At 69.5% G+C, this 42211-nt stretch carries 40 protein-coding genes; 25 read left to right on the forward strand and 15 right to left on the reverse strand.

Features of this window, described 5'->3' with window-relative positions:
• Positions 1-93: 93 nt before the first annotated feature.
• On the reverse strand, positions 94-627 hold the full coding sequence (locus ACZ5ZX_RS06305) for a DinB family protein (RefSeq protein ID WP_465500891.1): 534 nt from the start codon (positions 625-627) through the stop codon (positions 94-96).
• Between the two features lie 126 nt (positions 628-753).
• Between ACZ5ZX_RS06305 and guaA the strand changes: the two genes are divergently transcribed.
• On the forward strand, positions 754-2310 hold the full coding sequence (guaA, locus tag ACZ5ZX_RS06310) for a glutamine-hydrolyzing GMP synthase (protein WP_465500892.1): 1557 nt from the start codon (positions 754-756) through the stop codon (positions 2308-2310).
• Between the two features lie 155 nt (positions 2311-2465).
• Here guaA and ACZ5ZX_RS06315 read toward each other — a convergent pair whose 3' ends face one another.
• Both ACZ5ZX_RS06315 and ACZ5ZX_RS06320 read right to left on the reverse strand, forming a co-directional pair.
• Entirely contained in the window at positions 2466-2699 is a 234-nt protein-coding gene (locus ACZ5ZX_RS06315) for a hypothetical protein (protein ID WP_465500893.1), read from the reverse strand.
• Positions 2692-3969, reverse strand: a complete 1278-nt coding sequence (locus ACZ5ZX_RS06320; RefSeq protein WP_465500894.1) for a PspC domain-containing protein — start codon at positions 3967-3969, stop codon at positions 2692-2694. Before ACZ5ZX_RS06320 ends, ACZ5ZX_RS06315 begins: the two co-directional genes overlap by 8 nt.
• A 111-nt stretch (positions 3970-4080) precedes the next feature.
• On the opposite strand from ACZ5ZX_RS06320, the gene ACZ5ZX_RS06325 reads away from it, so the two are divergent.
• The 3 genes from ACZ5ZX_RS06325 to ACZ5ZX_RS06335 are packed head-to-tail and all read left to right on the forward strand — an operon-like array spanning position 4081 to position 6526.
• Entirely contained in the window at positions 4081-5442 is a 1362-nt protein-coding gene (locus ACZ5ZX_RS06325) for a PspC domain-containing protein (RefSeq protein WP_465500895.1), read from the forward strand.
• A 7-nt stretch (positions 5443-5449) separates the two neighbouring features.
• A complete protein-coding gene (locus ACZ5ZX_RS06330; protein WP_465500896.1) occupies positions 5450-6157 on the forward strand; it encodes a response regulator in 708 nt (235 codons plus the stop codon).
• The gene (locus tag ACZ5ZX_RS06335) at positions 6158-6526 is read left to right on the forward strand and encodes a DUF4345 domain-containing protein (RefSeq protein ID WP_465500897.1); all 369 of its coding nucleotides are present in this window, start codon (positions 6158-6160) and stop codon (positions 6524-6526) included.
• A 77-nt stretch (positions 6527-6603) separates the two neighbouring features.
• On the opposite strand, the gene ACZ5ZX_RS06340 is transcribed toward ACZ5ZX_RS06335, so the two are convergent.
• Both ACZ5ZX_RS06340 and ACZ5ZX_RS06345 read right to left on the reverse strand, forming a co-directional pair.
• Positions 6604-6966: a hypothetical protein gene (locus ACZ5ZX_RS06340; RefSeq protein WP_465500898.1), complete on the reverse strand. Its 363-nt coding sequence runs from the start codon at positions 6964-6966 to the stop codon at positions 6604-6606.
• Positions 6963-7904, reverse strand: a complete 942-nt coding sequence (locus ACZ5ZX_RS06345; RefSeq protein WP_465500899.1) for a DMT family transporter — start codon at positions 7902-7904, stop codon at positions 6963-6965. Before ACZ5ZX_RS06345 ends, ACZ5ZX_RS06340 begins: the two co-directional genes overlap by 4 nt.
• Positions 7905-8005: 101 nt before the next feature.
• Between ACZ5ZX_RS06345 and ACZ5ZX_RS06350 the strand changes: the two genes are divergently transcribed.
• Both ACZ5ZX_RS06350 and ACZ5ZX_RS06355 read left to right on the forward strand, forming a co-directional pair.
• A complete protein-coding gene (locus ACZ5ZX_RS06350; protein WP_465500900.1) occupies positions 8006-8944 on the forward strand; it encodes a LysR family transcriptional regulator in 939 nt (312 codons plus the stop codon).
• Between the two features lie 70 nt (positions 8945-9014).
• Positions 9015-9683: an alpha/beta fold hydrolase gene (locus ACZ5ZX_RS06355; RefSeq protein ID WP_465500901.1), complete on the forward strand. Its 669-nt coding sequence runs from the start codon at positions 9015-9017 to the stop codon at positions 9681-9683.
• Here the strand turns inward: ACZ5ZX_RS06355 and ACZ5ZX_RS06360 are convergent, their stop codons facing one another.
• The 7 genes from ACZ5ZX_RS06360 to ACZ5ZX_RS06390 all read right to left on the reverse strand — a co-directional run bounded on the left by ACZ5ZX_RS06360 (position 9684) and on the right by ACZ5ZX_RS06390 (position 16538).
• On the reverse strand, positions 9684-10724 hold the full coding sequence (locus ACZ5ZX_RS06360; RefSeq protein ID WP_465500902.1) for a serine/threonine-protein kinase: 1041 nt from the start codon (positions 10722-10724) through the stop codon (positions 9684-9686).
• Between the two features lie 18 nt (positions 10725-10742).
• Positions 10743-12359: a serine/threonine-protein kinase gene (locus ACZ5ZX_RS06365; RefSeq protein ID WP_465500903.1), complete on the reverse strand. Its 1617-nt coding sequence runs from the start codon at positions 12357-12359 to the stop codon at positions 10743-10745.
• A gap of 219 nt (positions 12360-12578) precedes the next feature.
• A complete protein-coding gene (locus tag ACZ5ZX_RS06370) occupies positions 12579-13421 on the reverse strand; it encodes a hypothetical protein (RefSeq protein ID WP_465500904.1) in 843 nt (280 codons plus the stop codon).
• Positions 13422-13676: 255 nt separating this feature from the next.
• Positions 13677-14915 carry a hypothetical protein gene (locus ACZ5ZX_RS06375; RefSeq protein WP_465500905.1) on the reverse strand — a complete coding sequence of 413 codons (1239 nt, stop codon included), beginning with the start codon at positions 14913-14915 and terminating at the stop codon, positions 13677-13679.
• Between the two features lie 338 nt (positions 14916-15253).
• Entirely contained in the window at positions 15254-15559 is a 306-nt protein-coding gene (locus tag ACZ5ZX_RS06380) for a hypothetical protein (RefSeq protein ID WP_465500906.1), read from the reverse strand.
• A 102-nt stretch (positions 15560-15661) separates the two neighbouring features.
• Positions 15662-15949 (reverse strand): chorismate mutase, encoded by a 288-nt coding sequence (locus tag ACZ5ZX_RS06385; RefSeq protein WP_037314906.1) that lies wholly within the window; start codon positions 15947-15949, stop codon positions 15662-15664.
• Positions 15950-16118: 169 nt separating this feature from the next.
• Positions 16119-16538 (reverse strand): DUF1707 SHOCT-like domain-containing protein, encoded by a 420-nt coding sequence (locus ACZ5ZX_RS06390; protein WP_465500907.1) that lies wholly within the window; start codon positions 16536-16538, stop codon positions 16119-16121.
• Between the two features lie 90 nt (positions 16539-16628).
• Here ACZ5ZX_RS06390 and pcrA point away from each other — a divergent pair, with 90 nt between their 5' ends.
• The gene (gene pcrA / locus ACZ5ZX_RS06395; protein ID WP_465500908.1) at positions 16629-19037 is read left to right on the forward strand and encodes a DNA helicase PcrA; all 2409 of its coding nucleotides are present in this window, start codon (positions 16629-16631) and stop codon (positions 19035-19037) included.
• A gap of 692 nt (positions 19038-19729) precedes the next feature.
• Here the strand turns inward: pcrA and ACZ5ZX_RS06400 are convergent.
• On the reverse strand, positions 19730-20416 hold the full coding sequence (locus ACZ5ZX_RS06400) for a M23 family metallopeptidase (protein ID WP_465501059.1): 687 nt from the start codon (positions 20414-20416) through the stop codon (positions 19730-19732).
• A 586-nt stretch (positions 20417-21002) separates the two neighbouring features.
• Between ACZ5ZX_RS06400 and ACZ5ZX_RS06405 the strand changes: the two genes are divergently transcribed.
• The 10 genes from ACZ5ZX_RS06405 (at position 21003) to ACZ5ZX_RS06450 (ending at position 32032) form a co-directional block, all read left to right on the forward strand.
• Positions 21003-22856, forward strand: a complete 1854-nt coding sequence (locus ACZ5ZX_RS06405) for a hypothetical protein (RefSeq protein ID WP_465500909.1) — start codon at positions 21003-21005, stop codon at positions 22854-22856.
• Positions 22853-23212: a hypothetical protein gene (locus ACZ5ZX_RS06410; protein ID WP_465500910.1), complete on the forward strand. Its 360-nt coding sequence runs from the start codon at positions 22853-22855 to the stop codon at positions 23210-23212. The genes ACZ5ZX_RS06405 and ACZ5ZX_RS06410 overlap by 4 nt, the downstream gene beginning before the upstream one ends.
• Positions 23213-23329: 117 nt before the next feature.
• Complete coding sequence (gene sucC / locus ACZ5ZX_RS06415; protein ID WP_061983415.1) at positions 23330-24499, forward strand: ADP-forming succinate--CoA ligase subunit beta; 1170 nt, start codon at positions 23330-23332, stop codon at positions 24497-24499.
• 1 nt (position 24500) lies between these two features.
• Positions 24501-25388, forward strand: coding sequence for a succinate--CoA ligase subunit alpha (gene sucD, locus ACZ5ZX_RS06420; protein WP_016331198.1), 888 nt, complete (start codon positions 24501-24503; stop codon positions 25386-25388).
• Between the two features lie 261 nt (positions 25389-25649).
• Entirely contained in the window at positions 25650-26462 is an 813-nt protein-coding gene (locus ACZ5ZX_RS06425; protein WP_465500911.1) for a DUF5336 domain-containing protein, read from the forward strand.
• A gap of 155 nt (positions 26463-26617) precedes the next feature.
• On the forward strand, positions 26618-28129 hold the full coding sequence (locus tag ACZ5ZX_RS06430) for a cell division protein PerM (protein WP_465500912.1): 1512 nt from the start codon (positions 26618-26620) through the stop codon (positions 28127-28129).
• A 76-nt stretch (positions 28130-28205) separates the two neighbouring features.
• Complete coding sequence (purN, locus tag ACZ5ZX_RS06435) at positions 28206-28823, forward strand: phosphoribosylglycinamide formyltransferase (protein ID WP_465500913.1); 618 nt, start codon at positions 28206-28208, stop codon at positions 28821-28823.
• The gene (gene purH / locus ACZ5ZX_RS06440; protein WP_465500914.1) at positions 28820-30382 is read left to right on the forward strand and encodes a bifunctional phosphoribosylaminoimidazolecarboxamide formyltransferase/IMP cyclohydrolase; all 1563 of its coding nucleotides are present in this window, start codon (positions 28820-28822) and stop codon (positions 30380-30382) included. Before purN ends, purH begins: the two co-directional genes overlap by 4 nt.
• Positions 30383-30455: 73 nt before the next feature.
• A complete protein-coding gene (locus tag ACZ5ZX_RS06445; RefSeq protein WP_465500915.1) occupies positions 30456-31136 on the forward strand; it encodes a hypothetical protein in 681 nt (226 codons plus the stop codon).
• A 104-nt stretch (positions 31137-31240) separates the two neighbouring features.
• Entirely contained in the window at positions 31241-32032 is a 792-nt protein-coding gene (locus ACZ5ZX_RS06450; RefSeq protein WP_465500916.1) for a hypothetical protein, read from the forward strand.
• Between the two features lie 3 nt (positions 32033-32035).
• Here the strand turns inward: ACZ5ZX_RS06450 and ACZ5ZX_RS06455 are convergent, their stop codons facing one another.
• The gene (locus tag ACZ5ZX_RS06455) at positions 32036-32749 is read right to left on the reverse strand and encodes an SRPBCC family protein (protein ID WP_465500917.1); all 714 of its coding nucleotides are present in this window, start codon (positions 32747-32749) and stop codon (positions 32036-32038) included.
• 179 nt (positions 32750-32928) lie between these two features.
• Here ACZ5ZX_RS06455 and ACZ5ZX_RS06460 point away from each other — a divergent pair, with 179 nt between their 5' ends.
• A complete protein-coding gene (locus tag ACZ5ZX_RS06460) occupies positions 32929-33426 on the forward strand; it encodes a pyridoxamine 5'-phosphate oxidase family protein (protein ID WP_465500918.1) in 498 nt (165 codons plus the stop codon).
• An 8-nt stretch (positions 33427-33434) separates the two neighbouring features.
• Here ACZ5ZX_RS06460 and ACZ5ZX_RS06465 read toward each other — a convergent pair whose 3' ends face one another.
• Positions 33435-34046: an HD domain-containing protein gene (locus ACZ5ZX_RS06465; RefSeq protein WP_465500919.1), complete on the reverse strand. Its 612-nt coding sequence runs from the start codon at positions 34044-34046 to the stop codon at positions 33435-33437.
• A gap of 306 nt (positions 34047-34352) precedes the next feature.
• Here ACZ5ZX_RS06465 and ACZ5ZX_RS06470 point away from each other — a divergent pair, with 306 nt between their 5' ends.
• From ACZ5ZX_RS06470 to ACZ5ZX_RS06500, 7 genes are all read left to right on the forward strand, one after another.
• Positions 34353-35027 (forward strand): hypothetical protein, encoded by a 675-nt coding sequence (locus ACZ5ZX_RS06470; RefSeq protein ID WP_465501060.1) that lies wholly within the window; start codon positions 34353-34355, stop codon positions 35025-35027.
• A 14-nt stretch (positions 35028-35041) separates the two neighbouring features.
• A complete protein-coding gene (locus ACZ5ZX_RS06475) occupies positions 35042-36634 on the forward strand; it encodes a DNA polymerase Y family protein (RefSeq protein WP_465501061.1) in 1593 nt (530 codons plus the stop codon).
• Positions 36635-36636: 2 nt separating this feature from the next.
• On the forward strand, positions 36637-36789 hold the full coding sequence (locus ACZ5ZX_RS06480) for a hypothetical protein (protein ID WP_465500920.1): 153 nt from the start codon (positions 36637-36639) through the stop codon (positions 36787-36789).
• Positions 36790-36792: 3 nt separating this feature from the next.
• Positions 36793-40146: an error-prone DNA polymerase gene (locus tag ACZ5ZX_RS06485; protein ID WP_465500921.1), complete on the forward strand. Its 3354-nt coding sequence runs from the start codon at positions 36793-36795 to the stop codon at positions 40144-40146.
• Positions 40147-40251: 105 nt separating this feature from the next.
• The gene (locus ACZ5ZX_RS06490) at positions 40252-40761 is read left to right on the forward strand and encodes a hemerythrin domain-containing protein (RefSeq protein ID WP_465500922.1); all 510 of its coding nucleotides are present in this window, start codon (positions 40252-40254) and stop codon (positions 40759-40761) included.
• Between the two features lie 68 nt (positions 40762-40829).
• Positions 40830-41348, forward strand: a complete 519-nt coding sequence (locus ACZ5ZX_RS06495; protein WP_465500923.1) for a VOC family protein — start codon at positions 40830-40832, stop codon at positions 41346-41348.
• Positions 41345-41932 (forward strand): pentapeptide repeat-containing protein, encoded by a 588-nt coding sequence (locus ACZ5ZX_RS06500; protein ID WP_465500924.1) that lies wholly within the window; start codon positions 41345-41347, stop codon positions 41930-41932. Before ACZ5ZX_RS06495 ends, ACZ5ZX_RS06500 begins: the two co-directional genes overlap by 4 nt.
• Positions 41933-42211 lie beyond the last annotated feature (279 nt).

Consider the following 42211-nt stretch of genomic DNA (forward strand, 5'->3'; position numbering starts at 1 on the left):
CGACCGCGGTGCCGTTCCGGGGCGGGGCCGTTTTGGGGGGGCGGCGGTTATCCCCCAAAACCCCCCCCGCGGCCGGGGAGCGCCTTTAGCGGGCTAAACGCGACGCCGCCGGTAGAGGTCGCGCAGGAGGAGGACCTCGGCGCCGTGGTGGATGGCCTCCCGGTTGATGTGCAGGACGAGGGTCGCGAGCGGGTATTCGGAGTACGGGCCCTCGGCCGGGCCGCACGGCTTCGCGAGGTCTTCGGGGGAGAGGCGGCGGACACCGTCGCGCCAGTGCGCGTAGGCGTCGTCGAGCTGCTTCAGCGCTTCTTGGGCGGAAGCCGCGTACGGGAAGGTCTGGTAGTCGACGGACGGGCCGCCGAAGTGCGACGCGTTCCGCATCGCGAAGACGCCGACGATGATGTGGGCGAGCCGCCAGGCGATCGTCGTCACCGGCGGCGGTGACGGTTCCGGAGACGCCCAGTCGATCTGGATCTCGCCGGTCTTGCTCGCGCGGATCGTCCAGCAACCCTCGACGGGTTCCCAGAGATATTCGTCGTCGGTGAGGGTGTTCAGCCGGGGCCGCAGGTGCCGCGTCCAGTGCCAGTCGAGCTGTTCGGAGAGTTCCTTGCTCCAGTCGATGCCCATGTCTCCGACGGTAGGCCCCCTAGCGGTCAGCGACTGTCCTGAATCGTCTGGGGGTTGGCGGCGGGGTGACCGGGCCCACCTGGGACGATGGTGGGGAAGCGTGCTGCTCTGATCAGGAGGTCTCAGGTGCCCAGTCCCACCGGTCCGGTACTCGTCGTGGACTTCGGGGCGCAGTACGCGCAGCTGATCGCGCGCCGCGTACGTGAGGCCCAGGTCTACTCCGAAGTCGTCCCGCACACCGCCACCGCCGAGGACATCCTCGCGAAGAATCCGGCCGCCATCATCCTTTCCGGTGGTCCTTCCAGCGTGTACGCGGAGAACGCCCCCGCGCTCGCCCCCGGGCTGGTCGACGCGGGCGTGCCGATCCTCGGGATCTGCTACGGCCACCAGGTGCTCGCGCAGGCCCTCGGCGGCACGGTCGAACCGACCGGGATCCGCGAGTTCGGCCGCACCGAGGTCCGCGTCGCCGGTGAGGGCGGCGTCCTGCACGCCGGCCTGCCGAACACCCAGCCCGCCTGGATGAGCCACAACGACAGCGTCACCAAGGCCCCTGAGGGCGCCACCGTGACCGCGTCGAGCGATGGCGCCGCGGTCGCCGGGTTCGAAGACGTCGAGCGCCGCTTCGCCGGCGTTCAGTACCACCCCGAGGTCCACCACTCGCCGCACGGCCAGGAGGTGCTTCGCCGCTTCCTGCACGACATCGCGGGCATCCGGCCGCAGTGGACGACCTCGTCCATCGTCGACGAGCAGGTCACCCGCATCGCCGAACAGGTCGGCGACGGCCGCGCGATCTGCGGGCTCTCCGGCGGTGTCGACTCCGCGGTGGCCGCCGCGCTGGTGCAGCGCGCCATCGGTGACCGGCTGACCTGCGTGTTCGTCGACCACGGTCTGCTGCGCTCCGGCGAGCGGACACAGGTCGAGCGCGATTTCGTCGCAGCCACCGGGGTCAACCTGGTCACCGTCGACGCGCGCGAGCGGTTCCTCGACGCGCTCGCCGGGGTCACCGACCCCGAGGAGAAGCGCAAGATCATCGGGCGCGAGTTCATCCGCGTGTTCGAGCAGGCCGAGCGCGACCTCAAGGCCGAGGGCGACTACAAGTTCCTGGTGCAGGGGACGCTGTACCCGGACGTCGTCGAATCCGGCGGCGGCGAGGGTGCGGCGAACATCAAGAGCCACCACAACGTCGGCGGACTGCCCGACGACCTGCAGTTCGAACTCGTCGAGCCGCTGCGCCTGCTGTTCAAGGACGAGGTGCGCCGCGTCGGGCTGGAGCTCGGGCTGCCGGAGACGATCGTGCGGCGGCAGCCGTTCCCCGGGCCGGGGCTCGGCATCCGGATCGTCGGCGCCGTCGACGCCGAGCGGCTCGAGACGCTGCGCGCGGCGGACGCCATCGCGCGTGAGGAACTCACCGCGGCCGGGCTGGACGACGAGATCTGGCAGTGCCCGGTGGTGCTGCTGGCCGACGTCCGCAGTGTCGGCGTGCAGGGCGACGGGCGGACCTACGGGCACCCGATCGTGCTGCGGCCGGTGTCGTCCGAGGACGCGATGACCGCGGACTGGACGCGGCTGCCCTACGAGGTTCTGGAGCGGATCTCGACCCGCATCACCAACGAGGTCGCCGAGGTGAACCGGGTGGTCCTGGACGTCACGTCCAAGCCGCCGGGCACCATCGAGTGGGAGTGACCCGCACCCCTCCGACTCGCGTTTAGCGGGCTAAACGCGATCCGCGTCGCCTGGGCACTTGGGCGGGGCGGAGCGTCCTCCCGCAGGTGGGCGCAAGGTGAAGGCCCCGGCGAGGGGCCGGGGCCTTCTGAGGGAGTGGTTCGTGAGCGTGGCCGCTAGCGGCGGCTCTTGCGCAGCGAAGCGGCGAGAAGCAGGACGCCGACGAAGATCGCCCCGCCCGCCATGACCCACCGGAAGTCGAACTGCGGGAGCCATGTGGAGCCGTCCGAGAGGACGTAACCCGACACCAGCAGCGTCGCGATCCCGACGATCAGGGTGAAGACGTCCACTCCGCGCTTCGCCGGTTGGGCCTGCGCGCTGTCGTACTTGTCGTAGTCGTACTCAGCCACGACGCACCTCCACGTTTCCGACACCGTTCTTGACCTGCAGGACGATCCTCTGGCCACTGTCGCCTGGCGCGGTAAAGTCGATCGCGTCCTCACCGACCCCCGAGCGCGTCTGACCGAGGCAGTCGACGTCCCCCGCCCCCGTCTCGCAGGTGACCTTCACCTCGGCACTCCTCGGCACGAGCACCGTCGAGGTTCCCGCCCCACTGGTGACCTTCGTGGTCACCGATGTCCCCGCGGGCAGTTTGGTCAGGTCGAGGTCGATGTCCCCGGCCGAACGGTGGTACTCGGGCAGCACCTCGGACACCTGACTCGGCGTCACGCTCAGGTCGCCCACACCGCCCTTCACGGAGAAGTTCTCGAACGGCACCGTGGTCAGCGCCATCCCGACGATCGCCAGCGGCACCGCCAGCCCGATCAACCCGCGACCGCCCCGGACGAACGAGCCTGCCACCAGTCCGATGCCGACCACGCCGAGGGTGAGCCCGACGACGTGCTGCATGGTGAACCACGCCTCGCCGTCCAGAGCGAGGACGGTGCCGACCCCGGCGACCAGTACGGCGACCCCGAACGTCGCGGCGCCGATCTTCGACTTCCGGCCGCGAGGCGCCGGCGGTGGGGGAGGCGGCGGAGGGGTCTGCGGCGGCAGGCCACCGCCACCGAACGGCGACGACGCGTTCGGCAGGTCCCAGCCGGACGGGTCGGCCGCGAGCGGGTCCCAGCCGCCCTCGGTCGCCGTCGAAGCGGAGGCCGACGCCGACGCCATCGAGAACGCCGCGGTCGGATACGCCGGAGCGGGCATCACCGGCCGGTTGAACTGCCCGCGATTGCGATGCAGCAGGTACAGCGCGACGGCGACCAGCGCGAAGCCGATCAGCCCCGTGCCATCGGTCATCCAGCCGCCGCTCAGGGTCCAGGTGAGACCAGGGAACAGCAGGATCAGCAGCAACACCGCGAACGCCGGCGAACTCGACGCGCGGCCCCGGCCGATCAGGCCCTCGAACGCGGAAACGCGATCACCCTCCTGCGGCAGGAACAGCCAGCCCAGCAGATAGACGAAGACGCCGAAGCCGCCGAACACGGTCGCGGCGACCAGCGCGACGCGGACCACGGTCGGGTCGATGCCGTACCGGTAGCCGATCCCGGCCGCGACGCCGGCGAATTTACGGCCGTGCACCGGGCGGACCGGCCTGCTCCGCCAGAAATCCTTGACGGTCTCCTCGAAGCCGGCCGCGGGGCCGCGCTTCGGCGTTTGTGTCTCACTCCCACTCATGCCACAAAGAATGCGCCCCGGTGGACACCCGACACATCCGGGAACGTCCCTGAGGTTTCCCCCAGCGGGAAGAGTCAGGGGTTTCCCCGATGGATCAGTACCTCCTGGCGTGTGACCATGGAGAACGTGCAGGAACCCGCCCCCACCGACCTCGCCGGGCAGGCGAAACCGACGATCATCGAGCGCCCTCCGGTGCCGGTGCCCGTCGTCCCGCCCTTGACGCAGTTCGAACCGCCCAAGATGTACCGCCGCCGGTCCGGCCGGGCCATCGCGGGTGTGGCTGGCGGGCTCGCCGATCACCTCGGCGTCAAGGTGCTCTGGGTCCGGACGGCGTTCGCGTTGCTGTCCGCGATGAACGGCGTCGGCCTGCTCGCATACGGCCTGCTCTGGGTCTTCGTCCAGCAGCAGTCCGGTGAGATCGCGCGGGAGCAGGAGAAATCCGCCCCGAAGGAGAAGCAGCAGGCTTTCGGCCTGATGGCGCTCGGGGTCGGCCTCGCCGTCGCCAGCGGCACGTTGACCGGCCTGATCAGCGGCTGGCTCGCGATCCCGCTCGCGCTGGCCATGATCGGTGCGGCGGTCGTCTGGCGTGAGGCCGACGAGTCGCAGCGACGCCGCTGGCGTCTCGGGGCGAAGGACAGTGTCGCCGGAGCGTTCCTCGGCGGCGGGGGCTGGTCGGCCGCGATCCGCGTCGTCGCCGGTGTCGCGCTGGTGATGACCGGGATCGGCGTCGTCGTCCTGCAGAGCGGCAGTATCGACCAGGTCAAGTTCGCGCTGGTCGCGGTGATCGCGACGCTGTTCGGGGTCGCCGTGCTCACCGTCCCGTTCTGGTTGCGCCTGGTCCGCGACCTGTCCGACGAGCGCACCGCCCGCGTCCGCACCGACGAACGCGCCGAGATCGCCGCGCATCTGCACGACTCGGTCCTGCAGACCCTCGCGCTGATCCAGAAGCAGGCGGAATCGCCGCGCGAGGTCGCCAGGCTCGCGCGCGGTCAGGAACGCGAGCTGCGCGCCTGGCTGTACGGGCCGACGGGGTACGGCAAGAGCCAGAAGACCGACGAGGAAACGATCAGCGGGCAGCTGTCCGAGGTGCTCGCGGCCGCGTGCGGCGAGGTCGAGGACGCCTTCGCGATTTCGGTTCAGCAGGTCGTGGTGGGGGAAGCCACGCTGAACGAACCGCTGACCGCGCTGGTTCAGGCGGCGCGCGAAGCGATCGTCAACGCCGCCAAACACGCGGGTGTCGACGAGGTCAGCGTGTACGCCGAGGTCGAGCCGACAGCGGTGACGGTCTTCGTGCGCGACCGGGGCAAGGGATTCGATCCCGACGTCGTCCCGGCCGACCGGCACGGACTCGCCGATTCCATCCGGGGGCGGATGGAACGGCACGGGGGCAAGTGCAAACTGCGTACCGCACCGGGTGAAGGCACCGAGGTCCAGCTGGAGATGCCGGTCAAGGCGGGGAAGGGCGCGGCGTGAGGTCGCTATGCTCAGTGCACAGGGCGAGCGAGGGAGCATCGTGACGGAGAACCAGCAGACGCGGGAGCCGGTCAAGGTCTTCCTCGTCGACGACCACGCGCTCTTCCGGGCAGGCGTGCGCACCGAACTGGATTCGATCACCGACGACGTGCGCGTGGTCGGTGAGGCGGGCTCGGTCGCCGAGGCGGTCGCCGGGATCGCGCGGACCAAACCGCAGGTCGTGTTGCTCGACGTGCACATGCCGGACGGTGGCGGCGCGGAGGTGCTCCGCCGGGTCCGCCCGGAACTGCCCGATGTCGTGTTCCTCGCGCTGTCGGTCTCCGACGCCGCGGAGGACGTGATCGCCGTGATCCGTGCCGGGGCGCGTGGCTATGTCACGAAGACGATCTCGTCGAAGGAACTCGTGCGCGCGGTCGTGCGGGTTTCCGACGGCGACGCGGTGTTCTCGCCGCGGCTGGCCGGATTCGTGCTCGACGCGTTCGCCGACCGGCCGGGTTCCGCGCCGATCAGTGACCCGGACCTCGACCTGCTGACGCCGCGGGAACGCGACGTGCTGCGGCTGCTCGCGCGCGGGTACGCGTACAAGGAAATCGCGTCCGAGCTGTTCATCTCGGTGAAGACCGTCGAGACGCATGTGTCGAGCGTGCTGCGGAAGACCCAGCTTTCGAACCGGTACGAGCTTTCGCGCTGGGCTTCCGACCGGCGTCTCGTCTAGATGGCGCCCGTCCTCATCGGCCTGGTGGCCGCGTTCTTCCTGGGGATGGGGCTGCTCGGGCTCGTCGCGCCGCGCCGGTTGATCCGGCCCTTCGGTATCACGCTGGACTCCGCGACCGCGCGGACCGAGGTCCGCGCGGTCTACGGCGGCTTCGGGGTGGCGATCGCCGTGCTGCTCGGTTTCGCGGCTTTCGACGTCGGCGGCATCCAGCGGGGCGTCGCGATCGCGGTGGCCGTCGCACTCGTCGGGATGGCCTCCGGGCGGCTGGTCGCGCGGTTCGCGGAGCGGCCGGAGCGGTTCTATCCGAGCTGGCTCTATTTCTGGGTCGAGCTGGTCATGGCCGCCCTGCTCGTCGTCTCCGTCCTCTGACGCCGTGTCGCCTTTAGCGGGCTAAACGCGATGCGGTGAGCCCCCGGGCCCCACCGCACCGCGTCGCGTTCAGCCCGCTAAACGCGCTCTGGCGCGGGACCGAATTCGTGTGTGACCTCGATCTTCCCCACGATGTGCGCGTTGAACTCGGCGAGTTCTTCGGCCGGTACCCAGAGCTCCAGGATGGTCTTCCCGCCAGCCTGCTGAACGGGGTACCGCTTGACGAACTCGGTCTCGACGTCGAACCGCGTCACGAAGCCCGCGCCGTCGTACCGCACGTTCCAGTCACGCGCGATCTTGATCGCGTAGTCCTCGTTCAGCACCGGGTAGAAGATCGGCTGTTCCGGGAGCCGCGGCGGCCACTCCCGCCACCCCGACTCGCGGACGAGGCCGAGTTCGGCCGGGCCGGTCGGCCGCCACAACGTCGTCGTCGCGGTCACGGCGTCGTCTCCCCGGCGGTGGCGAGGGGGCGCTCCGCCACCGGGGCGGTAGCAAAGGTCCCCCGCTCCCTCGGGCGGAGCCGGGTCAGCGCGACGCCGCCCAGCACGACGACCATCCCGGCGATCACCCGGAAGTTCAGCGACTCGGCCAGGAACACCGCGCCCAGCAGCACCGACACCACCGGCAGCAGATACCCGACGATCGAAGCCGCGACGGCGCCTTCGCTCGCGAGGAGCTGGTAGTTCAACGCGAACGCGATACCGGTCGACCCGATCCCCAGCACCACGATCGCGACGACCGCGCCGGCGCTCAGGTGCACCGGCTCGAATCCGCCCATCGGCATCGCCAGCAGCAGGAACCCGGTCGCGAGCAGCATCTGCCCACCGGCCAGTGACATCGGCGAGTCGCCGGTCCCGGTCAGGTACTTGCCCTCGTAGACGAACGCGAACCCGTAGCTCGCGGCCGCCGCGAGGCAGGCGAGCGCGCCCCAGCTGAGCAGGCCGGATGCCTCCCACGGCGCGAAGATCAGCAAAATCCCGGCGAGCCCCGCGACGAGCCCGGCGACCCGGACCGCGGTCATCTTCGTCCGCGCGCCCAGCATCGGCGCGGCGACCAGCACCCACAACGGCGTCGTCGCGTTCAGGACCCCGGTGATCCCCGAATCGACGGTCAGCTCACCCCAGGCGAACAGCAGGAACGGCAGCGCGTTGTGGAAGAACGCCGCGACGGCCAGATGTCCCCAGATCCGCCGTCCCGACGGCAGCCGGTCCCGCCCGAGGTAGCAGAGCCCGATCAGCACGGCCGCCCCCAGCGCCACCCGCGCCAGCACCAGCTGCACCGGGGAGAACGCCTCCAGCCCCAGTTTGATCCAGAAGAAACTCGATCCCCACATGAGCGCCAGCGCGCCGATCCGCAGCAGGGTCTTGGTCTCGCCCACCCCAGTCCTCCTTCGTGCCTGGCCCAGCTTCGCCGCGCCGACGCGTAAGGACAAGCGAAAATAACTGCAGGGAGGCTTAAGAAGAACTGTAAGATCCGACCATGCTGGACGTACGCCGTATGCAGGTCCTCCGAGCTGTGATCAGCAGTGGCTCGATCACCGCCGCCGCCCGGAATCTCGGCTACACACCTTCCGCCATCAGCCAGCAGTTGTCCACCCTGGAACGGGAAGCGGGCGTCGAACTGCTGGAACGCGTCGGCCGCGGTGTACGGCCGACACCGGCCGGCTCGCTGCTGTCCGAACACGCGGAAACGCTGAGCACCCAGCTCGCCAAGGCCGAGGCCGCGCTCACCGAGCTCAAGGAAGGCCGCACCGGCAGGCTCGCGATCCGCTATTTCGCCACCGCCGGTGCGTCACTGGTCCCGTTGGCCGTCGCCGCGCTGCGCCGGGACTTCCCTGGCGTCCGCCTCGACCTGAAACTGGTCGAGCCCGACGATTCGATGCCCGAGATCGAGTCGGGCAAGGCGGACGTCGCGATGATCGTGCTCCCCAGCAGCACGCCCGTGGTCAAGGGCGTCGAGTACGTGCACCTCCTCGACGACCCGTACCGCGCGATCCTGCCGAGGAACCACCGGCTCGCCCGTAAGCGCGTCCTCGACCTGGCCGAACTCGCGGAGGATCCCTGGGTCGGCGTCGACGGTCTCCCCGGTGCCTGCCGCGACATCCTGCTCGACGCCTGCGGCGCGGCCGGATTCGCCCCCAACCATGTTGTCGAATCCGAGGATTACCAGACGGCGCAAGGGTTTGTCGCCGCAGGGCTCGGGGTCGCGCTGATCCCGGAACTCGGCCTCGGCGCCCCGCATCCCGGCGTCGCCATCCGCAAGGTCCGCCGTCCCGATCCGGTGCGGTCCATTCACGCGGCCGTCGCCGCGCACGCCAGGGAACACCCCGCGGTACGGCGGTTCCTCAGCGCGATCCGCGAAGGAGCCCTGACCGGACAGGTAGGCGGGAGTGATCAGGTGGGCAGGAAAACCGGCTGAGCTTGATCAGCCGTAGCGGCGGTCGACAGCCTGGCGGGGAAGCCACATTCCCGCCAGAGAAAGGACCTCCGTGCGTCCCTTGATCGTCCTGCACGGCTCTTGGCACCAGCCCGCCCATTTCGACGACGTCGTCGAGCGCCTGCGCCGGGACGGCGCAGACGTCACCGTTCCCGACCTCGGTGCCCTCCCGATCGCCGAAACCACCCGGATCGTTCAGGAGATCGTCGACCAAGCGGCCGAGCCGCCGGTGGTGCTGGCGCACTCCTTCGGCGGCCTGACCGCCAGTGGGCTTCAGGGGGCCTCGCACCTGATCTACCTGGCCGCGATCGTCAGCGAGCCGGGGGAAACCGCGCAGTACTGGATCGAGCGAGCCAAAGAGGAGACCGGCCGCGAACCCGCCCAGGTCCCCTTGATCTTCGATGACGCGGGCCTGACCCATCTCGACCTCGCCGCCGTCCGCGAGGCCATGTACGCCGACTGCACGGACGCCGTCGCCGAGCGCGCCACGGCGTTGCTGCGGCCGGAACCCGTCACGATCTTCGACGAGTCCCCGGAGGGCGCGGCGTGGAAGGACACCCCGACCACCTACCTCACCTGCACCGAAGACCGGGCGCTCATCCCGGAAATGGTCGTCCACTACGCCGCGCGCTGCGAGACGACGGTGACCTGGCGGGCGAGTCACAGCCCGTACCTCAGCCGTCCCGTCGAACTGGTGACGCTGGTCCGTGAGCGGCTGTGATCAAATCAGGAACAGTTCCGCGAACAGCACCCCGATGAGGATCGCCGCGACCACGGCACCCGCGGTGATCAGCCACTTCCGGGTGTCCGGCGACTTGGTCGCGGCCGGCGCGGGAGCGGGCTGGTACTGCTGCTGCGGCGGCGGCGCGTACTGCTGCGGCGCTTGATACCGCGGAGGTTGCTGCTGGGGGAACTGCGGAACCGGCTGCTGCGGCGCCTGCGGCATCGGCATCGAAGCCGGGACCGTGGGCATCGCGGGCGCTGTCGGCGGGATGAACGCCGTCTGCCGCCCCTCGGTGATCGCGCCCAGCGAGCGGACCGTGTCGGCCATCGTCGGCCGTGCGCTCGGCTCGGCCCGCAGCATCTTGCGCAGCGCGCCCGCCAGCGGACCGGCGGTCTGCGGCGGCCGCTCCGAAGACTCGCCGTCCTCGCCGAACGGCGGCACCCCTTCGACGGCCGTGTACAGCGTCGCGCCCAGTGAGAACACGTCGGACGCCGAGGTCGCCGGTTCGCCGCGCGCCACCTCGGGCGCCCGGTACGCCGGACTCGCCCCGCCACCGGTGATGCCGATGTCGGTGAGCTTCACGCCGCCGTCGTCGGCCAGCAGGACCGTGCCCGGCTCGACCGTCCGGTGCACCACCCCGGCCTCGTGCATCGCGGCCAGCGCGCGGCCGAGCATGATGCCCAGCGCGGCGGCCTGTTCCGCGGTCAGCCTGCCGTGTTCGGCGAGGAAGGTCGCCATCCCGCGCGACGGGATGTACTCCATCACCAGCCACACGTCCGGACCGTCCGGCAGGACGTCGTACACCTTGATGGCGGTGGCGTGCTCGAACTTGGCCGCGTCCTTGCCCTCTTGGATGACGACGGCCTTGGCCTGCTCCGCCCGGTCCGGCGGCAGGCCGACGGGCAGATACATCCGCTTCATCGCGACCGTGCGCAGCAGCCGCGTGTCGAACGCCAGCCAGACGATGCCCGCCCGGCCACGCCCGATGGGCTGGTCCAGGCGGTACCGGCCGCCGACGATGGAACCTTCAGAACTCAATTGCAGCCTCGGATCAGATCACGGATTAGCCGGAGCCGATGACGGCGGGTCGGGCTCGCTCGACGGTGGCGGTGACGACGATGACGCCGGCGGCTTCGACGAAGACCTGGAGGGTGTCTTCGTCGGCGACGGCGGCTCCGGCTCCTGGGGCTGGGTCGCCTTGCTCGACGTCTTCTTCGACGAGGTCGGCGTCTCCTTGGGCGGCTCGGACGACGTGGTCTCCGACGGCGATTCCGTCGTCTCGGGAGCCGAAGAGGTCGCCGAGGGAGACGGTTTCGTCGAAGAGTTCCCGACCTGCGCGGGGGTTTCCGGGTTGTTCGGGCTCAGCAGCCAGATACCCAGCGCGGCCAGCGCCACGACCACCACACCGCCGATGATCGCGGGCTTCTTCCACGCGCCCGGCTTCTCGTCGTCGTCCTCGTCCACCGGGCTGGTCTGCGCACGGGTGGGCGGCGGGGGAGGCGGGGTGTCGTAGTCGTCGTCGTAGGGCTCGTCGTCGTAGTCGCCCGCGGGTACCGGGACGGCGCGCGTGGGCGCCGGGCCGCCGCCGGGGTGGCCGCGTTCCGACAGCAGCGCCGTCTCGTCGTAGTTGTCGTACCCGTCGTAGTCGTCTTCCGGGTAGTTCGACGCGGGCGGCTGGTGGTAGTCGTCCTCGTCGTAGTACGGACCCGCCGCGGCCTGTTCGTCGAGGAGCGAACCCGAATGGCCGGCCGACTCGCTGTCGAGGGCCTGTGTCACGCCCGCGCCCGCGAGACCACCCGCGACCGGGGCGGCGAGCATGGTTTCGTCGGCGGGGCCGCCCAGCGGCGTCTCACCGCGCGCGACAGCGGCCAGCAGCTCTTCGCACTCTTCGGCGGTGGGCCGGTGCCGGATCTCCGGATGCAGCAGCACGGCCAGCACGCTGGCGAGCGGGCCGGACTGACGCGGCGGGATGATCTGCCCGGCCGCGACGGCGTGCAGCAGGCTCAGCGTGTTCTCGCTGAGGCCGAACGGGGGCTGGCCTTCGCAGGCCGCGTAGAGCGTCGAGCCGAGCGAGAAGACGTCGGACTCGGGGCCGGGGTCGCCGCCGATGGCGACCTCGGGCGCCAGGTAGGCGGGCGTGCCGGCGATCATCCCGGTCTTGGTGACCGTGACGTCGTCCTTGGCCCGGGAGATGCCGAAGTCGGTGATCTTCACCGTGCCGTTGGGGGCGAGCAGGATGTTGCCGGGCTTGATGTCCCGGTGCACGATGCCGACGGCGTGCGCCTCGGTCAGCGCCGCCGCGACCTGCGCGCCGATCCGGGCCACCTCGATCGGCGGGAGGGTCCGCTCCTCCTGCAGCACCTGGGCGAGGCTGGTGGAGTTCAGGTACTCCATGATCAGGCACGGCTGCCCGTTGTCGTCGGTGACGACGTCGAACACCGAGATGGCGTTCGGGTGGTGCAACCTGGCGGCGATCCGGCCCTCACGCATGGTGCGCTGGCGAGCGTCCTCGGCGCCTTGGGCTTCGAGGCCGGGCTGCAGCAGCAGCTGCTTGATCGCCACCGTGCGGCCGAGTACCTCGTCGTGCGCTTGCCAGACGGCACCCATCGCGCCCGTGCCGATCCGCCCGACGATGCGATATCGACCGGCGACCAGGCGACCCTCGTCGCTCACGCGACCTCCCTTTGGGCTCCGTCTTCACGTCGCGGAGTCGTCCGCGTACGCGGTGCGGCCTTCAGCACGCCACAGCCTTGGAGCGTATGCACATGTAGTGGTCTGTGTGCCGGCTTTTCCGAGACCGACTCGTGACAAGGCTAGGCGCTCACTCTGCGCACACACACGCGGTACGCTCTGATCGCCCTGGGTAGAGGGCGGTTCGACGCCGGGTATCCGTCACATGTGCTGCGCCGACAGCAGCCGGGCGTCGGTGATGAGGCCCGTCGTCCGGTCGGCGAATTCCAGTACCTGCGTGACCCGCACCAGCCCGCCGTCCGGGTTGCGCATGGTCACCACGGCGAGGATGGCGCCGTCGGCCTGTTCCCGGATGTCCTGGATCTGGATGGCGTCCATCGAGCTCCACGCCTGGATCAGCCGACCCGCTTCGGACTCGGCCAGCACCGGCGAGAGCAGCGTCAGCGCGCCGTCGGGATCGGCGTCGACGGTCTGGTAGAACTTCCGGACCGCGTCGATCTTGTCCTCGGTCGTGCTGACGGCGGCAGGCTTGGCGACCGGCTTCGGGCTGGAACTGCTGGACGCCGGACCCTGTCGCGAGGCCGAACCCGAGCCGGTGCCCGAAGCGGGCTGGGTCGTCGTGCTGGTGCCCGTCGAGGCTCGTGGCTCGTGCTTCCGCTGCGGCTCGGAGGAGTCCGGGACGGCGAGCCCGCCGAGCGCGGCGGCTCCGCTCATCACTTCGGACGCTCCGGCGCGCGACGCCGGATTCTGCCGATGGGTGCCCGCGAGCACGCCCGCGGTGACGACGGCACCCGCGACCAGCAGTCCGGCGGCGACCAGGCCTGCCAGCTTCGCCCGCCGGGCACTGCGGCTTTCCGGCTCTTCTTCGGGCTCCTGCCGCGGCGACGGCTCTTCACGGGTACGGGCGGGAACGAACTTCTGCGGCTCGCGGAAGACCTGCTCGAGGTACTCGCGGTCGACGCGGGTGTCGTTCAGGATCTCTTCCGGGATGACGTCCTCGACACGTACGGCGTCCTCACGCCGAATGCGCTGTCGATCAAGCACGAAATTCCTCGCTCTGGTCCGGGGCAGGCGCTGGGCCGTTCGGCCGACGCCTCTGGTCCGCGCGGCCGTCTTCTGAACGGTGCGGACCCTGCTGTCGTCAGGTAACCCTGTGGAGACGGTCCGCGGCCAGGCTCTGTCGCCGGAATGCCGTCGCGATACGACGAACGGCAGCTTATGTCACCCACCCGGACCAGGGACAACCGCTCGCCGCACCGCACGTGCAGAGGAACGGGACACCTGCACGTGCGTGGCCACCTACATGCCGTCGTCGACGATCTTGTCGTCGTCACCGAAGGTCAGGGTGCGCTGCTCCATGGTCTTCGTCCCGTCTTTGTGAGTGACCTCGACGGTATTGACCGTGACGCCTCGACGCTGGTCGATGCTGACCTTCTTCACCTCGAAGTAGGCGACGTCGGCGTAGCGTTCACGCAGGCCTTGCGCGCCCTCTTCGCGGAGACCGCCCGAGGTCACGTCGGAGGCCTGGTGCGGGTCGGTGGTGACGGTGTTGAGGAAGAGTTCGGTGTTGTCGCCCATCGCCTGCGCGTCCGGCTGCGACGCGTACCAGGGCGCGGGGGTGGTCGTGCGGTCGGCGGGGGTGATCGGCGGCTTCTGCGGCCGGTCGCTCGACGGCGGCGTGGACCGGCCGGTCGTGACCGGTCCGCCCGAATCTGGCTGCGACCCACCGCTGCCGGGGCCCTCGCTGTCGGGGGAAGTGCCGGAGTTGGCGGAACTGCGGTCGTCGCGGGTGGGGGAATCGGATCGGGAACCGGACCGGTCGCCCGCCGCGCCGCCCTGGGGTTGCGTGGTCGGGTTCGCGGCGAGGCCTTCGTTGGTCATCGGGCTGCCGCCGCGGTATCCGGGCCAGCCGCCCTGGCTCTGCTGCTCCGGGAGCGGCTTGCCCACCAGGAAGGAACCGGCGAAAAGCAAGCCGACGACGACGAGCGCGGACGCGGCGGCGGCGAACCAGGCGGCCTTGCGCCAGGTCTTGGGCGGAGTCACCGAAGCGGGCACGGAACCGAGGTCGAAGGTGCTCAGGCCATCGATGGGCGGGGCCAGGTAGACCCGGACGTCGTCGTCGTTCTCCACTGGTTCGGGGCGGCGGGGCGCGGGCGCGGCCAGTGTCACCTTCGTGCGCTGGGCGGCCTTCGCGCGCCTTTCCTCGGGGGAGAGCCGAGGGGGTTCGGCCAACGAGACTTCGACGCGGGCCGGGGGTTCCACGGGGACCTCGCGAGCGGGCTGGGGGAGCGGCAGTCGGCCGCTCGACGGGGCGTAGCCGGGGCTCGGCGCCCTCCTGTTCCGCGGTGGCGGCAGAGGAAGGGAACCGGTGGAGGGCGGGGCGAACTCGCTGTGCGCGTGATGCCCGTGCCCGGTCGGGCGCTGCCGCCTCGGCGGCACAGGTGGGGTCCAGCTCTCGGTGCCGCCTGCCCGGTGGCGGCCCGCGTGCGTCGCGCCGTTCCGTCCGGTACGTCCCTGGTGTTCCGCCCAGCCGTTCATGTCCGAGCGACCCCCTCATGGGCCGCCCCTGACGGCGAAGTGACACTGGTTAAGCCGAACGGAGCAGCGAGTTCACGGGATCCCTCGCGAGCAGACTCCCGGGCACTCTCGCGAGCAAATGCACGCGCATGCGACTGTGGGCGCGCGGGGCCGATGCCCCCGCGCGCCATACGGGCATCGCCCGACCCAGACGCAAGGGTCCTCACGGGATCCACACTAAAAGCTCCACACCCGCAAGTCTTCACCCGCTCTGCAAGTTGCAGATGTTTCACTCGGTCGGGCGCGGCCGTACGGGCCTCAGTGACGCTACGCAGTGTTATTCCCGCTGGTACGGCCGTTCAGTTGCCGCTGCGGTACTTCTGCTGGGTCGATTGCAGGGACTTGGTGGCCGTCACACCGCTACCCACCGCAAGCAAAATGGCGATGAAGTCGAGCGTCGTTCCCCCACTAGTGAGCAACCAGGCGAAAAGCGAGGCCGCGGTGGTACCCGCCGCGATCGGCCAGCGTGACCTGACGTACTGGGCGATGGGCGCGCCTCCCGCTCGCTTACCCGCCGCGTTGTTCAGCATGGCGAGATAACCGAGATGGCCCAACGCGGCGAGCACACCGGCGATCGCGATGACGACGGCGATGAGGTTAATCATGTGTCCAGTTTGCCTGGTCCGGAGTCGTCATGGCTCGGGGAACACCCTGAGTTTCGCCTCACTGCACGCAATCGTGACGCGGGCGGGAGCAAGGGACCTTTGCTATCGCCCGAGCCTGCCCCGGCCCAGGTTCAGCAGCGCCATCGCCAGCTGCCGTCCCTCCGGCCCCAGTTCGCGGTAGCGGGCCAGCACGTCCATCTCACGGTTGTAGACGATCCTGGTGCCGCCGGCGGCCATCCTGGCGGCGCCGATCGTCTTGGACACCTCGACGCGGCGTTTGACCAGCCGCAGGATCTCGCTGTCGAGCCAGTCGATCTCCTTGCGGAGTTCACCGATCTCCTCGGCGGTGGCGGCGGGTTCTTCGGCATCCGGCTTCTGCGTGGTGTTCATCGGGACCTCTCTTCGGTCCGGATTCCCTGCTGGCCCCCGGGACGGCGAAAGCCCCGGGTCCGTGGACTCCGGGGCTTCGGGTGATGGCGTTTCGGGCACTACGCGATCACGGGAGCCGGTGTCCGGATCCCGTAAAAAAATCGAAACGCGTCGTGCTGCACGCCGATCATTATGCCACAGCGACGCCATCACCCCGCCGGAAGCCGCGACGGGCCCCGCGGACGCGCGCGTGCACGAGCACGCTCATGGCGAGCCAGAACATCGGCATCGCCGGCCAGAAGAACGGCACGCCCGAAACCGTCCAGCGGACGATCAACAGCACCGCGACCACCACGGCGATCGCGACGTGGATCCGCACCGCCGGATGCGCGAAGACGACCGGACGCCGCTTCGGGGCGGGTTTCGGCAGATCCGAGGTGAGCTTCTCGAGTTCGTCCGTGTACTTGGTGGAATACACAGTGCCGAGCCGCTCTTCTACCTCTTCGAGGGAGAGACGGCCTTCGCCGCCGGCGGCCTGGATGAGCGAGGCGACCCGCTCCCTGTCGATGTCGGCCGCCCTGAGCCGGGAGGGAATTCCGTTGGTGTCCATGGCATCCGATCCTCCGCCGCGAACACCGCTCGCGCGTCGGACGACAGGCGGCAACGGCGCCTACGCCCGGCGCTGTAGCGTGGACCGGCGATGAACACCCTCTTCGATCTCCCAGCGGACGGTCCGGCCAAGCCCCGGCACACGGACCTGCTCGACGACCTGAACCCGGCGCAGCGCGAGGCCGTGACCCACGCGGGCGCACCGCTGCTGGTCGTCGCGGGCGCGGGTTCGGGCAAGACCCGGGTACTGACCAGGCGGATCGCCTACCTGCTGGCCGAGCGGGACGTGCACCCCGGCCAGGTCATGGCGATCACGTTCACCAACAAGGCGGCCGCGGAGATGCGGGAGCGGGTGAGCGACCTCGTCGGCCGCCGCGCCAACGCCATGTGGGTGTCGACGTTCCACTCCATGTGCGTGCGGATCCTGCGCCGCGAGGCCAAAACGCTGGAGATGTCGTCGAGTTTCTCCATCTACGACTCGGACGACACGAAGCGGCTCATCACCCTCGTCGCCCGCGATCTCGACATCGACCCGAAGAAGTACGCGGCGCGCACGCTGGCCGTGCACATCTCGAACCTCAAGAACGAACTCGTCGACCCGGAGACGGCGTCGTCGAACGCGGCCAACGACCTGGAGCGCCGCGTCGCCGAGGTCTACGTCGAGTACCAGCGGCGGCTGAACCAGGCCAACGCGTTCGACTTCGACGACCTCATCATGCGGACGGTCGAACTCCTGCAGACCTTCCCGGACGTCGCCGAGTACTACCGGCGGCGGTTCCGGCACGTGCTGGTCGACGAGTACCAGGACACGAACCACGCGCAGTACACGTTGATCCGCGAACTGGTCGGCACCGAGGCGAACGAGGCGGGGATCGAGCCCGCCGAACTGTGCGTCGTGGGTGACGCGGACCAGTCGATCTACGCCTTCCGCGGCGCGACCATCCGCAACATCGAGGAATTCGAACGCGACTTCCCGAACGCGCGGACCGTGCTGCTGGAACAGAACTACCGCTCGACCCAGACGATCCTCTCAGCGGCGAACGGCGTCATCGCGCGCAACCCCAACAGGCGCGCGAAGCGGCTGTGGACCGACGCGGGCGACGGCGAGAAGATCGTCGGCTACGTCGCGGACAACGAACACGACGAGGCCGCGTTCGTCGCGGGCGAGATCGACGCGCTGGCGGACAAGGGCGAAGCGGACTACTCCGACGTCGCGGTCTTCTACCGCACCAACAACCAGTCCCGGGTCTTCGAAGAGATCTTCATCCGGCTCGGCCTGCCCTACAAGGTCGTCGGCGGTGTGCGGTTCTACGAACGGCGCGAGGTCCGCGACATGCTCGCGTACCTGAGGGTGCTGGCGAACCCGGAGGACACGGTCAGCCTGCGCCGCGTCCTCAACGTCCCCAAACGCGGCATCGGCGACCGCGCCGAAGCGGTCATCGCGACCTACGCCGAGCGGGAGCGCATCTCGTTCGCGCAGGCGCTGCGCGGAGCCGTCAACGGTGAGGTGCCGCTGCTGAACCCGCGCTCCGCCAAGGCGATCACCGGTTTCGTCGAGTTGCTGGACGAACTCGGTGAGATCGTCGAGAGCGGCGCCGAGGTCGCCGACATCCTCGAGGCGGTCCTGGAGCGCACCGGTTACCGCGCGGAACTCGAGGAGTCCGACGACCCGCAGGACGCGTCGCGGGTGGAGAACCTGACGGAACTCGTCACCGTCGCGCGGGAATTCACCGAATTCACCGCCGAGGTCGCCGGACCGGAGGGCGAACTGCCCGAGATCGACCCCGGCGTGCCGGAACCGGGCTCGCTGCCCGCGTTCCTGGAACGGGTCTCGCTGGTGGCGGACGCGGACTCGATCCCCGCGGCCGACGGCGGCGACGACGGAGACGGGCACGACTCGGGCGTGGTCACGTTGATGACCGTGCACACCGCGAAGGGCCTCGAATACCCCGTCGTCTTCTGCACGGGCTGGGAAGACGGGATCTTCCCGCATATGCGCGCGCTCGGGGATCCGACCGAACTGGCCGAAGAGCGACGGCTCGCCTACGTCGCGATCACGCGTGCCAGGAAACGGCTCTACGTCTCCCGCTCGATGGTGCGCTCCGCTTGGGGCCAACCGCAGATGAACCCGGCTTCGCGGTTCCTCGACGAACTTCCCGGCGAACTGGTCGATTGGCGCAGGCTCGCGCCGTCGCCGTCCTCGGGTGGTTTCGGTTCCTCGGGTGGTTCGCCGCGTGCGGCGACAACCTGGAGCCGCCGTGGAGGCGGTACCTCGTCGCCGTCGGGTCCGTCGGGTACGAGCCCGTTCGGGAAGGGCTGGAAGGACACCGTCGCGCTGAAGCTCGACGTCGGCGACAGGGTCAGCCACGACAAGTACGGGCTGGGCACCGTCATCGCTTGCGACGGCGCCGGACCGCGGGCCACCGCGACGATCGACTTCGGTGCCGCCGGCAAGGTCCGGCTGATGCTCATCGGCAGCGTTCCGATGGTCAAACTCTAGCCCTGACCTGCGGTTTCGTCCTCGCGTCCGAAAACTGTCGGACCCTTCCCGTATACCTGAGTCATCGAACACGAGTTCGATGCGCTGGGGTATGCTGGACGAGCCGGTGTGCCCCGCCAGGGAGGGGGCGCACGGTGTGGACGGGGTCTTGTTTGGGGTTCTCGCGGCTGGGGTATTGGAATACCTGCGGGGTGTTGAAGAAGGGGCGGGTTCGGATCGGGGTCCGGAACCGCCGGAAGTGCTCAGGCTGGTCGCGGCCTGGCGCGCGTTACTGCGGACGCATGAACCGGACGGGGCCGGACGGTGTGTCGTATGCGGTCACGCGCGGCGATGGCTGTTCGGGCCGCGGCCAGCCGGGTGCCGAGATCCTTCTCGGGGATTTTCCGCCGGATGGCCGCCGTTCAGACGGCGCCCGGCAGGACTGTGCACAGTGTGGCAAGTCGCGGTGGGGTACTTCGTCCGGCGATTACCCGGCGGCGTCGCATGAGGGCGCTGAGGGCCCGGAATCCGCTGCTGGAGTGGACACAGTCGCTGGAATGGGCCCGGTCGCTGGAGTGGGCACAGCTTTCGCGGCGGACGCGGCTTGGGGAGTGGATACAGCCGAAGTCGTGGAGGCGCGCCAGAGCGTCGTTGCCCGGCGCGCCGGTGTCGCAGGCGGGATTACCGGTGTGGCAAGGGAAAAAGAGACTCGATCAGCCGACGTTGACGCCACGGGCGGCGAGCCACGGGCGCGGGTCGATCTTCTTCGTGCCGTTCTGCCACACCTCGAAGTGCAGGTGCGGGCCGGTGCTCTGGCCGCGGTTGCCGACCTCGGCGATCTCCTCGCCGCACTTGACCTTCTGGCCTTCGCGTACGGAGAACGAGTTCATGTGGCCGTAGACGTGGATCGTGCCGTCGGCGAGCTGGACCTTGACCCAGAGGCCGAAACCGCTGGCGGGTCCGGCCTCGATGACCGTGCCGTCGGAGGCCGCGACGATCGGGGTGCCGATCGGGGCCGCGATGTCGATGCCGAGGTGGCTCGTGCCCCACCGGGCGCCGAAGCCCGAGGTGAAGGTGCCCTTGGCGGGCATGCAGGTCTTGGGCCGCTTGGCCTCTTCTTCGGCCTTGCGGGCCGCTTCGGCCTCACGCTTGACGCGGGCCTGGGTGATGCTGTTGTTGTCCGAGAGCTTCTGGGCCTCGGCGGAGGCGTTCGTCGCCTGGCTGGTCGGGAGCAGCTCGGGGGCGCCACCACCGGCTCCGCCGCCGAGGGCGAACGAAGCGCTCGCGTCCTGGGTGCTGGCCAGCGGGGTGACGGCGGCGTCGGAGGATTCCGAAACGGACTTCAGGGTCTGCCCGGCAGCGGCGGCCGCGAAGGCGCCGGCAGCGACGGCCGCGACCACGACACGGCCGCGAAGGGCCGAAGAAGGGGGCGACAGGCGGTGCGAGCCCCGGACGCGGACGACCGCACCATCCAGTGCGTTCTCGAGCGCCGGGGAAGGAGCTTGGCCGCCGGGGGAGCGGTGTGAAGCCAAGACGGGGCCTTCCATGTTCGGGGAGTCTGATCAAGAGCCCGGGCGGGGGAACCCGGTGAACGACCTCGGGGGTGGTTCGTTCGGTGCTCTCATTCGTGATCTGACTGTAATGGGGACGCGGGAACAGTAACGAAGCGGTACCCCCAACAGCAAGATCTGACGGCCTCCTCGGCCGAACGGGCGACGACGATCTGGCCCTTGTCCAGTGAAGATTACCCAAAGTTAGAGGAGGTTTACTCGTAACCTTGTGACTTGCGTTACAGATTCAGGCGGCCGTTCGGGGGTACCGAAGGGCCCGGAAGGAGGCAAACGAGGGAAATAACCGGTTGCCCTGTGATGTTGAAGCAGGTTTACCCGCTGTAGGTCCTCTCAGACCCCACTGCGGCCCCTTGCGGCCTGTCGCCGCGACCTGCTGACGCGCCTCTGTGAACCCGGCTTGCTAGCGTCGCCGTCGATGACTTCGCGCTCACGGCACCCTGGTGACGAAACCGCAGAACCTGCGGAATCCGCCGGGCAGGCCGCCCCCGGGACCGTGTCCGCCGAACTGCTCCGGGGTGGACCGGGTGCCCGCCCGCGAGCACTCCTGCTGTCGGCGGGGCTGGTGTCGGCCGGTGCGGTCGCGCTGGCCGCCGGCGCGCTGATGCCCGTCGTCCGGGACGGCTCGCCCGGGTTCACCGCCGGACCGTTGCTGATCGTGCTGGCTTTGGCTCCCGCGGCGGCCGTGCTCTACGCCGTGGCGACGGGACGTCCGGGCCTCGCGGCCGGGCTGGTGCTCGGCCTGACCGCGCTCGCGCCCGGACGGCTGCTGCTGGACCTGCAGTTGCTCGCGGACGGATCACTCGCCTCGCGTCCGGAACTGTTCCTCGCCGATCGCTTGCTCGCGACGCCTCAGACCGGACCGGGGCTGTGGGCGCTGGTGGCTGGTCACCTGCTGACCCTCGCCGCCGGGGTGTTCGCCGCGGGGACGGCCCGTGACGAGTCGGAACTGGCGGGCGCGCTCGACGGTCAGCGGCGCTGGCGGCTGCTCGGGCCCGTGCTCGCGGTGGCGGGCGGGATCAGCCTGCTGTTGCCGCCGCTCGGCTCTGGCAACGCGTACCTCCTGGCGAAGAACGCCTTCGAGGGGCCGACGGTCGCGATGGCCGGGTACCTGCTGCTCGCGGCCTTGCTCCCGTTGACGGTGCTCGTGGCGGTGAGTTCGCCCTCGGCCGGGGTCGGCAAGGGCGGGTTCGCCGGCGCGGCGCTGGCCGCTCTCGCGGTCGGCGTGCCGCCGGTGGTCGCGGGGCTGGTCGTGGACAGGCTTTCGGTCGCGCCGGGTTCGGTGGTGGTGACCATCGCCGGCCTGGCACTGCTGGGACTGGTCTTCACCCGCTTCGACGTCGCGGAGGGCGGGGAGCCTGCCACCGGCGATCTGGCAGGCGAGGCCAGGCTGCCCGGACTGTTCTGGTGGCGGCTGGCGACCGGCGGACTGGCACTGCTCGCGGCTGCGGCCGCGGCCGCGGGTGCGCTGAGCCCGGTGCTGAAGGCCAACGGCGCGACGCCCGTACCGGAGACGCCGTCGCGCTGGCTCCTGCTCGGCGCCGCCGTCGTGCTCGCTGTTCCGGCGCTGTTCGTCTTCGTGCCCAAGCTCTCGGCATTCGCCCGGGGAGTCGTCGCCGCCACGTGGGCCGGTGTCGTCCTCGCGGGTGCGGCCGTGCTGAGCGCGGCTCTGTCCGTGACCGAGGACAAGGCTGTCGACCCGGCGCAGTTCGGGGTCGATCTCCCGCTGCCGGACAAGGTCGGCTTCTCGGCGGGCCCAGGTGTCACGTGGACGTTCATCGCGCTCGTACTGGCGGCCGTGGCGGCGCTCGCGGCCGTGGTCACCGGCGTGGTGGAGCGTGACGACGACGATGCCACCGCCGACGATGACGGGCTGGACGGCACGCGAGCGAATAGCACCGTGCTCACCCCGGTCGTCGCGGCGGCGGTGCTGGCGATCGCCGCGTTCGGCACGCCCGTGTTCACCGCGCCCGGTTACACCGCGCCGGGGCTGTGGTCGGACTTCGGCGCGGCGTCGTGGGGTCTGCTCGGCGCGCTCGCGGTCGTGCTCGGCCTGTACGCGCTCGTCGTGCGTTCGCGTCCGGTCGCCGCCGCGGCCGCGCTGACCGGTGCCGCGCTGGTACTCGACCTGCGCGCGGCGGAGTGGCCGCTTGTCGGTTCGGAGTACGAGGGCGCGTCGGCGGGTGCCGGGTTCTGGCTCGCGTTGAGTGCGGGCGTCGTCTCCTTCGTCGCGGCCGGGATGGCCGTCGCGGGTTCGAGGCGGTCTGAATGACGCGACGTCTTCTTCGCGTCGTGCTGGCCGAGTTCGGCGTCGACGACGGTTCGGCCGTCGCGCTCGGGAGGCTGATGCGCGACGACGGCGTCGAGGTCGTCTACTCCGGGCGTCTCGACAGCACCGAGCAGTTGGTCCGGACGGCCGAACAGGAGGATCCGGACGTCCTCGGTGTCGTACGAGGCGCGAGTGAGCCGGAAGGGCTCGCCGAAGCGCTCCCGGACGTTCTCCTCTTCGCGGTCGGTAACGGGCCCAGCCGGTTCGACAACGCCTTCGAAACCCTGGAAGAGGCGGCGAACTGGGTCTCCGGTGTGCGGTCTCACACCGTGGAAACACCGTCTGACCGCATACGGTGACCGACTTCACCAGGTGCGGAGTCCCCTGCTTCTGCGCAGGTCGCTAACCTCGACTGGTCCGACAGCGCGGTTCGGAAACGGACCACCACAGTGGCGTGTCGTCAGGAGACTGGAGTAGTGGACCTCTACGAATACCAGGCGAGGGATCTCTTCGCCGCCCACGGAGTACCGGTTCTGCCGGGTGCCGTGGCAAACACCCCCGAAGAAGCCAAGGCCACCGCCGAGAAGATCGGCAACCAGGTCGTCATCAAGGCGCAGGTCAAGACCGGCGGTCGCGGTAAGGCCGGCGGCGTCAAGCTGGCCCAGACGCCGGATGAGGCCGCGGAGAAGGCCGAGGCGATCCTCGGTCTGGACATCAAGGGCCACATCACGCGTCGCGTGCTGGTGGCCGAAGCCTCGGACATCGCCGAGGAGTACTACTTCTCCTTCCTGCTGGACCGTGCGAACCGCACCTTCCTCGCGATGGCTTCGGCCGAAGGCGGCGTGGAGATCGAGCAGCTGGCCGTCGAGCGTCCCGAAGCGCTCGCGAAGATCCCGGTCGACGCGATCACCGGTGTCGACAAGGCGAAGGCCGTCGAGATCCTGACCGCGGGCAAGTTCCCGGAGAAGGTCATCGACGAAGCCGCCGACGTCGTCGTGAAGCTCTGGGAGACCTTCGTCTCCGAGGACGCGACCCTGGTCGAGGTCAACCCGCTGGTCCGTGACCCGCAGGACAAGATCATCGCCCTCGACGGCAAGGTCACCCTCGACGAGAACGCCTCGTTCCGTCAGCCGGGTCACGAGGCCCTGGTCGACAAGGACGCGGAGAACCCGCTCGAGGCGAAGGCCAAGGCCAAGGACCTCAACTACGTCAAACTCGACGGCGAGGTCGGCATCATCGGCAACGGCGCGGGTCTCGTGATGTCCACTCTGGACGTCGTGGCCTACGCGGGTGAGAAGCACGGCGGCGTCAAGCCCGCCAACTTCCTCGACATCGGTGGCGGCGCTTCGGCCGAGGTCATGGCGGCCGGGCTGGACGTCATCCTCAACGACACCGACGTGAAGAGCGTCTTCGTGAACGTCTTCGGCGGCATCACCGCTTGCGACGCGGTCGCGAACGGCATCGTCGAGGCGCTGAAGATCCTGGGCGACGAGGCCACCAAGCCGCTCGTCGTGCGGCTGGACGGCAACAACGTCGTCGAGGGTCGCCAGATCCTGGCCGACGCGAACCACCCGCTGGTCACCGTGGTGGACACAATGGACAACGCGGCCGACAAGGCCGCCGAGCTCGCCGCGGCAGGTGCGTGAGATGTCGATCTTCATCAACGAGAACAGCAAGGTCATCGTCCAGGGGCTCACCGGCTCCGAGGGCATGAAGCACGCGACCAAGATGCTGAAGTCCGGCACGAACATCGTGGGCGGCGTCAACGCCCGCAAGGCCGGCCAGACCGTCACCATCGAGGGCAAGGACCTCACCGTGTTCGGCACGGTCGAGGAGGCCATCAAGGAGACCGGCGCCGACGTTTCGGTCATCTTCGTGCCGCCGAAGTTCGCCAAGGACGCGGTCATCGAGGCGATCGACGCCGAGATCCCGCTGGCCGTGGTGATCACCGAGGGCATCCCGGTGCACGACTCGGCCTACTTCTGGGCGCACGCGGTCGCCACGGGCAACAAGACCCGCATCATCGGGCCGAACTGCCCCGGGGTGATCAGCCCCGGCAAGTCGAACGCGGGCATCATCCCGGCCGACATCACCGGCGCCGGCCCGATCGGCCTGGTGTCGAAGTCCGGCACGCTGACCTACCAGATGATGTACGAGCTGCGTGACATCGGTTTCTCGACCGGTGTCGGCATCGGCGGCGACCCGGTCATCGGCACGACGCACATCGACGCCCTCGAGGCGTTCGAGGCCGACCCCGAGACCAAGGTCATCGTGATGATCGGCGAGATCGGCGGCGACGCCGAAGAGCGCGCCGCGGCCTACATCAAGGACAACGTGACGAAGCCGGTCGTCGGCTACGTCGCGGGCTTCACCGCGCCTGAGGGCAAGACCATGGGCCACGCCGGCGCCATCGTCTCCGGCTCCTCCGGCACGGCCGCCGCCAAGAAGGAGGCCCTCGAGGCCGCCGGCGTCAAGGTCGGGAAGACCCCGAGCGAGACCGCCGTCCTGGCGCGCGAGCTGTACAACAGCCTCTGATCCTTCGGAGACTGACGCTTTCCCCGGCGGGCCGGGCGCCTCACCAGGTGCCCGGCCCGCCGTTCGCGTTTAGCCCGCTAAACGCGATCTGGCCGTCGACGAGGGGTTCCGCACGGAACCCGATCGGGTGTACAGACGTCTCAGAGCCCGAGGCGTGGGGTGACCGCGTGTGCGCTAGCGTTCGAGCATCACAGCCGCCTCGTTTGTCCCGGGAGTCCCGCGTGCCCCGGGGTGCCGGTCGAACGACAGGAGAGCATTCGGATGTCCTATCCCAGCGGTGGGCCCGGCTACCCCCAGCAGGGTGGCGGCCAGCAACCCCCTCAGTCCCACCCCGCCTCGGGAGCCTTTCCGCAGCAGCAGGCGCCGTCGCAGGCGGGCCCGCTGAATCTGGCGCTGCTGCTCGCGCTCGCCGTCACCGTCCTCGGCCTCGTCCAGTTCTTCATCGGTTTCTCCGACGAGGCCGACGCCGCCGGGCAGGTCTCGGTCTTCCTCCTGGTCAGTGGTCTGCTCGCGGCCTTGCACGCGCTGCCGCGTGGCCCGAAGACGCTGCCGTTCGCCGCGTTGTTCAGCGTCATCGGCGCGTTCGGCGCGCTGGACCTGATCATCGGCTACGGCGGCGGTCGTTCGGAGGTCTCGGTTCCCGGCATCCTCACCGTCGTGCTGATCCTCGGTATCCTGCAGATGCTGGTCGCGGTCGCCGCGTTGCTGTTCGAGCACGACGTCCTCAAGGTGCCCGCCGGTAAGCCGCAGCAGCAGGCGCCGCAGGGCCCCTACAGCCAGCAGTTCCCGCAGCAGGGCCCGCAGGGTCCGTTCGGTCAGCAGGGTCAGCAGGGCCCGGCTGCCACCCAGGTCCAGCCGTTCCCCGGCGCGGGCCAGCAAGGTCAGCAGGGCGAGCCGTCCGGTCCGTTCGCGCAGCCGGGCGGGTTCCAGCCGCCGGTCACGCAGCCGCCGGGCCAGCAGGCCACGACCTACGCGCCGCAGCAGGGCCAGTTCTTCCAGCAGCCGCCGTCCTCCTCTTCGGAGCAGGGCCAGAACCCGGGTACGCCGCCGGGTGGTTTCGGCCAGCAGAGCTGATCTCTCGCACGTAGAAGCACCCGCGGTGACTCTCTGTGTCACCGCGGGTGCTTCTCTTTTTCGGGGTTACCCGACCGGGTGGGTTGGGCCACGTGCGCCGCCCGGCGGCGGCGTGCCTCACCCGGACGGACCAGTCCGGATGTCATGGTCGGATCATGAAGCTGCTCACCCGCGACGAACGCCCGCCGGGCGAAGAGCCGGTGAGTGACCTCGTCCCCGAGCCGGAGGTGTCCAGGGCAAAGCGGGTTCGGGTGTTGCTCGCCGCCGCCTGCGCGCCCTTGCTCTTCTCCTACACCGCCGTCGCGACCGTTCTCGCGGTGGTGGCGTTCACCGCCGACCGGTCCCGCTTCTCCGCCACCGGCGCTCTGCTCGCCGCGGGGCCGGGCTGGCTCGCCTCGTGGCAGGTGGAACTCGAACTCGAAGGCCATCCGATCGGCGTGCTGCCGCTGCTGCCGACGCTCGGCGTCGCGTGGTTCACGGCTCGGACGGCGGCGCGGGCCGTGCGCCGGATCGGGGGCAGGACCCCGTCGGACGCGCTTCCGGTGGTCGTCGTGATCGCCGCTGCGCACGCGTTGTTCGGCGTGCTCATCGCCCTGCTGGCCGGAGGATCGCCGGTCGAGGTGAACCCGCTGACAGCCTTCTGCGTGCCGGGACTGATCGCCGGGCTCGCCGCCGTCGTGGGAACGGCCAAGCGGTGCGGGCTGCCCGACACGCTGCGGGACCGGTTCGACCCGGTGGCCGTACACGGCCTGCGGGCGGGCGCGCTCGGCCTCGCCGCGATGGTCGCTTGTGGCGCGGCGGTGTTCACCGCGGCCACCGCGGCCTCATGGTCCACTGTGGACAGTTTGTTCGAGCCCGGCCTCGGCGCGAGTTCCGGGCTGTTCGTGCTTTCCGTGGCCTATCTGCCGAACGCCGTCATCGCCGCGCTGTCCTTCACCACCGGGCCGGGTTTCTCGGTCGGTTCGCTGACCGTCGGCATGTTCGGCTACCAGGAAGGGCGGCTGCCCGGCGTGCCGGTGCTGGCGGGGATCCCGTCGCACCACGCGGTCTGGTGGCCGGCGCTGCTGCTCCTTCCCGCGCTGGTCGGCGCGCTGGTCGGCTGGAAGATCCGCGCCATCGACGAGGATCCGATGTTGCGCATGCGCGCGGTCGCCGTCGCGGGCGCGCTCGTCGCGTTCGGCTGCGTCGTCCTGGGGACACTGGCGGGCGGAAGGCTCGGCGACGGGCCCTTCGACCCGGTCAGCGTGCCGGTCGGGGTCGCGTCGGTGATCGTCTTCTGCTGGATCGTCATTCCCGGCGGGTTCGTCGCCTTCTTCGCCGGAGCGCACGAACCTCCCGCGCCGCCAGGGGAACCGGGCGTCATCGCCGAAGACACCGAAGACTCTGAAGACACTGATGTCACCGAAGCCGCCGAAACCGAGGAAGAGTCCGAAGAGGACGAAGGGGCGGAACCGGACGAAGACAGCGAAGCCGAACTCGCACCCGAGGCCGAGCTCGACGACGAATTCGAGGACGAGGTCGAAGCGGAACTCGCCCGCGAGCTGGGTGAGGACCTCGACGAGACGCTGGCCGAGATCGAGACCGAATCCGAGCCTGAGCAGGACATCGCTGTGACCGAATCCACCGAGGGGTCCGGCGACGAAAGCGCGCCCGACGGCGACCGTTAGGGTTGTCGTGACCAGGTGAAGCGCCGTACGCCCGAGTGCGTACCGCCGTGGCAAGGAGCCCGTTCTGGCTAGTCGGTTGGACCTGCCCACTCCGGTGAAGCTCGTCGTCCTCGCGTCCGGTTCCGGCACGCTGCTGCAGGCCGTGCTCGACGCCGCCGAAAAGCCGAACTATCCGGCGAAGGTGGTCGCAGTCGGGGCCGACCGCACCGGGATCGCGGCGCTGACGCGCGCCGAACGCGCCGGCGTCCCCTCGTTCGCGGTGCGGATGGCCGACCACCCGGACCGTGCGGCGTGGGACAAGGCGATCACCGAAGCCGTCGCCGCCTACCAGCCCGACCTGGTCGTTTCGGCGGGATTCATGAAGATCCTCGGCGCCGAATTCCTCGCGCGATTCCCCGGCCGCGTGATCAACACGCATCCGGCGTTGCTGCCGTCGTTCCCCGGCGCGCACGCCGTGGCCGACGCGCTGGCGATGGCCGTGAAGGTCACCGGGTCGACGGTCCATTTCGTCGACGCCGGGGTGGACACCGGGCCGATCATCGCGCAGGAGGCGGTGGTCGTGGAGCCCGATGACGACGAGAACGTCCTGCACGAACGGATCAAGGCCGTGGAACGCAGGCTCCTGGTGGAAACGATCGAAAAACTCGGCCGGAGCGGGTGCTCGGTCGAGGGACGAAAGGTGAGGTTTTCGTGAGTACCGCACAGGGACAGCGTCCCGTCCGTCGCGCGCTGATCGGCGTCTCGGACAAGGCCGGCCTGCTCGAACTCGCCACCGGGCTGCACGCGGCGGGGGTCGAGATCGTGTCGACCGGCGGCACGGCGAAGGTCATCGCGAACGCCGGGGTGCCGGTGACGCCGGTCGAAGAGGTCACCGGGTTCCCCGAGTCCCTCGACGGCCGGGTCAAGACGCTGCACCCCCGCGTGCACGCGGGCCTGCTCGCCGACCGTGATCGTCCGGAGCACGTCGAGCAGCTCAAGCAGCTGGACATCGCGCCGTTCGACCTGCTCGTGGTCAACCTGTACCCGTTCACGCAGACCGTCGCCTCCGGCGCGAGCCCCGAAGACTGCGTCGAGAACATCGACATCGGTGGCCCGGCGATGGTGCGCGCGGCGGCGAAGAACCACAACAGCGTCGCCGTCGTGGTCGACCCCTCCCGCTACGAGTGGGTGCTGGAGCGCGTCGCCGACGGCGGCTTCGCACTGGCCGACCGCAAGCGCCTCGCCGCTCAGGCGTACGCGCACACGGCCGCGTACGACACCGCCGTCGCCGCGTGGTTCGCCAACGTCTACGCGCCGGCGGACGACTCCGGCTTCCCGGACTTCACCGGCGCGAGCTGGGAGCGCGGCGATGTCCTGCGCTACGGCGAGAACCCGCACCAGAAGGCCGCGCTGTACAAGCACTGGCGGCCGGGTCTCGCGCATGCGGAGCAGCTGCACGGCAAGGCCATGTCGTACAACAACTACGTCGACACCGACGCCGCGCGCCGCGCCGCCTACGACTTCGAGGCTCCGGCCGTCGCGATCATCAAGCACGCCAACCCGTGCGGGATCGCCGTCGGCCAGGACATCGCCGAGGCACACCGGAAGGCGCACGCGTGCGACCCGGTTTCGGCGTACGGCGGGGTGATCGCGACCAACCGGCCGGTGAGCCGGGAAGCGGCCGAGCAGATCGCCGAGGTGTTCACCGAGGTCGTCCTGGCGCCGGACTTCGACCCCGAGGCGCTGGAGATCCTGCAGCGCAAGAAGAACGTGCGGCTGCTGAAGCTGCCGGCCATCACGTCGCCGGATCCGATCGAGTTCCGGCCGATCTCCGGCGGCATGCTGGTGCAGACCGTCGACACGATCGCCGCCGAGGGCGACGACCCGGCGAACTGGACCCTTGCCACCGGCGCGCCCGCCGACGAGCGGACGCTGGCCGACCTCGAGTTCGCGTGGCGTTCGCTGCGCGCGGTGAAGTCGAACGCGATCCTGCTGGCGAACGACGGCGCGACCGTCGGCGTCGGCATGGGTCAGGTCAACCGGGTCGACTCCTCGCGGCTCGCGGTCTCGCGGGCGGGCGACCGCGCGAAGGGCTCCGTCGCCGCTTCGGACGCCTTCTTCCCGTTCCCGGACGGGCTCGAGGTCCTGCTGGAGGCCGGTGTCCGCGCCGTCGTCCAGCCGGGCGGCTCGATCCGCGACGCCGAGGTCATCGCCGCCGCCGAGGCCGCCGGGGTCACCCTGTACCTCACCGGTACGCGCCACTTCGCGCACTGAGGCCACGTCGCCTTTAGCGGGCTAAACGCGACGCGTTCAGCTCGCTAAAGGCGCTCCCGAGGGGGGAGTTCGGATGTATCAGCAGCCGGAGGGACCGGGTGGGCCGCCGGGATTCGCGCCGCCTCCGCCGCCATGGGTGGCGGCAAAGGCGAAGAAAAGACGCCGAGTCGTCCTGATCCTGGTGATCGTCGCGGTGACGGCCCTGCTCGTCGGTGGCGGCGTCACTGGCGGCATCTTCGCTTCGCAGTACTACAAGTCGACCGGGGTGGCGCCGACGTCGACCCCGGCCCCGCCGGAGTGCGAGGCCTTGCGGCCGACCATGGAGCGAATCGGCGTCCCGAACCTCACCGAGGTCAAGGTCGGCCTGCCGTCTGCGGCCGCCACGTCATCGAAGGACACTTCCTGCAACTGGCGGCCTTCCCTCGGCGAGCACGTGCGCCACCGGTCGCTGCATGTCTCGATCACTGCCTTCACCGGACCGGACGCCGAGCGGAAGGCGAGCGACTACAACCCGCCCACCAAGGGCGAGATCGTCCCGCTTCCGGAGATCTCGGAACGAGCGTGGTCCCGGGTCGAGCGGGCCAGCGGCGCATCCCGCTTGGCGGAACTGTGGGCACAGCGCGGCACGGTCCAGATCTGGGTCATGTACTCCGCGAAGGACAAGGGCTTCTTCGCGGACGAGCGTGTGCCTGACGAGGTGCTCGTCGGCGAGGCCAAGGCCGTCGCCCTCGCCGCATTCGACTCGGCGCGCTGACCACCCGGCACCCATGCCCCCGGCCGCCGTGCCATGCTGACCGCGTGTCGCCTTTAGCGGGCTAAACGCGATACGGACGGACGCGAATCGCCAGGGGAGGATCGGTGCACCAGCCGCCGCAGGGGTACGGCCAGGGACCGGGCTATGGGCAGGGAGGCCCGCCGGGCTACGGGCAGCAGCCGGGGTACGGACAGCAGCCCGGCGGGTACGGCCCGCCGCAGCCCGGTGGCCCGGGGTACGGCCCCCCGCCCGGATACGGCCCGCCCGGCTACGGGCAGCCGCCGAAGAAGAAAAAGACCGGGCTGATCGTCGGCCTGATCGTGGGCGGCGTCGTCCTGCTCGGCCTGGGCATCCCCGGCGGGATCTTCGCGTCGGAGTACTACTCGTCGGTCGGCAAGCCGCCGGTCGCCCAGCAGCCGCCGCCCGAGTGCAAGATCTCCCCGGAGGTCCTGAACAAGACGGTCACCACCAGCTTCCAGGGCTTCCGCGAAAACGAGATCAAGGCGCTGGAGATCGTCACCAAGCAGTACGGCTGCTCCTGGGCTGCACCGGACGGTGACAACGTCCACGACCGTGCCCTGCAGGTCACGATCTACCGCCACGAAGGACCGGACGCCGGGAAACGGGCGGCGGAGTCCTCCACCGGATCGGCCTCGCCGTCCGAGCGCCAGCAGCAGGTCCCGGGGATCGGAGACAAGGCGGTTCTCGTCTCTCTGGACACCGAGAGCGCCTTCAGCGGCGCCGAACTGCGGGTCATCCAGGGCGTGTACGTGGTCGTCGTCACCTATAAGGGCTGGGACAAGGGGTTCTTCACGAACTCGCCGATCCCTCCCGCGGAGTCCGCCGAAGTGGCGAAGTCGGTCGGTGCCGAGCTCGTGAAGAACCTGCCCAAGTAGGCGCTACGCGTAGAGGTCGTTCAGCCAGCCCGTCCACGCCCTCTCGGCCTTGTCCGTGTCCGCGTCCGCGGCGAACAGGTGGTGCCCGATGCCGACCGGCCGGCCCCACACGTTCCGGCCGTAGAAGCGGTACAGCGCGTCTTCGGTCCGGATGCCGAGGAAATTCGACGTCAGGTAGTCGACGACACCCTCGACGTCGTCGACGCCCGGGACCGCGAAGCGCACCTTGTCGCCCACAGCCGTCGCTCCGACAGCGGCCAGAACCGTTTCGAACGCCTCCGGTGCCGTTGACGCTTCGGGCGCGTCGGCTTTGAAGTACTTCGCCTCGCGACGGTTGAAGTGCGCCAGGTACTCACCGAGTGAGTGGTAGTAGAAGTCCGTGTGACGGCGGCAGGCGTCGTATTCGACGTCCCAGTCGTCGAGGACGGTGGTGTGCTCGTAGCGCAGGTACGTCCCGCCGTCCTTCGGTTCGAGGACGTACTCGAGGGTGTTGAACCAGCCCTTCTCGTCTTCGGCGTAGGTGACGAAGTGCCGCGACGGCTTCCAGACGGTCACCATGCCGCCGTTCGGGGTGAGGCCGGATTCGGCACCGCCGTCGCGGGGCTCGTAGCGGATCGGCCAGAGCCAGCCGCCCGTGCCCGCGGTGATCGCGGCCCAGGTGTCGGCGGGGGTGGTGGGCAGGAAGCCCTCGAAGCGGACCTCGGATTCCTTCGCCATGACTGTCCTCTCTCTTTGCCTTCATAGAGGCGACGCCTGGCCGGGGCCCGTTTCGACAAACGGATCGCGTTTAGCCCGCTAAAGGCGACGTGACGCAGGTCACAGTCGTGGGTGTCGAAGTGGCTGGGGCGGCCGCGTCCCTGGGGTGTCCGCGAAGACAGCGATCAGAGGAGACCGACATGGACCAGAGCGCGATCGATGAAATCCTGAACCGCCCGCTCGCCCAGGAGTTGCTGGCCCGTGACCTGGCCTGGCTCGCCTTCACCTGGCACGACGGCACGCCGCGGTCGATCCCGATCGGCATCTTCTGGAACGGCGAGGAGATCGTCATGTGCACGTCGAAGAACGCGCGGAAGCTGCCCGCGTTGCGCCGCAACCCCGCGGTCGCGCTGACCATCGACACCGAATCCCACCCGCCGAAGGTCCTGCTCATCCGCGGTCGCGCCGAACTGGACGTCGTCGACGGCATTCCCCACGAGTACATGCAGTGGAACGGCACTTACGAGATGACGCCCGAGCAGCGGGCCGAGTGGGAGGAGGGCGTGCGCTCGCTCTACGACGGCATGGTCCGGATCGTGGTGACCCCGACCTGGGTGAAACTGCTCGACTTCGAGACCACCCTGCCCACCAATATCGAGGAGCTCATGCGGCGGCAGAAGGAACGTCAGAGCGCCTGATGCGGCGATCAGCCGGCGATGGGATGGCGCGCCTGAAAGGCGAGCCTCCCGTCGGCGGCCGCCGCGATGCGGTCGAGCACGTCGTCCAGCGCCATGAAGACCTCCCACGGTGCCCGCCCGCTCGCGACGGCCAGGCGGCCGACCAGTAGTTGTTCGAGGTCGTTGACCCGCTTCGCCTTCCACACCTTGTCCGCCGTGCTCACGAGCAGATCCTCGACGCCGACGTCCGCGCCCCAGGACGCGTGCGTCCGGGCGAAACGTGCCCGTTCTTCGTCGATCCCTTGGGACAGAAGGAGTTCGTAACCGGCCTGCTCGTGTGCCGAACCGGGTCCGGACAGCTCTTCGTGGTGGATCGTCTTGCCGATGTCGTGGGTGGCCGCGCCGAACAGTGCCGCTTCGCGGTCGAAGGGCAGCTCCGGGAACTGCTTCTCCAGCCAGTCGGCCAGCGAGCAGGCCACATCGTGGACAGCGCGGAGATGTGCGGCGAGGCGCGGGGGAGCGGCCAGCTCCTCCAGTAGGACGGCGACCTCGTCCGGCAGCGGGCGTAGCGGCGGCTCACCGGTTTCGGACAACGCGCGACGCAAGGCTCCCGACGGTGTGGAGCCGGTCGAAGGACTCATGGTGTCCAGAATGGCAGAAAGTGCCGCTCATCCCGTCGTCGCGCAGGCCCTCTCCGCGGGGTTTTCCTTTCAGGCGCCGGTGTTCCCCGGGTTTGGTCGTGACAGGTCCGGTGATCGTTCCCACGTCGCTTGACAACCGCCGCGGCAGCCGGTGTACTGGATGTATCGAACACGCGTTCGAAGTTCGAGGTATGCAGTTCGGAGTACCGCCTTCCCCGTGGTACGCCCAAAACCGTCCATAAAGGACGGTTCAGGTGCAGTGGGGAGGCGAGGTTCGTGACAGCGGAGGTGGTCGAGGCACGGGCCTTGCCGTTGGCGAGGCTGGCGGCTTTGCCAGGAGTGAGCACGGCCAGTGGCGTGGCTTCCGCGGCCGAACACGCGAGGACGACGGGAAGGGTGCTCCCGGTGTCCCCGGCGTTGTCCGGTCTGCTGCCCGCCGCGGGGCTCCGGCGCGGGAGCACCGTTTCGGTGCTGGGGTCCACGTCACTGTTGCTCACCCTGCTCGCCGCCGCGACCGCCGGCGGTGCGTGGGCGGTCGCGGTCGGCCTGCCCGCGCTCGGGGTGGTCGCCGCCGCGGAACTCGGGGTCGAGGTGGGCAGGCTCGCGCTGGTCCCCCGTCCCGGTGCCGAGTTCCCGGCGGTGACCGCGGCCCTGCTCGACGGCTTCGATCTCGTGGTCGTCGGTCCTGGGCTCGCCCGGCCCGAGGTGGCGAGGCGGCTTTCCGCGCGCGCTCGCCATCGCGGTTCGGTCCTGCTCTCTTCGGGGCCGTGGCCCGGCGCCGAAGTGGAACTGACCTGTCACCGATCCCGCTGGACGGGCTTCACCGGCGGCGGCGCGGGCTACCTGCGCGCCCGCGAGGTCGAGGTGCGGGCCGGTGGCCGGGGTGCGGCCGCCCGGCCGATGTCGGCGTCGCTGCGGTTCCCCGGCGAGGGTGGAGTCGAGCGAGCGGACCTTCCCGCGACCAGGTGGGGGACGGCGTGAACCCGCCTGTGCGCATGCTGGTGCTGTGGTGTCCCGACTGGCCGGCCGTCGCAGCCGCGGCCGTCGCGGGTGAACCCGTCGGCCGCCCGGCCGCGGTCTTCTCGGCGAACCGCGTGGTCGCCTGTACCGCGGTGGCCAGGGGATACGGCGTCCGCCGCGGGATGCGGCGGCGCGAGGCCCAGTCCTGCTGCCCGGAGCTGGCGGTCTTCGGCGAGGACGACGGTCGTGACGCCCGGCTCTTCGAACCCGTCGCGCAGGCGGTGGAGGAACTGGCCGTCGGGGTCGAGGTGGTGCGCCCGGGGATCGTCGCCGTCCCGGTCGACGGCGCGGCCGGTTACTTCGGCGGTGAACACGGGCTGCTTGAACGGCTGGTGGACGAGGTGTCCGTGGCCGCGGGGGTGGAATGCCAGGTCGGCGTCGCCGACGGGCTGTTCGCCGCGACACTCGCCGCCCGCCGTTCGACGCTGGTCGAGCCGGGTGAGACGGCGGAATTCCTCGCCCCGTTGCCCATCCGCGAACTCGACCAGCCCGAAGCCGGCCGGGCCGAACTGGTCACCTTGCTCCGGCAGCTCGGCCTTCGCACGCTGGGGGCTTTCGCCGCGCTCGACGAAAGCGACGTCTCCGCGCGCTTCGGCATGGAAGGCGTGCTCGCCCACCGGTTGGCACGCGGGCGTTCCGAACGTCCGCCGTTGCGCCGGCGTCCGCCGCCCGAACTGTCGCTCGCGAAGACGTTCGACCCGCCGATCGATCGGGTGGACGCCGCCGCGTTCGTGGCGAAGGGGCTCGGCGAGCGGTTCCACACCGGACTCGCCGCACACGGGCTGGCCTGCACCCGGCTCGGTATCTACGCCACCACCGAGACCGGTGAACAGCTCGGCCGGGTGTGGCGTTGCGCCGAGCCGCTGACCCCACTCGGCGTCGCCGACAGGGTGCGCTGGCAGTTCGAAGGCTGGCTGAAAGCGAAAGAGCGCCCCAATTCCGGGGTCGTGCGGCTGCGGCTGGAGCCCGAGGAGACCGTCGAAGGCCGGACGCTGCAACTCGGGTTGTGGCAGGCGGGCGCGTCAGGCGTGCTGCGGCCGTCCACCGAAGACGACGACCTGGCCGGTGAGCGAGCGGGCCGGGCACTGGTTCGGGTGCAGGGGCTGCTCGGTCCGGAAAGTGTCTTCACCGCGGTACTCGACGGCGGTCGCGATCCCGCCGAACGCGTCCGGCTGGTGCCGTGGGGCGACAGACGGGAGAAGTCCGCGCAAGCGGACGCGAACTGGGCAGGACGGCTCCCGGCGCCCTCCCCGGCGACGGTGTTCGCGCGGCCGGTGCCCGCCCAGGTGCTGGACGAGAACGGCCGCCTGGTGGAGATCACCGCGCGGCGCCGGGTCACCGCCGCGCCGTTCCTCGTGAGCTTCGAGGGCGGCGAGCCGCGTGAAGTCCTCGCGTGGGCCGGTCCGTGGCTGGTCGGTGTCCGGGCCGGGGCCGGGCACGCGCGGTCGGGGACCCGGATCCGCCTGCAGGTGCTGCTGGCCGACCGGAATGACGCCGAGGAAGCGGTGCTGCTCCGGTTCGAACACCACGAGAATCCGATGTGGACACTGGAAGGGAAGTACGACTGACCATGGACGAGGAGTACACGCGGCTGGTGCGGCGATGGCTGGAAGAACCGGCCATCCCGGTGCAGCGCGCCGAGTTGGACACGGCATGGGCGGCGTGCGTCCCGCGAACGGAAGTGTTCGTCCCCGTGCCGAGGCGTTCTCCCGAGAACAGGTGACCGATGGGCTGGAACAACCCTCCACGGCCGTGGAAGGACCTCGCCCGCGAGCTCGCGGGCGAGGTCCCGCCCGGTGACGGCGGGGACAGCCCCGCGTGGAGCGCCAAACGGCACGGCTATCAGCGGCCCGCCGATCTCGCCGACCTGAGCGGTGACGACGACGGCGCCACCGCGCGCCGGGTGCCGTACGCCGAACTGCACTGCCATTCGAACTTCAGCTTCCTCGACGGGGCGAGCCATCCCGAGGAACTGGTGGAGGAGGCCGCGCGCCTGGGCTTGGACGCGATCGCGCTCACCGATCACGACGGCATGTACGGCGTGGTGCGGTTCGCCGAGGCGGCCAGGGAACTCGGCGTGCACACCGTCTTCGGCACGGAACTCAGTTTCGGGCTGTCCGGTCCGCAGAACGGGTTCGCCGACCCCGAGGGTGAGCACCTTCTCCTGCTGGCCAAGGGGCAGGACGGTTACCTGAGCCTGAACCGGGCGATCACCGCCGGTCAGCTGTACGGCTTCGACAGGCAGTCGTTGTCCCCCAAGGAAAGGGCGGAAAAGGGCAGACCGGTCTACGACCTGCGCGCGGTCGCCGAAGAGGTCCGCGGGAAGTGTGTCGTGCTCACCGGCTGCCGCAAGGGGGCGGTGCGGAAGGCGCTCGTCACCGAGGGGCCAGCCGCGGCCGTGGTGCGGTTGAAGGAACTCATCGATCGCTTCGGCCGGGACAACGTCTACGTCGAACTGATCGACCACAGTCTTCCCTTGGACAGCACGCACAACGACCTGCTGAGCGAGATGGCCGACGAGTTCGGGTTGCCGACGGTGGCGACCACGGCGGCGCATTACGCCCGGCCGGAGCGTGCTCCGCTGGCCGACGCGCTGAGCGCGATCCGCGCCCGGCGCGGGTTGGAGGACATGGAGGGCTGGCTGCCCGCCGCGGGGACGGCGTTCCTGCGGTCGGGGGAGGAGATGGCCGAGATCTTCGCGCGGTATCCGGGCGCGGTGCAACGGGCGGCGTTACTCGGCCGGGAATGCGCGTTCGAACTGCATCACATCGTGCCGAAGCTGCCACCGTTCGACGTGCCGGATGGGCATACCGAAGCGTCCTACTTGCGGCACCTCACCAAGGAAGGCGCGAAGGAGCATGAGAAGAACAAGGACGCCGAATACCGTGAAAAAGCCCAGAAGCTGATCGACCACGAGCTGAAGATCATCGAAGAACTGGGCTTCCCCGGCTATTTCCTGATCGTCTGGGACATCGTGCGGTTCTGCCGGGAGAAGAACATCCTCTGCCAAGGCCGGGGATCGGCCGCGAACTCGGCGGTCTGCTACGCGCTCGGCATCACCAAGGTCGACGCCGTGCGCTACAACCTGCTCTTCGAACGCTTCCTCGCCCCCGACCGCGACGGCTACCCGGACATCGACCTCGACATCGAATCCGATCGTCGTGAGGAGGCGATCCAGTACGTCTACGAGAAATACGGCAGGCTGAACACCGCGCAGGTGGCGAACGTGATCACCTACCGGGCGCGCTCCGCGGTCCGTGACGCGGCGCGGGCACTGGGATATTCACCCGGCCAGCAGGACGCGTGGAGCAAGCAGATCGACCGCTGGGGTGCGTTGCGGGCCACGGAAAAGGATCACGATCACGACATCCCGGCCGACGTCGTCGAACTCGCTTGCGCGCTCGAGGACTTTCCCCGGCATCTCGGCATCCATTCCGGCGGGATGGTGATCTGCGAGCAGCCGGTGAGCGAGGTCGTGCCGATCGAATGGGCCCGGATGGCGGACCGCAGTGTCGTTCAGTGGGAAAAGGACGACTGCGCCGCCGCGGGTCTGGTCAAATTCGACCTGCTCGGGCTCGGAATGTTGTCGGCCCTGCACTATATGATCGATCTGGTTCGTGACCACAAAGGGGAAGAGGTCGACATCTCCGAATTGGATCTCAAGGATCAGAACGTCTACCGAATGCTCTGCCGCGCCGACGCGATCGGCGTCTTCCAGGTGGAGAGCCGTGCGCAGCTGGCCACCCTGCCTCGCCTGCGCCCCAAGAAGTTCTACGATCTCGCGGTCGAGGTCGCACTCATCCGTCCCGGCCCGATCCAGGGTGGTTCGGTGCATCCCTACATCCGGCGCAAGAATGGCCAGGAGAAATGGGACTTCGATCATCCGAAACTGGAGAACGCGCTGAAGAAGACTCTCGGCGTCCCGTTGTTCCAGGAACAGATGATGCAGATCGCCCTCGACGTCGCCGATTTCACCCCGGCGGAGGCCGATCAGCTGCGGCACGCCATGGGATCCAAACGGTCCGAACGGAGGATGGAACGGCTCAAACGGCGATTCCTCGAAGGCGCCGCGAAGAACGACATCGAAGCGGAACTCGCGGAGAAGATCTTCGGCAAACTCAAGGCTTTCGCGAATTTCGGCTTCCCGGAAAGCCATGCGCTGAGTTTCGCCTTGCTGGTGTTCGCGAGCGCGTATTTCAAGTACTACCACCCGGACGCGTTCCTGGCCGGTCTGCTGCGCGCCCAGCCGATGGGGTTCTACTCGCCGCAGTCACTGGTCGCCGACGCGCGGCGGCACGGGGTGAAGGTGCTCGGCCCGGACATCAACGCCAGTCTTCCGCACGCGACGCTGGAACCGTTGCCGGAAGGGGGAAAACTGCTCGCCGTGCGGGGTGGCCTGTCCACCGTGCGGATGATCGGCGAGAAGCCGGCGAAGGAGATCGTCGAGGAACGCGCACGCGGCGGCCCGTTCGCGGATCTGCCCGAAGTCGCCCGGCGGGTGCGGCTGACCAAACCGCAGATCGAGGCGCTGGCCACGGCCGGCGCGTTCGGCTGTTTCGGCGAGAGCAGGCGGAGCGCGCTCTGGGCGGCGGGCGCGGTCGCCGACGAAAGCCTGGAGAAACTGCCCGGTCTCACCACCGGGGCCAAGGCGCCGATGTTGCCGGGGATGGACGAAATCGACGTCGCGGCCGCGGACGTCTGGGCCACCGGCGTGTCCCCGGACAGCTTCCCGACCCAGTTCGTCCGGGGCCACCTCGACGAACTCGGTGTCGTGACGGCGGCGGGCCTGCGCGAGATCCCGCACGGCACCCACGTGCTGACCGGCGGCGCGGTGACCCATCGCCAGCGGCCGGCGACCGCGGGCGGCGTCACCTTCATGAACCTCGAAGACGAGACGGGGATGATCAACGTCATCTGCACGATGGGGGTGTGGCAGCGCTACCACCGGGTGGCCCGCGGCAGCCCCGCGCTGCTGGTGCGGGGCGTGGTCGAACGCACCGGCGAGGTGGTGAACGTCCTCGCCGAACAGATCCGGCACCTGCCGTTGCGGATCACCGCCAAGTCCCGTGATTTCCGCTGACCCCACTTGACGATCGGCCGGTGTCCATGCTGAAGTTCGATCAGCGTCGCGTGCACCCGGCAAAGAGACCGTCGTGGGCATGGAGGCGCCGGACCATGGGAAATCATGGAAACCCCTGCTCAGACGGACGACCGGTTGACGGCGTTCGGAAATCAACTCATTCAGGTTCACAACTGGCTGCGTAAAGAGCTGGCCAGGCTGCACGACGACCTCGGGTCGGTCGCGGCAGGACGGGCCGAGCGGCTGCGCGATCTCCGGGCGCATTGCCTCACCTTCTGCTCGGCGCTGACCAGGCACCACACCGGGGAGGACGGCGGCGCTTTCCTTGTGCTGTCGGAGAAATTCCCCGAACTGCGGCCGGCTCTCGAAGAACTCGCGCACGACCACGACGTCGTGTCCGGGATCCTCGAACGGCTCGAAGAACTGGTCGCCGGTGTCGGCCCGCGGTCGAGTCAGGCCGAGATCCTGCACGTCCAACGGGAACTGGACGGCCTCACGGCGATCATGGAGACGCATTTCCGCTACGAGGAGAAGCGGATCGTCGAGGCGCTCAACTCGCTGGACATACCGGAGTGGCGGGAGTCGAAGCCGCCTTTCCTGCTGAAATCGCATTAGGACATGATCTGTCCTATACGGTCATTAGGGTTCTCCTCAACGCACTGAACCGACCGAGGAGAACCCTGATGACCAGCGCGAACACCGCCGCCAGCCCGATCCCCGCCGGCTACCACTCGGTGACCCCGTGGATCATTTCGCGCGACACCGCGGGCATGATCGACTTCCTGGAGCGGGTCTTCGACGCCGAGCCGCTGGGTGAACCGGTGTACGTCGAGGGCGGGAAGATCGGGCACGCCGAGGTCCGGATCGGCGACTCCGTCGTCATGCTGTTCGACGCGCAGGACGACTGGGTCGACACCCCGGCGTACCTGCGGCTCTACGTCGAGGACAGTGTGGAGACGCAGCGCCGGGCCGTCGAGGCGGGCGCCGAAGAGGTCACCAGGCAGACGGAACTCTTCTTCGGTGACCGGGTCGGCCGGGTCCGCGACCCGTTCGGCAACCTGTGGTGGATCCAGACCCGGCTCGTCGACCTCGAGTACCCGGAGATGGAGCGCCGCATGAACGACCCGAAGTTCATCGAGGCCATGCGGTACGTGTCGGGCTCGAAGATCGTCCCCAGCCGGTATGCGATCCTGGAGGGGTGACCGAGACTGCGGAAGACGACCGAGAAGCCGTCCTTTCCCAGCAATGGTGGGAAAAACGTAGTTTCGTCGGTTGTGACTTCACCGAGGCGGACCTCCGCGGGCTCCGTACCCAGGGGTGCACCTTCGATCAGTGCGACTTCACCAAGGCCGACTTCGAGGGCTCGCGCCACGAGGCGTCGGCGTTCCGCTCGTGCACCTTCGATCGCAGTGTGCTCGCCGGAACCCGGTGGAGCTCCTGCTCGATGCTCGGTTCGTCCTTTGTGGACTGCCGATTCCAGAAGATCGCGTTCACCGAATGCGATCTGTCGCTGGTCTCACTGAGCCGCAATCGACTGTCCAAAGTGGATCTTTCCGGGCTGCGGCTACGGGAAGCCAACCTGACCGAGGCGGATCTCACCGGCGCCGATCTGCGCGGCGCCGACCTCACCGGGGCCAGGCTGGCGGGCGCGAAACTCGACGGTGCCGACCTGCGCGGTGCCAGGCTCGACGCCAACGGCCTGGTGCAGGCGAACCTCTCGGGCGTCCACGTGGACACCGAGACCGCCGTGGCCTACGCCGCCGCGCACGGCCTCGTCATCCACTGACCCCGCGTGCATGAGCCTTTTACATCCTGGGGTTCGGAGGTGTGGGTGTCGTGAGTGGTAAGTGTCGTTCTAGCCAAGGGTGTTTGAGGTACCTACGGTGGGTGGGTCCGTAGGCGGCCGGGCCGTGAAGGACTCCTTAAGGGACTCAGAGTCCCTCAACGCTCCCCTCACCCGTCGCGGACGGCCATCACGAGCCTCACCAGCACCACCAGTCACACCGGCTGCGCGTGAAGGCCCCCTTCCCTCGGCTCAGCCGAGGGAAGGGGGCCTTCACGCGCT

This window comes from Amycolatopsis sp. NPDC033938, from assembly GCF_055575975.1.

Excerpts from the sequence above, each read along its gene's own strand:
- ACZ5ZX_RS06305 (WP_465500891.1), bottom strand. The coding sequence starts at position 627 with ATGGGCATCGACTGGAGCAAGGAACTCTCCGAACAGCTCGACTGGCAC.
- ACZ5ZX_RS06320 (WP_465500894.1), bottom strand. The coding sequence starts at position 3,969 with ATGAGTGGGAGTGAGACACAAACGCCGAAGCGCGGCCCCGCGGCCGGC.
- ACZ5ZX_RS06330 (WP_465500896.1), top strand. The coding sequence starts at position 5,450 with ATGCTCAGTGCACAGGGCGAGCGAGGGAGCATCGTGACGGAGAACCAG.
- ACZ5ZX_RS06335 (WP_465500897.1), top strand. The coding sequence starts at position 6,158 with ATGGCGCCCGTCCTCATCGGCCTGGTGGCCGCGTTCTTCCTGGGGATG.
- ACZ5ZX_RS06350 (WP_465500900.1), top strand. The coding sequence starts at position 8,006 with ATGCTGGACGTACGCCGTATGCAGGTCCTCCGAGCTGTGATCAGCAGT.
- ACZ5ZX_RS06375 (WP_465500905.1), bottom strand. The coding sequence starts at position 14,915 with ATGAACGGCTGGGCGGAACACCAGGGACGTACCGGACGGAACGGCGCG.
- ACZ5ZX_RS06380 (WP_465500906.1), bottom strand. The coding sequence starts at position 15,559 with ATGATTAACCTCATCGCCGTCGTCATCGCGATCGCCGGTGTGCTCGCC.
- ACZ5ZX_RS06385 (WP_037314906.1), bottom strand. The coding sequence starts at position 15,949 with ATGAACACCACGCAGAAGCCGGATGCCGAAGAACCCGCCGCCACCGCC.
- ACZ5ZX_RS06390 (WP_465500907.1), bottom strand. The coding sequence starts at position 16,538 with ATGGACACCAACGGAATTCCCTCCCGGCTCAGGGCGGCCGACATCGAC.
- pcrA (WP_465500908.1), top strand. The coding sequence starts at position 16,629 with ATGAACACCCTCTTCGATCTCCCAGCGGACGGTCCGGCCAAGCCCCGG.
- ACZ5ZX_RS06405 (WP_465500909.1), top strand. The coding sequence starts at position 21,003 with ATGACTTCGCGCTCACGGCACCCTGGTGACGAAACCGCAGAACCTGCG.
- ACZ5ZX_RS06410 (WP_465500910.1), top strand. The coding sequence starts at position 22,853 with ATGACGCGACGTCTTCTTCGCGTCGTGCTGGCCGAGTTCGGCGTCGAC.
- sucD (WP_016331198.1), top strand. The coding sequence starts at position 24,501 with ATGTCGATCTTCATCAACGAGAACAGCAAGGTCATCGTCCAGGGGCTC.
- ACZ5ZX_RS06425 (WP_465500911.1), top strand. The coding sequence starts at position 25,650 with ATGTCCTATCCCAGCGGTGGGCCCGGCTACCCCCAGCAGGGTGGCGGC.
- ACZ5ZX_RS06430 (WP_465500912.1), top strand. The coding sequence starts at position 26,618 with ATGAAGCTGCTCACCCGCGACGAACGCCCGCCGGGCGAAGAGCCGGTG.
- ACZ5ZX_RS06445 (WP_465500915.1), top strand. The coding sequence starts at position 30,456 with ATGTATCAGCAGCCGGAGGGACCGGGTGGGCCGCCGGGATTCGCGCCG.
- ACZ5ZX_RS06455 (WP_465500917.1), bottom strand. The coding sequence starts at position 32,749 with ATGGCGAAGGAATCCGAGGTCCGCTTCGAGGGCTTCCTGCCCACCACC.
- ACZ5ZX_RS06460 (WP_465500918.1), top strand. The coding sequence starts at position 32,929 with ATGGACCAGAGCGCGATCGATGAAATCCTGAACCGCCCGCTCGCCCAG.
- ACZ5ZX_RS06465 (WP_465500919.1), bottom strand. The coding sequence starts at position 34,046 with ATGAGTCCTTCGACCGGCTCCACACCGTCGGGAGCCTTGCGTCGCGCG.
- ACZ5ZX_RS06475 (WP_465501061.1), top strand. The coding sequence starts at position 35,042 with ATGCTGGTGCTGTGGTGTCCCGACTGGCCGGCCGTCGCAGCCGCGGCC.
- ACZ5ZX_RS06480 (WP_465500920.1), top strand. The coding sequence starts at position 36,637 with ATGGACGAGGAGTACACGCGGCTGGTGCGGCGATGGCTGGAAGAACCG.
- ACZ5ZX_RS06485 (WP_465500921.1), top strand. The coding sequence starts at position 36,793 with ATGGGCTGGAACAACCCTCCACGGCCGTGGAAGGACCTCGCCCGCGAG.
- ACZ5ZX_RS06490 (WP_465500922.1), top strand. The coding sequence starts at position 40,252 with ATGGAAACCCCTGCTCAGACGGACGACCGGTTGACGGCGTTCGGAAAT.
- ACZ5ZX_RS06495 (WP_465500923.1), top strand. The coding sequence starts at position 40,830 with ATGACCAGCGCGAACACCGCCGCCAGCCCGATCCCCGCCGGCTACCAC.